The following is a 57,671-nucleotide window of genomic DNA, read 5'->3' as shown; positions in this document are numbered from 1 at the left end:
TCTTGTAATAGCGTGTTGTAGATGTCGATTAAGTCGTCCCATTGACGCAATTGTTCGAGGGCGCGCGTTTTATAACGTAGGCAAGCCATTTTATATTTTGGATTAACCGAGGCGATGTCGTCGCAATGGGTAATGACTGCCTGCCATTTTCTTTTATCAAAGGCTTTAAATATGGGCATTAATACGGCTTTTTTTCCCAGCACTTTATCGAGCCGTGAGCGCAAAATAGCATTATTAAATGGTTTGGTCAGGTAAGCGTCGGGCTGATGTTCTAAAGCACCCATGACCATTTCTTGAGAGTTCTCTGCTGTGATCATAATGAATGCAGTATCGCTTCGAATGCGTTTGCGAAAGTGCAATTCTTCGAGCACCTGCATTCCGTCTTTGCCTTTACCCAGATTGTAATCCGACAAAATAATATCGAAGCTGGTTTTTTCGCAGGTTTTTATAGCAGCCTCTCCATTATTAACCATTTCAACTTTTGTAATTCCGATTTCTGAGAGCATGGCTTTGACCGAACGAGCAAATTCGGTAAAGTCTTCAATAATTAATACTGATTTCTTACTATAATCCTGCATAGTTTTTGTCTTGTAGTTAAAACGCCAAAAATTAATGTTGGATTGGATATGACGGCGTAATAATGCTTGTCCGTTAATACTTCCAAAAGTATAGTTGCAAAATTAGATTTGTAGTACATCGGCCCTAATCTTTTAATATTATGAGTATTTTTGCTTTGTTCGGTGTTATTAGGGCATTGTTATTAAGTTTGTGAAGGATGCGTCAATGGCGAATTCATTAGGAGATAAGCTGGTTGTAGCTATCTCATCGACAGCCTTATTTGATCTGGAAGAAAGCCATCAAATTTTTATGAATGATGGTGTTCGATCCTACTCTGAGTATCAGATCGATCATGAAGAAGAATTGCTAAAACCAGGGGCGGCATTTGGTCTGGTTAAAAAACTATTGGCATTAAATGATTTAGGGCGAGATACGCCCAAAGTTGAGGTGATACTGCTATCTCGCAACAGTGCCGATACAGGGCTGAGGATCTTTAACTCTATTGAAGCGCATAACCTGGATATTACCCGAGCGGCATTTACCAGTGGCCGTACACCCTATAAATACGTATCGGCATTCGGAACCCACTTATTTTTATCTACCAACAAAGAAGATGTGCGTAGAGCGCTAGAAAACGGTTATGCAGCAGCAACCATTATGTCCGGTGGGCGTCCAGATGGGGGGAACGAACATCAGCAAGAGTTGCGTTTTGCTTTCGATGGTGATGCTGTTTTGTTTTCGGACGAGTCAGAGAAAATATATAAAAAACAAGGGCTTAAGGCGTTTTCTGATAATGAGAGAGCCGCAGCTAGAGAGCCTATGAAAGGCGGACCTTTTAAGAACTTTTTGTCGGCTTTGCATGGTATTCAAAAAGATTTCACCGAGTCTGAGTGCCCCATCCGCACAGCGTTAGTTACAGCACGTTCTGCGCCCGCACATGAACGCGTCGTTCGAACCTTACGCAGCTGGAACATACGTATTGATGAAGCTCTATTTTTGGGAGGCTTGAGTAAAGGGGAGTTTTTGAAGGCGTATGGTGCTGATGTATTTTTTGATGATCAACATGATCATGTTAACTCAGCGAGTGAGCATATTGTGACCGCTGGCCATGTACCCCATGGTATTGCTAACGCAGAATAAAGTTGTCTGTGAATAACTCTGTTTGTAAGATGTTGATGTTTCCCGTGAAACTCATATCTGGATAGACTTAGTAGCATTTTTATAGACTAATAAATAATCAAAGCCGCTTATATTGTGGTTGGTTTTTAATCAATCTACTAAAATAAAGAGAGTATACTGATTGTAAAGCACCATTCTGCCGCTTATTTTTCTTATGAAGTAGGCAAGTGGTAATAGCGAGACGTGTTAAAAATCTCATTTGTAAATACTTGATGGAATAGTCGTAGGGATTATTATCTTATGAGATGTATTGTCTAGTAATTGAATGCTAGGTGGTGAAATCTGTGTTTATGTCTATTCTTAATAATATGTTGGAATATAAAACAGCTTGTTAACTAGCCGAGGGAGTTAGCGAATGAAGCTCCAGCAGCTCAAGTATATCTACGAAGTTGCGCGTCACGATTTAAATGTTTCTCAAACGGCTGAAAGTTTATACACCTCACAGCCCGGGATTAGCAAACAAATAAGGTTACTAGAAGATGAACTAGGTGTTCAGGTTTTTACTCGCAGTGGCAAACACTTAACCAATATCACGCCCGCTGGGGTGAGGATATTGGAGGTCACCACTGAAATACTGCAGTTAACCAAAAAAATCCAGGATATCGCTAATGACTATGTCTGCGAAGACAAAGGCATTTTGCGCATTGCGACCACTCATACGTTTTCTCGCTACCTGTTACCCTCGCTTGTCGAAGTCTTCACTCGTCAATATCCCGATGTGAGGCTGCATCTGCATCAAGGCCTCAACTCCCATGTCGACCACATGCTCGATCATGGAGAGATAGACTTGGTCATCTTCGGCGAAAAAGAAGAATGGTTCAGCGATAAAGTCATGGCACCATGCTTTTTGTGGCATCAGTGTCTGGTGGTTCCAAACGACCATCCGCTCACTCGAGAATCCAGCGTCACTCTGGAAAAAATTGCAGGCATGCCACTGCTAGCGAAGTTAGCCACCGATGGTCGAGTCACTGCCATTGAAAAAATATTCCGCGAAAATGGCCTTGAGCCAGACTTTGTGATCTCTGCATCAGACTCAGAAATTCTTAAATCCTATGTCCGCATGGGAATGGGCGTTGGCATTATTGCTCGTATGGCCTACAACCCAGAAGAAGATCAGGACCTGACGCTTATCGAAGTGGACCATTTATTCCCACCACTACGATCTCGCATTGCTTTCCATCGCAACTTCTTCTTCCGCAAGTATGTATTGGACTTTATTTGCATGCTTGCACCGCACCTTGATCGCGACCTGATTCAAAAGATCATGCGTTGTCGATCGCCTAATGAGGTAAACGGGTTGATTCCGGATATTGTTCTTCCTGAGAGGTAAAAAAAGGCCGATGTTATCGGCCTTTTTTCTGGTTAATTTTTATTGTTTTCTCTTCAGCGACAAAAAAGTCGCCTAATAATTTAGAGTTAAGAAAGAGAACAAAGCAAAAACACAAGATCAGATCGAATCTTCCTTGGCACAGACAAGATCAAAAAATCACTTCAGAATTAGCAAACATACTCAAACCATAAAATCCCAGACGAGCAAATGCCAGCGCAGCGACCCAGGGCGTTTTGCGTCCTTTGCAGCTCTTGGCAAAGGATGTCGCCATCGGCGAAACTTGCACTTTCAAAAGAGTAGAAAGTAAAAGAATATTTTCTCAATTAACTTATCACTCCAAACGAAAAATCCTAATTTAATTCAGCCCGCAGGTTTTCGCCCTTATGCCCTTTGGGTATTGCTAGGCGAGCCCCTTTTGTCGGCCCACAAAAGAGGCGAAAAAGGGCGGTGTTCCAAAGATGAGGCCTCCGGCATCATTCCGTCACGATGGAGTCGTCTGACAATTCAAAGCTAAGGAAGAAGAACGAAACAAAAACACAAAGGAAGATCGAAATTTCCCTGGCACAGACAAGATCAAAAAATCACTTCAGAATTAGCAAACATACTCAAACCATAAAATCCCAGACGAGCAAATGCCAGCGCAGCGACCCAGGGCGTTTTGCGTCCTTCGCAGCTCTTGGCAAAGGATGTCGCCATCGGCGAAATTTATACTTTCAAAAGAGTAGGAGAGTAAAAGAAAAAATATCTAAAAAAAGAACAAAAAATAGAGTGAGCCCAACAACCATCAGGCCCACCAAAAAACATCAACACTCAATAATATTAACCGCTAACCCACCACGAGCAGTCTCTTTATACTTAGTCTTCATATCGGCACCGGTCTCACGCATCGTCTTAATCACCTTATCCAACGACACCTTATGACTACCATCACCACGCATCGCCAAACGCGCCGCATTAATCGCCTTAATCGACCCCATGGCATTACGCTCAATACAAGGCACCTGAACCAGACCACCCACAGGATCGCAGGTCAATCCAAGATTATGCTCCATACCAATCTCGGCAGCGTTTTCTACCTGCTCTGGCGTACCACCCATTACTTCGGTTAAAGCAGCGGCGGCCATAGAACAGGCCACACCCACTTCGCCTTGACATCCTACTTCTGCACCGGATATAGACGCATTTTCTTTATATAAAATACCAACAGCAGAGGCGGTTAATAAAAAGCGTACGATCGCATCCTGATCGATTTCGCCCGAACTATAGTGCTGCACAAAGTAATAAAGGACGGCAGGAATAATACCCGCAGCACCGTTGGTAGGAGCCGTAACAACACGGCCACCGGCAGCGTTTTCTTCATTAACAGCAAGGGCGTACAAGTTCACCCAATCCATCACCGATAACTCATCGGTGTTGCCTTGAGTGGCTTTGAGCTTGCGATAGAGTGATGGAGCTCGACGTTTTACTTTAAGTCCGCCTGGCAAAATCCCTTCTCGTTGGCATCCTCTAAGCACACATTGCTCCATGGTTTCCCAGATATGAACCAATCCTTCGCGCACCTGTCGTTCGCTGCGCCAGGCTTGTTCGTTTTCCAACATAATGCTGGATATGCTCAACCCTGTTTCTTGTGTGAGCGTTAAGAGTTCATTACCTGTTTTAAAGGGATATTTAAGTTGGGTTTGATCTTCGACAAAAGGTTCATCTGCATCTTTGTTATCGCTGACAACAAAGCCGCCACCAACAGAGTAATAGACTTTCTCTAACAGAATGTCACCGTTGGCATCAAAGGCACTAAAGCGCATACCGTTAGCATGCATTGGCAACGTTTCGCGGCGATGAAAAATAAGATCTTTCTTCTCGTTATAAACAACCGCTTGCTCGCCATTTACCATCAGGGTTTTCTGGCCCCGAATACGCTCTAAGCGATCGGGTACCGTGTCGGGATCGAGTAGCGAAGGGCGTTCACCTTCCAAGCCCAATAAACAGGCAACATCGCTGCCGTGGCCTTTACCAGTTTGGCCAAGCGAACCATATAAATCGCTTTTGACACGAGCGCAAGAAGCCAACAATTGCTGGGTTTTTAAATCGAGCACAAACTGTCGTGCTGCACGCATAGGGCCTACCGTATGGGAACTGGATGGTCCGATACCGATAGTAAATAATTCAAATGTACTGATTGCCAAGAGGAACTACCTTATTCAAGCTAATCATCTGATCAACGTGGTTTATCCAAGCCTTTATATGGCTGGTTCAATAACCCTAATAGAAATGCGTGATCAGTCGTAAAAAGTGCCTGAATTCTATCATGTTGTGCTTATAACAACAGAACTTTTAGCGATAAGAAGGAGGGGGATCAGAACTGGTCCAAGCTGTTGTAAATTTTAGCAAATTCGACCAAAATGCGTGCCGTTGCTCCCCAGATCCAATAGTCATTATATTCAATGACATAAAAGTTCACTTCGCGACCCTCAAACTGCCGTGTTTCTATGCGTTGATTTTGGGGATCACAGATAAAAGACAGAGGCACTTCAAACACTTCGGCCACTTCGCCTGCATCGACCGTTAGAGAGTAGTCAGCTTTTAGCCAGCCGACAAAGGGGGTAATCATATAGCCCGTAATTGTCTCGTGTTGAGGCAACGTACCAATGATTTCTACATCAGAGTGGGGAATACCGATTTCTTCGTGAGTTTCTCGCAGTGCCGTTTGTTGTAAATGCAGGTCGTGTTGTTCGAAACGGCCACCAGGAAAGCTGATTTGGCCTGCGTGGTGTTTTAGATGGCTGGCGCGGCGCGTGAGTAACACATTGTAGTTAATTTGCTCGTTGGTGGAGTGATCTACTAGCGGAACCAATACTGCAGCGGGTTTTAAAACATCATGTCCAAAACGTGAATGGGGCTGATCCGCGGATATTTGTGCCGGATCTAACGCAGCAAATTTATTTTTTAACTCAGTAACAAATGCATTCATTGGTGATTCGTTAAACTCCCCATTTATACCCGTCGCCTTTCAAGGTGCAGCGCTGCGCCTTGAAATACTTTGGCTATATAATAAAACAATCATTCCTTATTAAAACACAAAGGATGATTTAACTCGGGTAATATACGACTTAATTTAGCGAAGGTTTCTTCGTATTCCAGTTGTTGTTGTGAGTCATCAACCAGTCCGCCACCTGCCCAAGTGTATATACGCTCATTATGACAGATTAGTGTTCGTATAGTGATGCTAGTGTCCATATTATTCTGAAAGTCGATGTAGCCGACAGAGCCGCAGTAAAAATGCCGACGATGGGGCTCCAGTTCTTCTATGATTTCCATGGCGCGAATTTTGGGTGCTCCGGTAATTGATCCACCCGGAAAAGACTCTTTTAACACTTCTGCTGCGCTGGTGGTTTCGTCGATTTCTGAGACGACGGTAGAAATTAAATGATGCACAGAAGGGAAGCTGTATAAACCAAATAATTCCGTCACTTTAACACTGCCGGGTGTGGCGGTTCGCCCCAAATCATTGCGCAGCAAGTCGACAATCATGACATTCTCAGCCATATCTTTTTCGCTGCTTGCCAGTTCTTCTGCCAATGCTTTATCGATATTGGGATCGTCAGAACGAGGACGCGTTCCTTTTATGGGTTGCGTCAAAACTTGTCGCCCTGCAATTTGCAAAAAACGTTCGGGCGACAAAGATAATATTTGTCCGTCAGGAATATTCATAAAAGCCGAAAAAGGCGCTTTATTTTTATCCGATAAATGACGATAGGCGGCCCAGGCAGAACCTGTAAAAGAAGCGCTGAATCTTTGCGCCAGATTAACCTGATAACAGTCACCAGACTTAATATAATTTTTGACTTGATGAAAACGCTCAAAGTAATCATCGGCACTCATATTTGACTGCCAATCGCTGGTTAGTTGGAATTCAAAGCAATGAGGTCGAGTGCCGCAAAAATACTGAACTATTCGTTCAAAATTCTCAGCAGACTCGGCAAAATTATATAAAGTAACGGTCTGCTTTTGGTGATCAATGATTAGTGCCGAGAGGTACAAACCCACCACACAATCAGCAATCGGTAATTCGTTAGCCGCTTGTTGTGGGAGCTGTTCTAATTGCCGCCCCATATCGTAAGCAAAAGCGCCTGCTAGCCCGCCATTAAAAGGCAAAGAGTCAGCAAAAGTATTAAGGTTATTAGTGTCAACGTAATGTTTTTGCCATCGACTCATTTGAGCAAAACAATCATCAATAATGGTTTCTTTTTTGCTCTGGCAGTCGATGATTTTATGTTCGTTATCTTGGCTGACTAATACTTCAGCAGGCTCAACTAAAATAATATCGTAGCGATTGTTTTTGGCTAATGGTTGAGCATCGGCAGTAAAGTTTCCACCGCTGTCGAGTAATAAAGCAAACGCTTGATCAACGACTTTTTCAAAATAAAAAAAGCGCGAATCGCTGCCTAAATATTCCAAATTGATATGTGTAGGGGTGGTGGTCATAGCAGACTGCTCAAACTTGCTCCAACATGTTGATTCTTTTGTGTTCTTTTTTATACAAGCCGTCGATTAGGGGCTGTCTCAGCGACATGAGTCAGCTATAATACCAGAGTTTCTTTCCTAAGCGTTGAACCCACGTCAATTTTATTGTAAGGTTGTGCGGTGCAATATAATAGCCGCAACTTCCCCATATCATTTTTGGAGGCGACCCAAATGGCGGTGATAACAAAAGCCGACTTTATCGACAGTGTAGAAAGTGCACTGCAATTTATTTCTTATTACCATCCCAAAGACTTTGTCGATGCGATGCATGAAGCCTATCAAAAAGAACAAAACTCAGGCGCAAAAGATGCAATCGCTCAAATCTTAATTAACTCTCGTATGTCAGCTGAAGGCCGCCGTCCTGTGTGTCAGGATACGGGCATCGTGACTGCGTTTGTAAAAATCGGAATGAATGTTCAGTGGGACACCGATCAAACCGTTCAAGAAATGGTTGATGAAGGTGTTCGTCGTGCTTATCAAAATGCGGATAACCCGTTACGCGCATCGGTTGTTGCCAATCCGATGGGACCACGCAAAAACACCCGCGATAACACACCTGCTGTTGTTCACATCAGTATGGAGCCCGGTGATACCGTTACTGTTGATGTTGCGGCGAAAGGCGGCGGCTCAGAAAACAAATCCAAATTTGTAATGCTGAATCCCAACGACTCGATTGTGGATTGGGTATTAGAGACAGTTCCTAAGATGGGAGCAGGTTGGTGTCCTCCAGGTATGCTAGGCATTGGCATTGGTGGGACGGCCGAGAAAGCCATGGTTATGGCAAAAGAATCCTTAATGGAGCCTGTGGACATTCATGAGCTACTCGAAAAAGGCGCAGAAACACCTGCCGAAAAACTGCGTTTAGAGATTTTTGAGAAAGTAAACAAGCTGGGCATTGGTGCACAAGGATTAGGCGGGTTAACAACGGTTCTTGATATTAAAATTAACCATTGCCCAACCCACGCAGCGTCATTACCAGTGGCGATGATCCCTAACTGTGCAGCGACACGTCATGTGCATTTCACATTAGACGGCAGTGGCCCAGCAGAATTAGAGCAACCCAGTCTGGACGATTGGCCAGAAGTGACCTGGGAAGTAGGTGATAATGTTCGTCGTGTGAATTTAGATGAGATTACGGCGACTGACGTTCAAGAGTGGAAGCCGGGAGAAACCTTACTCCTATCCGGTAAAATCTTAACCGGTCGCGATGCTGCCCATAAGCGTATTCAAGAATTGTTAGACAAAGGTGAGCCATTACCCGATGGTGTCGACTTTAATGGTAAATTTATTTACTACGTTGGCCCTGTTGATGCGGTAGGTGATGAAGTTGTCGGTCCTGCTGGCCCAACGACTTCAACCCGTATGGATAAGTTCACCCGTATGATGCTCGAAAAAACCGGTTTATTAGGTATGATTGGTAAAGCTGAGCGTGGTGATGTGGCAATCGAAGCTATTAAAGACAACAAAGCCGTTTATCTGATGGCTGTTGGTGGCGCTGCGTATCTGGTGTCTAAAGCGATTAAACAATCTCGTGTAGTGGCCTTCGAAGATCTAGGAATGGAAGCTATCTACGAGTTTGAAGTAAAAGATATGCCAGTGACGGTTGCGGTGGATGTGGCGGGTGAGTCAGTCCATAAAACTGGACCTGCTATCTGGAAAGTTAAAATAGAAGAAATGGCTTAGTACACCTAAAGTATTTCAAGGTGCAGGTAGGCGGCCAGCAAGCGAATCCCCTGAGCTTAGCTGTACTAAGTGACTGGGGTGAGCGCGCGCAGCCAACACCGCTGCAACTTGAAAGGCGACAGGTAGAGTTGTCATTTTTTTGTTTCGCGGTTACACGAATTAAAACTGGTAACCAAATGAAGAGTGCGAGCACTCTTTGCTGGCTGTTTTACCAGGAGTCACTGGTGGCTCCAGGTAACGGGTATAAAGTCAGACCAAAATAATAGCGAGATAAAAGTAACAGACAGTATCGATTTCAAGGTTGGCTGTTGGGACAGATAACTTTGAATTGGGCGGGTGCTAATAAAACATAATCAAGGCACAAGCCCGAGACGCTATGTTGATGTTTTATGAAGTCCGTTATTATTTTGGATTGGCTTGTGAACGAAAACCGAAGAAAGAGAAATCGCTATGAGTCAAACACTAAGTGCAGGCGCACGTTTTAGAGCTGCTGTTGAAGCCAACCAACCATTACAGGTCGTTGGAACCATTAACGCATACACTGCATTAATGGCAAAGCGCGTAGGTCATCAGGCTATTTATTTGTCGGGTGGTGGCGTTGCTGCTAATTCACTGGGTATGCCTGATCTCGGTATCAGTTCACTAGAAGATGTTCTGATCGATGTTCGTCGTATTACCGATGTTTGTGATTTACCTTTGTTAGTTGATGCTGATACCGGTTGGGGTGGCGCATTTAACATTGCCCGAACGATCAAAGCGCTATCTAAAATGGGAGCCGCAGGCTGTCACATCGAAGATCAGGTTGCTGCAAAACGTTGTGGCCATCGTCCTGGTAAAGAAATCGTTTCTAAAGCAGAAATGTTAGATCGTGTTAAAGCGGCCGTTGATGCTCGTACTGATGATGACTTTGTTATCATGGCACGAACCGATGCGTTAGCGGTTGATGGAATGGAAGCTGCGATTGAACGAGCGATTGCTTGTGTCGAAGCTGGTGCCGATATGATTTTCCCTGAAGCCATCAACACATTAGAACAATACAAAGAATTTAAAGCGGCTGTTAAGGTTCCGATTCTGGCGAACATTACTGAATTTGGTAAAACCCCATTATTCTCAACACCTGAGTTAGGCGAAGTGGGTGTTGATATTGTGCTTTATTGCTGTGGTGCTTATCGCGCTATGAATAAAGGTGCGATTAACGTTTATGAAGCACTTAAAAACGACGGTCATCAGCGTAATGTAGTTGATATCATGCAAACTCGAGAAGAGTTGTACGACTATCTTAACTATCATAGCTATGAGCAAAAGTTAGACTCGCTATTTGCACAAAATAAGGAGAAATAAAATGGCGGAACAAGTATTACCTAAGGCGAAAAAATCCGTAGCGTTATCAGGCATTGCTGCTGGTAACACATCGTTGTGTACTGTTGGTCGTACTGGTAACGATTTAGCATATCGCGGTTATGACATTTTAGATTTTGCAGAGAAAGCCGAGTTCGAAGAAATTGCTTACCTGTTGATCCATGGCAGTTTGCCAACGAAAGCTGAGTTAAGTAACTATAAGCGCAAATTAAAAGCCATGCGTGGTTTGCCGTTAGCTGTTCAAGAAGCCTTAGAGTGCTTGCCTGCAGCCGCCCATCCTATGGATGTATTGCGTACGGGTTGTTCTGTATTAGGGACTGTTTTGCCAGAAAAAGATGACCACAATGCATCGGATGCAAAAGACATTGCTGACCGTTTGTTAGCAAGCTTTGGTTCAATGTTATTGTACTGGTATCACTTCAGCCACAATGGTATTCGTATTGATGTGCAAACAGAAGACGATTCTATCGGTGGTCACTTCTTACATCTGTTACACGGTGAAGAGCCCAGTGAGTCTTGGGTTAAAGCGATGCATATCTCTTTGATTCTTTATGCAGAGCACGAGTTCAATGCATCTACCTTCACTAGCCGTGTTATTGCGGGTACGGGTTCAGATATGTACTCTGCGGTAGCGGGTGCTATCGGTGCATTACGCGGACCTAAGCACGGTGGTGCTAATGAAGTCGCATTAGAAATTCAAAAGCGTTACGGTAATCCAGACGAAGCTGAGTCTGACATTAAAGAGCGTATCGGTCGTAAAGAAATCGTTATCGGTTTCGGTCACCCAGTGTATACGGTTTCTGATCCTCGTAATGAAGTCATTAAGCGCGTTGCAAATTCATTGTCAGAAGAGCAGGGCGACATGAACTTGTACAACATCGCTGAGCGCTTAGAGACAGTTATGTGGGACGAAAAGAAAATGTTCCCGAACCTGGATTGGTTCTCTGCGGTTTCTTACCATCAGATGGGCATTCCAACGGCCATGTTTACACCTATCTTTGTTATCTCTCGAGTAACTGGATGGGCTGCTCACATTATGGAACAACGTGTTGATGGCAAGATCATTCGCCCAAGTGCAAACTACACTGGTCCAGAAGATCTGGCGTGGGTAGATATCGAAGACCGTAACAAATAAAGGTTACGTTTAATCGAAACTAAAAAAGCTCTCGTGATTCACGAGAGCTTTTTTTATGGTTGAAAATCAGTGAAATGACGAGATAAATTACTTTAGCAATGGAATATCAAAACCTTTCTCGTTGCCATGATCCCATGCCGTGTGTCCATTATCATCCGTGAGTTTTTTAGTGGCACCGTGCACTATTAGTAACTCACAAAGCTCTATGTTGTTGTGAGACGCTGCCGACATTAATGCAGTAAACCCGCCTTGTTGTTGGCGATCAGGGTCGGCTTTAAACTGTAACAAAGCTTCCATAATTTCAAAGGATTGAGCTGCAGCAGCACTGTGAATTGGACTCAGTTTATTTTCGTTTTGAGTCACGGCATTCACATCGGCTCCAGCTTCAATCAGAAACAGGGCGCAGTCGACTCGTTGAAAAAAACAGCTGAAATGTAATGCAGTAAAACCATCGGGGGTACATTGAGTGATAAGAGTTTTGTTATCCTCGATATGCTGTCGTAGTTTGTCTAAATCACCCATAGCGGCGCAATGAAAAACATCTGGCTGCTTAACATGTTGATAAACAATTTCTGCAATGGCCGTTTGTTGATGATAAAGTGCCCACATAACAGGGCTGATACCATATTCGTTGGTCGATTCTGCCAACTCAGGTGTTGACTCCATTTGTGTTCCGACACCCATAATATCGCCGGCACTGATTTGTTGAAATAGATGTTCGGCTGATGGCGATTGACTCATAAAAATATGCTCTTTAATGTGTTTGGTTTAGCTTAAGTGATCTATGTGTTAGGGTCAATCTTGCTCCCAGTCGTGGCAAAGGGAGCTTTTTGAATATGGTGATATATCTGAACACGTTTAAGTACTTGTTTAATTTTAAGTGGCTGAATGGGTTTGGTTAAATGGTATTGCATTCCTGCTGCACGAGTTTGTATCACGGATTCATCGAATGCATGAGCCGTCATTGCGGCAATGGGGGTGGTGATATTTTGTTTTCGCAGTGATTGTGAAGCTTCCAAGCCGTCTTTTTCTGGCATATTGATGTCCATAAAAATTAAATCGTAATTTTGTTTTATGGCTTTTTCTACCGCCTCGTTGCCATTTTTTGCCAGGGTTGTTTGATGGCCCATTTGCTTGAGCAGATGAAGAATAATTTGAGCATTCACAGCATTGTCTTCGGCAATTAAGATGTTGAGTAGTTCGTCGTGCTTTCTGTCCCATTCACTGCAGTAATGGATGAACTTTAAAAAACTGTCTTCACTAACGGGTTTTGAGTGTATGGTGACCAAGGGATTGGGATCGATATCAAGAGAGTGAGAGTCTGGCGTTATGAGTAAGCGCGGTACCAATTGCAGTTGTGTTGCTTTTTCCAGGCTTTGTAACATCTCCTCGTAAGCTTCTTTGCCATCGATACAATAAATAATGGCAGCCAGATCCGGTGTTTCCTGAAAGGTATTATGCCAGCGCTCCAAAAACTGACTTCCTGAATCAAACGTTAGACATTGATAACCTTCACTCGTGATCAAGTGTTGAAGATAAAGCTGGTTTGAAGCTTGTGGCTCTATGACTGCAAAACAATCTTGATCACCTTTGGGTTTGGGGGTGACCATCCGAGTAACGGGTTTGAGTGGTAAGCTAATAGTAAAGCTAGTGCCAATACGCAGTTCTGATTCTACCTGAATGGAGCCCTTCATTAATGTGACCAGATGTTTGGTGATGCTTAACCCTAGTCCTGTGCCTCCATATTTTCGAGTAGTGGAGTCGTCGGCCTGCGTGAAAGGAGAGAAAATATCATCCAGCTTCTCTCTTGCGATGCCGATGCCTGTGTCTGAAACTTTAATCAGCATGTGGTCACCACTCTTTTCTATCTCGACAGTAATCTTTCCGTCACGAGTGAACTTAAGTGCGTTACTGGTTAAATTATTGAGTATCTGACAAAACCGGGTGACATCGGTGATGATCCAGTTGGGCAGTTCGGGAGAGAGATATTTTTCGAAGGTAAGTTGATTGTTCTGACATGCTAATTCAATGGGAGCCAGACATTGCTTTATCATATCTTGCAGATCGCATTCTGTCTCATGAAGTTGAAGTTTGCCCGAGTCGTATTTACTGATGTCTAATACGTTATTGATAACGGCTTCCAGGTGTTTGCCAGAGTTGAGCCCTTGATTGATATAGCTGATGCGTTTGTCAGGATCATTTTCGGTTTTTAGCATTTCTAACATGCCGCATAAACCATTTAGGGGAGTTCTTAGCTCGTGGCTAATATTAGCTATAAAGGTTGACTTTGCAGCGTTGGCTTTCTCGGCTTCTTCTTTGGCCTGAAGGGCTTTACTTTCGTCTTCGATTGCTTTGTTGAGAGTGTTAGTCAGTTTGATGGTGAGAGGGCGAAAAATAAAACGGCTTTCTAGTAACAGCAAAATCATGATCACTAACCAAAGACCAAAACGAACTCGCTCGTAGGCGATGACTCTCTCGCGAGCTTCAAGTTCATATTGCCGAACTGCTATATCCAGATTTTTCAGTAGCTCGGTGGCGAAGGGTAATCGATACAAAGAGTGGTCAATGGAAGGTAATTGAGATGGCGAATGAACATAGATTAAAGTGAGAGAACTGCGAGTGAAACGTTGTACTTTTGAGTCGAGGTTATGTTGGTCGCCAAAGTAAATTTCATGCAGTGCTTTAGATAACGTTGAGTTTTCTGGCCGACTTAACTGTAGATGGCTCGAATAGAAAAGATGGGTTGCTTGAGTTAGCTGCTCGTGGAGTCCATCTTCAAGCTGATATTCCAGATTATGAATGATTTTATTCGCGATAAGCGAAATATGCTGACTGAGCATTCTTTGACGCCCAGCCTTGTTGATGATCGCTGCATCTTGTTCTTGCTGGCTGGTTATGGCTTCACTGATCATCATATTGATGGTTGCAACAACAGCGATGAGCGCCAAAGCCAGAGTGTAACGACGGCTAATGAGTTTATGGAAATCTTTCATATCGGGATGAAATAAGCGGCTACAGGCTCCTGTCAAAGCTGTTTTTATCATGATCCTAACTATAAGAAAGCCTAGTGGATACTTGCCGAGTTCGCAAAGTGTTAGCGATGATGTTGAGTATTTGTAGAAGCTACTCGTTCTCAGCTTTACTGAGTAAAGAGCAATGGAGTTCAAGGTATTACTTCTGCTGGCTTTGACGTACTCCCATAATGACCAGAGCCATGCCTAGCCACTGCATCCATGAAACGCCTTCGTGCAAGATTAACCAGCCTGCGATAAGGGTTACGACCGGATTAAGGGCGCTAATACTGGCATTTTTTTCTGCGCCTAGATGGTGTATGGCGGCGGTCATTAACAGGCTTGCGGCAACGGTACTCAGCAGTGCCAGCAAGCTGGCATAAAACCAGACTTCAGATGGTAGTTGTCCTAGTTCTGTCCATGAGTGAGTGGCGCTAAAATGAATCAGAGTAAAAACCGTTCCCATAATGCCGCATAAGCCAGTGAATCGACGTATTCCAACCGAGTGAATCAATTGGCTGGCTCCGACGTAGAAAATCGCAAAGGAGAGCGCACTGATAAAGACCCAGACAATCCCTTCGATAACTTGGCCGTTATTCGGCTGTTGAGAGATATCGTGGCTCATGGCAATCAGTAAACCAAGATAACTCGCCACAAAACCTAGTTGAAGGTTGCGCGAGGGAAACCGACGTCGCCGCACTGACTCAATCAAAATAACCAATAAAGGATAGGTAAACAGAACCATACGCTCGAGTCCTGCCGAGATAAAGCTTAAGCCTACGAAGTCTGTATAGCTGGCAAAATAATACCCAAGAAAAGCCAGTAATGAGACGAGGATAAATAGCCTTGTTCTTAGAGGGCTGGGGGCTACCTTTGGGTGGCTACCAGCGTAGAATAAGAGGATGAAAAAGGGTAAAGCCAACAACATGCGCAGTGTCAGTAGTGTAATGGCATCGATTGGGGCGGCGGCATAAATCAGTTTAGCAAAAATCGCTTTTGAGGAACCCGCAAATACCGCCAGAATGGCAAGGAGGTAGCCAAGCATCATGGGAGAAAGCCTGGATGGCCAATGTCGTACCAGGGAGTAAGAGCGTTCGTAAAAAGCGAAGTTTGTTTTCATAGAAATATATTTGGTCCCACTGAAATCTTATTAAGTTGTCATTTTAAAACGATAAATTGGAACTGGCTTTTCCTCATTTTTTGATGGGGCTTCGTCAAATAAGAAGGGTGTGCCGCAGAATGGATGTTGAATCGCAGGAGGGTATATTTTTTTCGTCATCATCAAAGCGTCAAAAGTGAGTCAATTTTTCGTCACAGGAGGAGGCTATGGTTGGCGACCAGCCTAATTTTTTAGAGTGATAACAAAATGAAAGTCAGACCGATGAAGTCTTTGTTTGTGGGTTTTTCTGCGCTGATAATGGGCGCGACCCTTGAAGCTGCTAACCCTTATGTATGCAGTGCATCGACCATGGACGATGCCTTAACAAAGCCTCAAGGAGCGATTCGAATCGCCACTTTTAATGCGTCGCTGAATCGCAGTAGAGAAGGGGAACTTATCAGTGATCTGAATGATGGCAATAACAGTCAGATTGCTGCGGTCAGCGAAATTATTCAGCGTGTGCGTCCAGACATCCTATTGATCAATGAGTTTGACTTTGATGCAGATGGTGAGGCCGTTCAGCGGTTTAAAGATAATTATCTGTCTGTTGGTCAAAATAATCAGGAAGCCATTCGATATCCCTATATGTTTGTTGCGCCGTCAAACACTGGGATACCTTCGGGGATGGATTTTGATAATGATGGATCAACGAGTGGTCCGGGAGATGCCTATGGATTTGGATTTTTTCCTGGTCAGTACGGTATGTTGTTGTTGTCTCGCTACCCCATTGATCATTTCGGTATCAGAACTTTCCGGCAATTCCTGTGGCGTGATATGCCTGGAGCCCTGTTGCCTGACGACACCGCCACGGTTAGTGATGCCGATTATTACAGCGATAGTGAATTAGACGTGTTCCGTCTATCCAGTAAAAGCCACTGGGATGTTCCTGTCTGGATTGATGGTCGCAAACTTCATGTATTGGCTGCGCATCCCACACCTCCTGTCTTTGACGGTGCAGAAGATCGCAATGGTCGCCGTAATCATGATGAAATTCGATTTTGGGCTGACTATGTGGGGGGGCGCTATCAAAGTCGTTATATCTACGACGACAATGGTCAATGGGGAGGATTACGTGGACGTGGTGCCTTTGTCATTCTGGGTGACTACAATGCAGATCCTAAGGATGGTGACAGTACGAATAACGCGATTATGCAGTTGTTGGATCATCCCGCTATTAACTCAAACACAGTACCTGGAAGCTTTGGCGGACTTGAAGACAGCCTGTTAGAAGGACTCGCTAATATCCAGCATCAAGGCCATGCGGCAACGGATACGGCGGATTTTAATCCTAATGGTCCAGGTAATTTGCGTGTTGACTATGTGCTGCCTTCGAAGCGCAAAATGGAGCTGATTTGCGGCGGGGTCTTCTGGCCTTCGAGCAAAGACACAACTCATTCACTGGTAGGAGAGGGTTATCCCGTTGTTTCATCGGATCATCGCCTGGTGTGGGCGGATGTGAAGTTAAAGGGATGGCGTTTTTTCTGGTAAACCCTATGCACTCACCATTCTGATGCTGGTGGAAGAGAGCCATCAGCATCTATTAGTCTTCGCCTAAGCTTAAGTCTTTTAAGAGTCTTATTATCCTAAAAATCCCTATCTTATTGTTTTTCCGTTATAATATTAAACTTCAAAATATTGTTCGGCAATCTGGAGTTCGTAAATGGCGAAGCCTCTTCGATTTGATTTAGCGGATTTACGTCTCTATGTCGCCATTATTGAGTGCGGCAGTTTAAGCAAGGCTGCGGCACAGTTGCCGTTGGCTTTGTCGGCTGCCAGTGCACGACTAAAAGCCTTGGAGCAGCGCTTGAGTTTACAGCTGGTGGAGCGCAGCGCTCAGGGGGTTAGCCCAACCCATGCCGGAAAGCTGTTTTATGATCATGCACTCAGGATGCTGCAGGTGGCGCAAGATGCTCAAGCCGGTATGGATACCTTGTCGGGTAATGGACGCTCCTCCTTGACTTTGTTTAGTAACACCACTGGATTGAGTTCTGGGTTATCACAACAACTAGGGGAGTTTTTGCAAACCTATCCCAATGTAGACTTAACCTTGGAGCAACTGTCTAGTCGCACGGTTTTGAAGGCAGTCATGTCAGGAGAGGCTGATTTGGGTGTGGTTGATAGTCACTATCTAAATGATGAATTGCTCTGCTTACCGTACCAGCGCATTGAACTCGTCGTGGTGGTGGCAAAGACTCATGCCTTGGCTGGCAGAACCCGCTGTCGCTACAAAGAGTGGTTACAGCAACCTGTGGTCGGCTATCTTGCAGATAGCTCTCTGCAACAGTTTTTGCAACGTATGGCAGTCATGGAGCGAACACCCGCACAACAACGAGCGGCAGCCCCTAATTATAATTCTCTCGCGCAATTGGTTGCTCAAGAAGTGGGTATTGCCATTATGCCGCGCTCGGCAGCCGAACGCTATGCTGCGACTTTGCCCTTGAGCGTGTTGGCATTAGATGAGCCCTGGTCACAGCGAGAGTTATTTGTGTGTATTCGACATGAAGCCGACAATTCATTGCCCGCATGGCAGTTGGCTCGGTTTTTAACTAGCCCTAATCATTAAATGTATCGATAAAAAAAGTGTGGCCGCAGTTGCCCGGCGCGATTTTGCGAGCTGAGTGAACTAGCTGGCTCAAAGTGAGCTTGGGATCAATAGAGGCGGGTAGCGAAATAACCATTTCGACCAAGTTATTGTGTTTGCATTGAAGTCTTATTTTATGGTCGATATCAACTTTGAGAGCTTTAGCTAAGGCTTCCTGTAGCTGTGCTCGTGATACTTTTTTTTCCAGATTGTTGCGCATAAAAACCTGGGTAAAACTCGACTCATTCAGCTGTTTTAACAATATGAGTGAAAGTTTAAAGTAGTCATCAGGATTTTTGTCTCGACAAGTACCATGCTTCCACCATTCATGTCTTTCTAAACAGGTACCATAGCGTGCGCTAGGCATGACCATTGCCAGCTGTTCGCGAATGTCTGCTGCTAGTTGGATATCTGGATAACTGCAAAAATTGCCCTTGGGTTTTTGCTTTACCTGCCCACAATAACGATAGCGATAAGGTTGGCACTGTTGGTTGTTGGGCCATAGTCCATGTAATGAAAAACCGCCGACGGGCGCTTTGCGCTTTTGTTGCTCGCGACACTCTTTGTAGTGTTGACGTGACTGGCAAAAAGCCGGTTGCCAACTCAATGCTAAGCTGTGCGAGTCTATTTTATGAGGGGTACGACAGATGTCAGATGAAGCTGCAAATAACTCCATTGCCAGCGAATTAACGAATAGTAAGAATATGAGTATTTTTGTTTTTTTCATTATTAAGAATGATTCCCTTATCTTTTTGAGCAACAGCCTCCAGCACCCTAACAGAATATGCAATCTAATAACAAAAAAGTAAATCGATGTTTTGTTGAACAATATCGCAGTTATGTCAAATCTCTATTTGGTATATTAAAAGTTTTTCTATGATGTCCTAAAAAAGATAAGCCATTGGGTGATTAAACAAAATTGACAAATTTGCTACAGAGAGCTAGCTTAAAACCGAACCATCTAACCAAGGAATAAAATAATGAAAAAGTTAATCGCAAGTGTTGCAGTATTATCGCTTTCTTCAATGGCTTACGCAGGAAGTGGCCCAGGTTGTGGCTTAGGTGCCAGCTTATTTAAAGGCAAATCTGGTGTTGGCTCGCATGTTTCTGCTGCGACAACTAATGGTACATCAGGTAATCAAACCTTTGGTATGACGTCTGGAACTTCAGGCTGTAATACTAGCCAAAGCATTCAGTTTGCTAGCTTATACATGGAAAAGAATGTCGACAAAGTGGCTGTTGATATGTCTAAAGGTGAAGGCGAAGCGTTAAATGCACTCGCTGAGTTACTAGGTATTTCAACGGAGCATAAAGCTGAGTTTAATACTTTAGTAAAAGACAACTTTAATCAAATCTTCACTTCAGAAAAAACAACATCAGGCCAAGCAATGGATAACATGGTTGCGCTGATGAAACAAAGTGAAACATTAAAGCAGTACGCTAGCTAATTAGCACTGCACTCAAAAGGGCAGGGATACCTGCTCTTTTTTGTCAACTAATAAAAATAATATGGCTACCACCAAAGTATGAAAGCACTGTTGTACGTCTTCTTTTTTTGTTTTAGCTGTTTTCTTTTTGCTTCATCTCCCACTAATCAGCAACTTATTGAGTTGAGCCAATCCGCTCAATGGAAAGCTCTGTTGCATTATCGTAGTTCAAGCCTGTTCGGGGCCGAAAGTGAAGTTGATGATGTTTCTTTCTTTTTGCACCCAGAAGGCAAAACCTCTTTATATAAAGAGCTCGAAGGGACCATTCGAGCGTTTCAAGCCACACCCGATTTAGCTTGTCAGTTTCCAGCTCGTTATCATTGGCTCTCTCAACAGCTAGATTGGAATGTTGAGCAACTGAATCAATGTGCAGAGTTACAAAAATGGTTAACTCAGCTTAATCCTCATAGCATGTCGCTGATTTTCCCTTCGTTTTATATGAATAGCCCTTCGTCTATGTTTGGCCATTTATTTTTACGTATTGATCCTGAGCATGATAATAATAAGCTGTTGTCTTTTAGCGTTAATTTTGGCGCCAATATTAACGAAAATGACAGCTCCATTGCTTACACTGTTAATGGTTTAGCGGGCGGCTATCCTGGCGTGCTCAATGTCATGCCTTACTATGAAAAGGTGAAAGAGTACAACGACATTGAAAGTCGTGATATGTGGGAATACAAACTGGCTCTTGATGAGCAAGAAGTCTTATTTGTGATGCTGCATATCTGGGAATTGAAAGACCGTTACTTTGACTATTATTTTGTTGATGAAAACTGCGCTTATCGCATCGTTAGTCTGATCGAAGTGGCTAAGCCAGAGTTGGCGTTAACCGAGCCATTCGCTAGTGCGGCGATTCCGTCAGAAGTCATTAAAGAGCTGGAAGCTAAGCAACTCTTTAGTAAAAGTGAATACCGTCCGTCTATCGTTACTGTGCTCAACGCATATTATGGGCAGCTTACGGAGACAGAGCAGCATTGGTTACAACGACTGATGCAAACCACTGACGAACTAAACCATCCTGACTTTTTGCAACTGAGTGAAAGCTCTCGTGCTCGCGTTATGGATGCATTAACACAATATCTTCGCTTTCAACTGACACAAATTGAAGAAAACGAATCTGCTGCCAAGCAAGCTCATCAGGTTATGATTGCCAGAAGTAAACTAAAGACAACGGCATCTTTGAATCCTGAAGTCAGTGACGGCATTCCGGTTTTAGAAGGACATGATGCGTTTTTGTTAGAGCTGGGTACTTTTCATCTTGATGATGAACATTTTGCTGACGTTACATTTCGACCTGCTTATCATAGTTTGACTGATCCGGGGCATGGTTATCAGGCTGGCGCGCAAATTAAGTTTTCTGAGATCAGTCTCTATTACGATGATGATTGGAAGTTAAAGAACTTTCAGCTATTGAACATCCTGTCTCTAGCGCCTGTTACGGTTTTTACTTCTCCCATCTCGTGGGAGGTGGATATTCGACGTCATAGAATCATGTCATCAAAAGCATCAGAGGCTCTTTATTCGCAGTTAGGGTTTCAGGCAGGTGCCAGTCTTGGAGCGCCTGATAACCAGTTTTTTTTGTTAACCGGCTTATCGCTGACTGGACACAAATCTTATGAGCACTCCGCATCGTCGCAGATAACTGCCACCATGGGATGGTTAGGAAGCTGGGAAAACAGTGAGTGGTTGATTGATTTTAGAAGCTATAGAGATGTGAACACCGAAGCATTTGACTGGGATCGTTTGCGTCTGGAGTCAAGCTATCATCTTTATCGTAATCATGCGCTGAGTGTGTTGCTAAGTCGACAACGATTTAATGGTCAATACTCCAGCGAGTGGCGATTATCTTATCGGTACTTTATGTAATGAAGAATTATCGTAACTATAATCTGGTGTTTTGGGGATTGATGAGTATGGCGATCATGTTGTTGAGTGGCTGCACTTCGTTATTTTTGCAACCGGACTCTGTTAAGTATGACACGCCTGCTAATTATCAGATTAACTTTGATAACTTATCGATTCCGAGTGATGAGGCTTACCTGAATGCCTGGTTATTAAAACCTGATCAGGAGAAAAAAGGTCACGTTATTTTTTTTCATGGCAATGCTCAAAACATCAGTTCACACTTTCGCAGTGTTATTTGGCTGGTAGAAGCGGGGTATCAGGTTCTCGTTGTGGATTATCGCGGTTATGGTCAATCTACCGGAGAGCCTAAGCTGGAAAATATGTTTGATGATATTCATCATAGTATTGTCTGGTATCAACAGAACTATTCTGATGAGCTGCCCGTTTATTTACTTGGCCAAAGTCTTGGGGCTGCCACCTCGATTTATGCATTAGCCAGCAACCCTCAACTTCAAGATTATTTTACTGCTATTATTCTAGAGGCCAGTTTTGCTAGTTATCGACAGGTTGCCCGCGAATTACTGGCTCGTTCCTGGCTGACCTGGGCGCTTCAATATCCTCTGTCATGGACCATTACGGCTGATTATAATCCAGAAGATTTTATAGCACAGCTTAACGATAAGCCGCTGCTACTTATTCATAGCAAAGATGACGAAATTATTGGCTTTCATCATGCTGCTCAACTCATCGACAAAAGCCAGTGTGATAAGGTTTATTTTTTGCCGACACATGATCGCCATATCAGGTCCTTTCAACACGCCAATTATCGCGCAGAAACACTGCACTTTTTGCAAAGTGGGCGGTTAGAATCAAGCTCATTAAGTTGTAAGAGGAAATAATAAATCATCATCAAAATGCAATAGATCCTGGCTAGTGCTTCAAAAAGTAACTGTTACTTTTATTCCTGTGGTTACAAACCCCATGAATACAGGTGCTTAAAGCGTTCACTGAATGCTGGTTAGTGCTTTGAAACTTTGAATTTTAAGCATTTAGTTTCTAGACTTATTGTATCCCTTCAAGTTTGGAATTCGTGATAAGAATGAGAAGAGTAACCACACTCTCTGTAAGTCTAATAGCGTTGATGTTTACTCCTCATGGTTTTTCTGAATCCGTTGAAGACTCTGAGCTTTTAGGTATGACACTAGAGCAGTTGATGTCGGTTAAGGTGATTACCTCGACTCAACGAGAACAGTCTGTCCATAAAGCACCTTCCGTTGTTACTGTTTTTACCCGTCGCCAGATAGAAGACATTGGCGCCTCACATCTTATTGATATCTTGCGTTTTGCTCCGGGTGTAGAAACCAGTCTTGCACCAGATGGTTTTTATCGTTTGGCTATTCGGGGAGAAAGAAAAGAAGGTAATATTCTCTTTCTGCTCGATGGAATTAAGCTCAATGATCCCTATGACGAGCAAGCATTCTTTGACTTTCCGGCTTACTTAATCAAACAGGTGGAAATTATTCGAGGACCTGGATCTGCCATTTACGGATCTAGTGCAGTTTCTGGTGTTATTAATATTATTTCCAGAAAAGATGGGCCCTCCATTAAGCTGGCTGCTGGTAATGATAACAAAGGGGGCGTCCAGGCCCAGTTTAAGCAGACAACTGCTGATATGGAATTTAGTACGACGCTAGGCATTAAAACATCTGATGGTGACAAACAGCGAGTGGGTGCGAGAGGAAGCATTGCTCCAGTGGGATTGTTTGGTACGACCAATCGTTTTCATAATGAACTTTATGTTAATTCAAAACTTACCATCGCTGACTGGGAGTCTGGTTTATATGTTCATCATCGAGAAAATGGTGACTGGGGTGGACATGCCTTCCAATTGGGAACAAACTCAGATTTTAAGAAAAACAGTTATCACTTTAATTTAAAACGTCGGTTTTTTGCCAGTGATAATTTAATCATTGTGCCATCGCTTTCGATTGCACACTATGACCACGATTATCTATACCAGGACTTACCCGCTGGCTTTACATTTGGAAACAACGTATTCGAAGAAGGGGCTTACACCCGCGAAGAATATCAAATAAACAGAGCCGCCGCTTCGATTAACTTTGATTACACTCTTGGCGAACATTGGTTGATACTCAATGGTCTTATTTTCGAACATCATTCAATGTCTGACTATCAGTTTGCCAGAAACTACAGTGCGCTGTCTTTTACTCCCTTCGATAGTTTTGGCAATCATGACAACGTTTCTTTTGAACAGGCCGGGAGAGATCGAGAGATTGCAGCGGGCTTTTTTCAGGGGCAATATCAAAGCGATAAAACCGAAGTGATTATTGGTGCACGCTTTGATGACTATAATGATTTTGGCAACAGTTTTAACCCTCGTTTGGGTCTCGTCTATAACGCTTCTGACGCGCTGTCTTACAAAGTTCTTTATGCTTCAGCCTTTCGGGCACCCACTATCAAAGAACTGTACGACAACACGCTCGCTGGAAACAACGGGGTTCGGGGAAACGAAAGTTTATCGCCTGAGTCGGTGGATACCTTGGAATTTTCGATTAAGTATGCAAGTCAAAACTACTTGATTCGTATGACTGCCTTTTATAGCGAAACCGATGATGTGATCAGTATTTATGATAAGTCTGGTGCTGGTGGACGCGCTTCTTACGAAAACATTGGGGATTCTGAAAGTTTTGGTATTGAACTGGAGCTTGATATTGCTTTGAACGAACAAGTAAGCCTCTTTGCTAATTACAGCCAACATCGTACGGACTTTCGTTGGTCCGATGCACCGCTCTTTTTTGAGGAGCTACGCTATCAACAAGAAGATGGGCACACACAGCTCGTACACACACCTCGTATACGCGCCAATATGGGCATGAATATTAACTGGGAGTCGTTCCATCTATTTTTAGGTGTGCATTACGGTGGACGAACAGGCCCTAATAATCGCACGGTGGTTGAATCTTTACGGGGACCAAGAGGCAATAACGTTATTATTGATGACTATGTTCAAGGCGAAGCAAACTTGCAATATTTTTTGAACGCCCATCATACCATTTCACTACGAGCTTCATCACTTGGAAACGCTAAGCATTCTGATCCTGATGAATCGTCAAATATTGATACCTTTGGTCTTAATGGTTTAATACAACCACGAAATAATGTTGAGTTAACATGGCAATACGTATTTTGATAACAAAGAGTTGTCGCTTGTTGTTTATGACGGCGACCCTATTTATGGTTCTGAGTTGTTCAGAAGGTAATGAACTTCTTTCGCCAAGAGAAGTCATTGACGATGAAGTTTTGGGCTTCACGACGGTTGAGTTGGATGCCACCAAGGCATTGGTGAGAACTCAAGAAATGCCTATTGGAAATTTCTTAACGGATGCTTTGTATGACCAAGTGACTACCGAAGGTTTCCCTTTAGACTTTGCCTTGGTGAACGGGGGGAATATTCGTTTTAATGCACAAGCCAATCCTGATGCCATTTATCCTATTGGCGAATTGACGCGTGCCGATGTGGATAATATCTTACCGTTTCGTAATACCATAGTGATTGTGACGGCGACGGGGCGAGAAGTAAAACAAGTCTTTGAGCGGGGAGTGGCATCTTTGCCAACGGCCCATGGCGGATTTCTTCAGGTCTCGCGACATATTCAATTGATGATTGATACCAGCCGAGCAGCACAGGTAGTGGATACCGACAGTGTTCCTCCTCAAATTGTGAGTGCTGGTGAACGGGTGGTGTCGTTATTGCTCAATGGAAGTGCGATAGACCCAGACGCAACTTATCGTTTTAGTTTTAACAACTTCAATACGGATGGCGGTGATGGCTATGTGATGTTGGAGGTGCTTCCTCCCGAACGTAAGCAAGATATTGGTTTATTCGAAGACGACTTGTTGGCAAAGTATCTACAATCCGTGTCGGTAGTTTCTCCAATCATCGAGTCACGCTTGATTATTCAGTAACGACTCAAAAATTTCGCGACTACTCAAACCACTCGACATCGCCTTTGGTGTTAGAAATATTGTCTTGTGGCTCAAAGTGAACGATGCGGTTGCGGCCTGAGCTTTTTGCTTCATACAAAGCTCTGTCGGCAACTTCTAAAAGAATGGACATTGGGTAGGAGGGATCAAGTTGCGTATAGCCGATACTGACGGTGATTCGATTCGAAGGAAACTGATATTCTTCGACTCGTTTTCTAAATCGCTCCAAGGCGACGTTAATACCTTCTCTATTGGTTTGATTGATAATAACTAAAAATTCTTCTCCGCCATAACGGAACAAAAAGTCAGAGTATCGAAACACATCTTCCATCAGGCTAGAAAACAAAAGCAATACTTCATCACCATAAAGGTGGCCAAAGTTATCGTTAATTTGTTTGAAGTGATCAATATCCAATATAGCTATCCAGGACTGCGCATCGCAATCGCTGCTTTCTTTATTTCGATAGAAATCCAGTACCTGATTCAGTACTAAATCCATGGTTTGTCGATTGTGCAAGCGTGTTAAGGGATCACGCTCTTTGGCGTCGAGCAGGGCTACCTGATTATTATAAATCTGATAGATACCACGGATCATCACCTGATCTTGTTCGCTGGCTTCTCCTTGAACAAGCACAACCCGAACGGGTTTGATTTCTTTACCTAATGTCATCACCAGATAATCACTGTCATCTTCGTTGATGGTCATGATTCCAGGTTCGATATTGGGAATAATTTTATTCAGTAGGGGGGTGTTTCTGTCTTGATAGTCTTGATCCAATGACAGAGGGAAGCGTCGAATCAAAAAGTCTGTATGGCTAGAGATCTCATCTGAGCGTTTGGCGATGGTGCCAAATACTTCGTAGGAAGTGACATCTTCAATCCCATGAAATTCTTTGAGAATACTAATAAGCTTTTGCGTTAGATCAAAATACGTTTGATACTGCAAAAGCTGAGCGGCCAGATTAAAAGCTTTTTCTATGTCGCTGTATGGCATTGTATCTCCAAGATTTGCAACATCCCCAATTTCGGCCTCTCTTTTGAATACTAACGTTTTAATCTAATGGATTATTTTGTAAAAACCACAGCTGAATTATAGTCAAGAATTACCAATAAAGGCAGATTTATATTTGAGATAGCCTGTCCGTATCTTAAGGGTCGACGATTCTGCAAACTAAAAGTAAACAGAATGGTTCTACAAGTCTTAAACAAAAGGATCTGCAAAAGGTTTGCCAGTTTTTAACTGATTGATTTTATTGAAAATCTCGTTGTTGCGATAGGTGAGCTTATTTTTCTCATTCTATTTGTAAAGAAAGCGGACGTTTTTTATTGCTGGTGGAGTGAACTAGCTGCTTACAAGCCTTTACAGGCACTTACACACAAGTAAAGTCAAGTTGCTTATATTGGATGGACCGATAGAAATAGGGGAAAAGCTTATGAAACTGCGTTGGATGATTGTGTGTACCTTTGCACTTTTGTTGTCATTACCGAGTGATGCTATAAACCGAAGGGCAGATGTGGATGTTTCTTTATATCGAGAGTTGGCATTGAACTTTCCTGCCGTGGGAGCGGTTGGTTTAGACAGCCCAACAGGGCAAGGTGGTTGCTCTGGTACATTAGTGAAGCCTAATTTGGTACTGACCGCAGCCCATTGTGTTCATGATATTAATGATGCGGGTCAAGAAGAGTTTCCTATTGGTCTAGATCGATACGTCGTATTTTCTAACGGGAATGACTACACATCGGATGCATCACCTGAGAGCGCGAAGATCATTCGCATTCAACATATTGATGGCTGGATATCAAACAACGCTTTTTTTCGCAGCAAAGACATTGCGGTGTTAACGCTTGATAGATCCATCACCAGTATTCCGACGATGGCAGTAGAAAACACAACAGTGCCCTATGTAGGAGAAGTGTTTTTAGTTGGATACGGCATGTCGGGTACTGGGCTAGCTAACGAACCTGACGCCAGCAGTACCGAGCGTCGCGCAGCCAAGAATGTTGTACAACATCGTATCGCACAAGACTCATCTGACACTCAGCTAAGAGGCGCTATCGTATTTGACTTTGATCATCCCAATGAAGAGTCTCGTTATAACAGTCTTCAGTCCCATTATGGTTTTCAATCATCGGCTAAACCCTTAGCGTTAGAAGGTGCAACCAATGGAGGCGATAGTGGTGGACCTATGCTAATAGAAAAGAACGGGCGCTACTATGTAATCGCGGTAACCAGTGGCGGAGGTAATCCCTTGTCTCAGGATGAAGATAAAATGTCACTGTATGGAGCGATTGGAGAACATGCGGATTTGGCCGCAGATGACATCCAAAACTTTTTGATATGCACTGGCGTTATTGGTGATAATCCACAAGACAATTGTGGTCAGTTTGATCGCCGGAGTAACGGTGGTAATAATGTTGCTCCACAAATTACAGGCCAATCCGTATTAACGATGCAGCAAGGACAATCGATTACTTTGGCATTGTCTCATTTGTCGGTGACCGATCCAGACAGTAATTTCCCTGCGGCATTCAGTTTAACAGTGCTGGATGGAAATAGTTATTCGCACAGTGGTTTGACGGTAACACCTAGTGCCAATTTTACTGGAACACTCAAGGTCAAAGTAAAAGTGAGTGATGGACAGTCCGACAGTAATGTCTTCGACTTAAACATAAACGTACAGGCAAAAAGCACCTCTAGTAGTGGCGGAGGAGGCAGTTTCAACTTTGTGATTTTATGTTTGCTGGGACTTCGTCTTGTTATGATGCGCCGGGTTAACTAGCGAGGGTGTATCCCACTGACAACACCATCAATAATGCAAAAAAGTATCGCAGTCGTTTGGCGTAGGTAGGGTGAGCAAAAAGAGGACGTAACCATGAGCCCGCGCCTAGCCAGATCATGTCTACCAGCGTTGCAATACCCAGGCATACCAATGCCGTGACCAAAAAGCTAACAGAGGCTGAAGAATAGGGCAGAGTAAACTGGGAGAATATGGCAAAAAACGCAGCGTAGGCTTTAGGGTTTAACAAGTTGAGAATAAATCCATCCAATGCTGATGGTGCGACCGCTTCCTCTGAGTTGGTATCGATCACTGGAGCGGTTGCGACTCGATAAGCAATATACACAATATAACCTGCGCCGAGCCATTGCATTGCTGTTCGTAACGATGGATACCATTCGAATAACGAAAGTACGCCCAGGCTTGCGCCAATGATGACAAATAGAAGACCTGTAAGTATTCCGATCAAAAAAGGCGCGCCACGCTTAATACCAAAGGTTGCTCCCGTTGCAGCAAGCGATAGTGTTGCTGGGCCGGGAGTGCCAAGTAATAAACCGGTCGTTATACAGAGTGCTAGCAGGGCATCAAACATGGCTGGTCCTAAGATCAACGGGCTTTAGGATTTTTTAACGTACTTAGTCAATATGACAATACGTACTCCGTTAACTCTCCCTTCGATGTGCTCTGGGTTCGAAGTTAACGAAATGTTTCTGACTGCCGTTCCTCGCTTTGCTGTAAATCCTGTGCCTTTAACATCCAGATCTTTGATTAAAGTGACGCTATCTCCAGCAGATAAAAGTGCGCCATTACTATCCAGAGTAGGTGTTGTGTCGTCGTCTACTTCAGATTCGGCCCAGGCTTTTACATCTTCTTCCAGATACAGCATATCGAGCAGATCTTGCGCCCAGCTCTCTGTTGATAATCGATTTAGCATACGCCAAGCCATGACTTGAACAGCAGGAGTCTGGCTCCACATACTGTCATTCAGGCAGCGCCAGTGATTCACATTTATCTCGGCAGTTTTTTCTATTTGAGTTTTGCAAGAGTCGCACAGAAGCACACACTTATCAGAGTCGGGATCGGTGGCTGGTGGAATTTCGTACACACTGAGTTCAGTTTTGGCTGTGCATAACTCGCACTGACCATGACTACGTTGCAAAAGCGTATCTTTAATGTTCATAAAAAGGTCACATAGCAAATTTCCAAAGTCTATTATGCCTGTGTCTGTATTCAATGTGTAGTCAACTCGCAATGTAATGCGATTTCTCATTTTGATAAAAAGGTAGGCAAAAGCCTCCTCTCTGGTTTTATTTGAGATGCTTGTTGACATCAGTATGTAACAAATTTTAAGCAATTAAATTTCATAATTGTTATTGCTTTCTTAAGCACTAACCAAACGGTTTATTGTGGTCTATAAATTGTTTTCCATAACAAAAAATCAAATAACAAAGGTCTATTTATGTTTAAACAATACGGTCGTTTTTTGACGACAGTTGTGTGTGTTTTGTTTGTCACACAACTGATGGCACACCCTGGATACTATGGTACTGCTTTTCATGCCCACACGATTGATCAGGCATTAGCGGTTGCAGCAAAAGAAAACAAGCTCGTTTTTATTCATGTCAGTGATAACGACCGCGGTTGGCGTCATTTTCGCTGGCCGAACAAAGAGTCATCTGGGTTGATAGACTTGCTGGTTCGTGAAACAGTTATCGTTGAACTTAATATCAAAAAAGATGCTGCTCAACTGGCTGCGTTTGACATATCAACGCCACAAATCTTGATTGTAGATAGTCGGCAAAAAGTATTGGAGCAATTATCAGAACACGCCGTTGTTGAACTGGTTCAAGATCGCATATCACAGTATGTAACCAGCGAAGATGGCTTGGCTCGTATCGACGCGGCACTAGCCTCGGGTAATAATCCTTTTTTTAATCGAGAACGTAAGGCAGCGGCATTAGCGTTGGCAGGAAAAGTCGATGCCTCTATCAAGCAATACCAAATTTGTTTGCAGGAATCGATGGCCGATGCGTCACTAGCGGCAAAGAGCCGTCGACCACAAGTCATTGGTGCTATGTTAACGCTCGCCGAAAAATATCCTGCAGCAAAACAAGCCTTATTAAAAGGCCGCCAACGAGGAGCCGACCATTTAAGCGCTTATCCTAACAACTCAAAGCTCAGCAGTGATATTGCCCGTATTGATCTTGCTCTTAACCAAAAACAAGCATCTATGAAACTTTTTAAGCGTTTGCCTCAGGGGAGTCGTGCGCGCAATGGAATGTTCGACTATATCAGTGAGGATTTACAGCAAAAACAACAGTATGAAGAGTTGTTGTCTTTGATTGAGCCGCTTAAAGCGATTCAAGGTGAGATCACTTTATATCAACGTAACAAAATTTTGCATCCCGTTTCTGCTGAACGTGGAAACAAGCGTGGATCACGCGCCTTTGTTATTCAGCGTGGTCTTATGATTGCAGAAGCATTAGCTGCCGTTCAACGTGACGAAGATTATCAGTCTGTGGTGAACGAGTTAGTTCAATTCGACCAATCGAAGTCGGTACGTAAAAGCTTGCAGAAAGCATTGCTTCGTGCTGGCCGAACTGACCTTTCACAATAACAAGACGGAGATCTATCATCATGAAACTCATTAAGAAAAATAAAATCGGTTTAGCCGTCTTGGCTGTCATCAGTGGATTGGCAAGTGCGAATGAATTTTCGGTCGTGGCATTACCTGATACGCAGAAATACTCCGAGAAATATCCTGATATTTATAAAGCACAAACTCAGTGGGTTGCTGATAATCATTCGTTATACAACATTTTATTTGTGACTCATCTGGGTGATATTGTTGAAGAAGCCGCAACGATTTCTCAATGGGAAAATGCTAATCGCGCCATGACGGTGTTGGATGATGCCAATGTACCCTATGGTGTGGTGGGAGGAAATCACGACTTTCTTTATCCTGGCGATTATTATGATCCTGATGGTACTAACTACTTGCGCTACTTTAGTCCCAGTCGCTATGAAGACAAGCCTTGGTTTGGTGGTTCTTCTCCCAGTGGTTTAAGTAGTTATCAGATCATTGAGTCTAATGGTCAACAATATCTTTTCATTCATATTTTGATGGAAACACCATCAGAAGAACTGGCTTGGGCACAAGGCGTTTTGAATCAACATAAAGAGTTGCCTACCTGGGTGAGTACGCATCGTTATTTATTCGATTGGTCTATATTAGGAGCAGGGCGTTACACCGACTTTAACTATACATTTGAACCTTTGTATCGTCATGATGGTATGAAATCGAATGACTTCTTTAATAACTTTGTTGCGGCTAATCGCCAGATTTATCTGGTTCACTGTGGACACAATCATTCGGAATATCGTCAAACCAGCAAAAACCAGTTTGGCGCGACCGTTCATGAAGTATTAGCTGATTATCAAAGTGGACCGAATGGTGGTGATGGTTGGTTACGTTTATATACTTTCCAACCCGATCACGATCGTATTCAAGGCGAAACCTATTCACCAACACGTAAAGAATGGGATACGGACAGTGACAGTCGCTTCACGTTGAACGTTGATTTTGATACCTACCGAGGTACACCGTCGGAGCATTTTATTACACTGCAAGAAGGACTCAATGGCTATAGCGGTACTCGTGATACCTGGATCAATAATGCAGAAAAAAACACCAGCTATGGCAATCGTGGCGAGTTAGTCGTCGATGATGATACGCGCAACTCCTGGTGGAAGGATTATCCTGGCCAGACTTTATTACAGTTCACGGATATGGTTCAGGGGGCCTATCGGGAAGGTGATCCTGCACCAACACGTATTCCTAGTAACGCTGTTATAGTGAATGCTGAGTTGAGTGTTAACCTAAAAGACGATCAGGATTCAGGAAATACCACTTATCGAGTTTACCCTATGACTCGTAGCTGGAATGAAGACGCTACCTGGAACAGCATGGGAGACGGTATTCAAGTTGGCAGCGAAACAGGCGGTCAGATAGGCAGTTTTAAAGGCGATAATAATCCAAACAACAATGCTATTCGAACTATGAATATTACTTCAACGGTACAAGGATGGCTGAGTGGTAGTAACAATTACGGTGTCGCGATTCTGCGTGATAATACCACTGGCAATGATGATGGTATTGAGCTTTATTCATCTGACTCAGGTGAAAGTGTGTTGCGTCCCAAGTTATCGGTTCAAGTGACTTATCAGGCATTGAATGTTGCTCCAACGGTAGTTCAAAAGTTGGAAGCATCCTCTTTAGTCGTCAATGAAGGCGAAGAAGTTAATTTATCAATAGCCGCCCAAGATCCTAATCAACGTGATCCTTTAGTCTTTATGCTCGAGGGGCAGTCGATTGGTTTTGCTACGGGCAGTGGAGCCGTAGAACATCACATGCTAATGGAAGACGAGGGAGTGTATCGTTTTTCTAGCCAGGTGAAAGATGATGAAGCTTTGGTTGATTCTGGTGACGTGGAGATAACCGTAAGAAATCTGCCTCCTGTCATTATCAAAATGACAGAAGATAAAGTCGTTTCTCGCGGTGAGCTCTTCAGCTTTAACGTAACGGCGGCAGATCCAGGCGCTCTTGATGTGATCAGTTATGCCTGGGACTTAGACGATGATGGGCAGTTTGATGATGTGTTGCAAGCACAAGGAAAAACTCGGTTCAATTTGCCGGGTAAGTACCCTGTGCGGGTAAAAGTCAGTGATGATGACGGTGGATTTGTTATTAAATCCTTTACTGTAGTTGTTCGATAAGTCAATAAGCAAGGAGAGTGAACGAATCACTCTCCTTGTGTTTCACTCGCAGGTGCAATTTCTTGCTTGGTTTTTTGTTGTTGCCAGGCTTTGGGCGTCATTCCAAAGTAGGCTTTAAAGCAGCTACTAAAATAGGTGGGATTCGAAAAGCCAACGGAGTAGGCTATCTCACTGATTAGCTGATTTTGCTTAAGTTGGTGGCTGGCCTGTTGTAAGCGATAAGTTCGGATGTAGTCTGGCACACTCTGATTAAGCAGTGCTTTTATTTTTCGTTGCAATTGACTGTCACTCATGGCCAGGCTTTTACTAAGAAACTTGGCGCTCAGTTCTGGGTCTGTGTAGTTGTCCTGAACTAAGGTTTTAAGTTTATCCAAAAACGCATGATCACGTTCGTTCAATGCTTCTATCTTATTGGTATTGTTGTTGGTAATGCTCTTACTAAGCCGTTGGCTCAGGATGCGACGAATATTAAGCAGGTTTTGACATCTCGTGACCAGTTCTTTTGCACTGAAAGGTTTATTAAAGAACTCATCAATTTCACTTTGCCAGGCTTGTAATCGAGTACTGGGTTCGGAACTGGCTGTTAACATGATGATTGGAATATGGGAGGTGCGAGTATCGTTGCGGATGACTTTAGAAAATTCAAAGCCGTCTTTTTTTGGCATCATCAGATCCGTAATAATTAAGTCGGGCACTTCTTGCATCGCTTTAGCTATACCTTCTTCACCATTGTTCGCGTAGATGCAGTTGAAATAAGGACTTAACGCTTGAATGATATATTGCTGCATGTCGGCATGATCTTCGACTATCAGTACAGTTACATCTTGGGCTGGAGATTTTTCTTGTCCTTCATTTTGTTGCAAGACAGCTGTCGTTTGTGGCATCAAACTATCAACTTCCTGCTGTGTTGCTTGTTGTGTCGTTGTTTCTGTTATGCCCGCGGATCTTTTATTGATATGACCAGGAAGATACACGCTAAAGCAACTGCCTTTTCCTATTGTGCTCGATAACTCTATACGACCACCATAGTACTCGACCATTTGTTTGACTAATGCCAGGCCGATACCAGCACCCGGTATTTTTGGGGTAGATTCCTGTTGCTCCAGACGAACAAAACGTTCAAATATTTTGGCTTGATGCTCAGGTGCGATACCTATTCCATTGTCGATAAACTGTATGCAGAGTAACTGGGTTGCTTCATCCCATTCTGTGAGAATTTGAATATGGCCGCCATTAGAAGTGTACTTAACTGCGTTAGAGAATAAGTTGATCAGTATTTTTTCTAATGCATCTAATGGCAACAATGCCTCTGCATTGTCCGTTAGTCGAAGTGTTAGCTCAAGCTGGTGTTGTTGCAACAAACTATCAAACTGGTTTGTCATATTGGTAATCAACGGGTTAATAGCGACAGGAGAAGAGGGCTGATTAGGCGCGGATTCCAGTCGCGCCATATCGAGCAGTTGGTCAACCATTCTTAATAAACGTTTGGCATTATTTAAAACAGGTCCAACAACGGTTTTAATGCCTTTGTAACGAGATTCATCATGCAGCTGAGTTAATGGGCCAAGAATTAATGTCAATGGAGTACGAAATTCGTGAGAAACATTCGCAAAAAGTTCATCTTTTTTTGCGAGTAGGTGTTCAATGGTTTTCTTTTGATCAATGATTTCTTCGAGTCTTTCTTCAACCAGTTGTTCTAGATGGGCTGCCTGGGTTTTAAGTCGTCGTGTTCGTAGGGTGACAATGACGTAGATAAGTAATAAGGCTAACAAGACGTAGAGTACATAAGCTTGTGTGGTTTGCCAAAGTGGAGGGTTAATCGTGACTGACAGTGTTTTTTGTGCCTCATCATTTGCTGAGTAATCATTTGCTAGTGCAATATGAAAACGGTAATCTCCCGGTGGCAGGTTATTATATTGGAATTGGTTTGCCGTACCTAGCTGCGTCCATTGTTTGTCCCAATTGTCGAGCTTGATTTTGTATCGTTGGCGCTCGGGACGGTTGTAATCGAGTTGAGAGAATACAAATTGCAGTGTGTTTTGATAATAATCTAACTGTAGATGCTCGAGTGTGTTGAGGTTTTCTGCACTGGACCATGGTTGGTGGTTTACATTCAAAGCCGTTAATACCAGGTTGGGAGTGACGGGGCTTCCATGAATGTGTTGTGGATGCAGTCGATTGAGTCCATCAATAGTACCAAGCCAGAGCACACCATCTTGATCCATGGTACTGGCGCGCATGGGCATGCGACTGAATAAACCTTCTTTCTCTCCGTAGTTCTGTATGAGTACTCCTTCTGAGTTGACCACGGATAAACCTCGCATAGTTGCCACCCAAAAATGGTGTTTGTTGGCATCTTCTGTGATCGAGAGGGTGTTGCTTGATGCCAAACCGTTTCTTTCACTATAGCAGTTGAAGTCTTGCTGTTTTTCGTTAAATCGACCCAGTCCATTATCGGTTGCAAACCAGAGATTGGATTGAGAATCTTGAAAAATTTCATTGATGATGCGGCCACATAAACTGTGTTTGTTTTTCTGTGAGGCTTTGTAGTGTGTGAAGTCATTCGAGTCGGGGCTATCCAGACGACTAAGGCCTAGTACGGTAGCTGCCCATACACGTTGTTGCCTATCCACTTTCACCTCGACAACAATATCATCGAGCAAAGAGCCCACATTATCTTTTGAGCGAAGGTATTGCTGGCTTTTATTGGTTGCCGGATCAAAACGAAACAGGCCATGACTCACTGTGCCTAGCCACATTCTATCTTGTGCATCTATGTCTAAAGCGATGACTGGAATTTGAGCGAGTTGCTGCGGATCGTGAGCGTTGGGGAAGCGCTGAACAAAGCGACGAGAGTACTCATTATATTGATAGAGTCCGCGTGATGTCGCAAACCAGAGAGTACCATCACTGCTTTCGACGATATCACTAAAAATACCCATTTGCAGCAGGTTACCCTGTTCATCGAACAGAGGAATGGATTGTTTAGTCTTGCTCACCAGATCAATCGCATACACTTCTTGATCCATGGCAACCCAAAGACGTTTGCGACTATCGTTGAATAGGGTATGGATGGACTTACCAATAAAGTTGATATTGTCTTTGTATTCTTTTTCGTCAAATAAAAAGGTTTCTACTTCGGGATCGTAGATCGCTATTTGACCACTGCCTCGAGTAGCAATCCAGATGTGACCATTACGATCTTCAAAAAGCTGACTGATTTCAAAATCGTTTAATGTTTGGTGGGCGACATTGTAAGGCGTGTACTGGATAACATTGGATGAGTTGGCATGTATTTTATAAAGAGATCCCAGATTGGCGATCCAAATATTGTTTTGTTGATCATGTAACAGGGCTGAGGTCAGTTCATTGGCTCCAAAACTGAGTAAAGGCGTTGTGGTTTGAAGCTCGGTGTCGTAGCGGTACAAGCGATCATCGGCACCTCGTATATAAAGATGGCGGCCAATAGCTTGAAGGTATTTCGCGTTATGGCACACTTTCTTTAGTACCAGTGGTAGATCGTTCGTTATTTTTTTCTCATCAATATGATAAAGCGCACAATCATCCTCATAGCGGACGATTAAAATTTGGTCATCGCTAATCATATCGAAGGTGGTGATCAGCGGCCGCTCAAATCCATGAGAAAGGAAGCTTTGATAGAGATCAATTTTTCTCATTAACTGAGAGTCTTGCTCGAAATAATGCACATGGTAATCGTTTAAGTACCAGACATTCCCTTGCTTATCCTGTTTAAAAACAGGTTTACGAGATAATTCAAACTCCGCCATGACATGGAATTCTTGCTTTGCGATGTCGAATTTTAGAATGCCAGAAATACTGGCGAGCCATAGGTGATTATTGTTGTCGGCAAACAGAGTATGAAAATCCGTATGGGGATTGCTTTTGGGGTCGTCAGGGTTGTGTTGAAAGACCTTCATGGAGTAGCCATCAAAACGATGTAAGGCTTTGTTGGTGATGAGCCACATATATCCTTGAGCATCTTGAGCAAAATCGATGATTTTTGAGCCAACTAAACCTGCTTCAGGTCCCACTTGACGGATAGGGAGAGCGCCAGATTTTGTGGTCATTTGAGCGAGGGTAGAATGTGTTAGTAGGAGACATAAAGTAAACAACACTGTCCTGATTAAAAACATCGAAAATCGCATCCTGATTTATTATTTTGGGTGTAGCACGCTGCTAACTATTGGCGTTTCTTGTTGGTGTTCTGATTATCCCTATTCCCCGTTTTCTCTTCAAGCGCTCGTGCTCTTGCGTCAAGCTTTGTGAGCCAGTTCACATTATGGTTTTTGTGCGCTTTATTTTGGATTTTAAGCCGTTTTTTTTAACGTGTTAATCTCATTAAACACCGCGCCAGGCCGCTTCTGTCGGTGACTTGCCGGAAATTTTAAATCTCTTGCTGGTTTTTTTAATGGTGGCTGGGAGCATCGTTGTTATAGTGATTTCTACGCAGGCTACGTAACTAAGCGAGTTTATCCATGGCGTTGATTGCTCGTTCAATGGAGGAGAGTGTGTTGAGTCGAAATCGAGTTAAACCGCAGGAATCTTTTGACTTACCTGGATGTTTTTATGTGGATGACTTTGGTTATTTTTATAGGCATAAAAACCACAAGGAGCAGGGACCATTTGGTTCTAAAACCGCTGCTTATTGTGACTGGTTGCTCAGCGTGGAAATTGAGCAAATGGTGAAGGACATTAACTTCGACATGGCGTAGACCTCGTAACCGAAAACGCAGACAAGGAAAAAAGTTCAAAGGACTGTATTCGACAGAGCGGCCACAGGGACGTGGCGCTCTTATTTTAAGACTTAACAGATGGAGCGCTGTTTGTTGATAGCACCTGCGATGAGAAGGGCTTTTCTTCTGTCATGATATTTGTCATAGTTTGTATTAACGTATTTCGATATGAGAAAGATATATCATGAGCGCGATTAATCTTGACGAAAAATTTTCGCTATTTAATGAACATTGGACACCCAAAATTGTTGCTGAATCTAATGGTCAGTTAGTGAAGTTAGCAAAAGGGCAAGGAGAGCTTGTCTGGCACAGCCACGAACACGAAGATGAATTGTTTTTGGTGATCAAAGGGCAACTCACATTGCGCATGAAGCAAGGGGATGTGGTTCTCAATCCAGGAGAAATGTATGTGGTACCTAAAGGTGTTGAGCACAGTCCTTTAGCAACAGAAGAAACGCACTTTATGATGATTGAACCTGCGTCAACGGCACACACTGGAACGCTTAAGGTTGATGCGACGGTAGATATTGACGAGCAGGATTGGATATGAATGATGCGCGCCTGAGAATATAGGCAGGCGCGCATTTGAGCTTTTTATTGATGGATATATTTATTAATGAACTCAAGTGAGCGACGATAGAACTCTATTCGGTTGTCTTCGTTATAGAAGCCGTGACCTTCAGTTTCTTTGAACATCCACTCATAAGGCATATTACGTTTTTCGAGAGCGGCTTTTAGCAAGTGGGCCTGTCTTGGAGTGACTCGTTCGTCTTTACCGCCATGAACGATAAACACCGGTGTTTTAAGTTTATCGATATAGGTCAAAGGCGATTCTTTTTTCAACAAGTTTTCATCTTCACCGTAAACTCTCGCTGCTTTTTTAGACACTGAATCGATCTTTCCATAGTCTGAATTTTTTTCTTGTTTTACAGCATCATAAACACCTGCCGCAGCAATGGAGCACTTAAATAAATCAGGTTCAATCAGAGGAGCCATAAGGGCTGAGTAGCCACCAAAACTCCAGCCCATGATGCACACTTTACTATCATGAACTTGATCGAGAGACTGAGCCCAACGTGTCGCGTCAATAATATCATGTTGTATCATGGTGCTGCGTTTTTGGTAGGCTTGTGCTTCGTAATGTGCACCATAACCCCCTGAGCCACGATAATTGACCTGCAATACAGCATAACCATTATTGGCTAGCATTTGCACTGTGCTGTCAAAGCCCCACTCATCCTGCACGCCGTAGGGGCCTCCGTGAACATAGACAATCATAGGGACTGGTTTTTTTAAATCATTGGGTAGCGTAATGTAGCCATAAATCGTAGTATCGTCGCGATTTTTTATAGAGAAGGGTTCCATCAAAGCCATTTGACTAGGCTTAATCCAGTCTCGCACTTTGAACAGGTGCATGGCTTTTTTAGTTTCACTATTAAAGAGGTAAAAGTCTCCCGGGTTGGTATCGCTGGACGCATGAATAACCCATTCTTTTTTATCTGCTGTATTTGAAGTAATCGAAATATTTTGACCGTTAAAGGCTTTTAACAAACTTTTGTGTAAGCGAGCAAAGGGTGAGCTGGTATCAAGATATTGTGTCTCAATATAGCCCGGCATTGTTTGCACACCAACGATAGTCTGCGTGACGGGTTCGCGAATCAAACGATAAATATCGGAAGTTTTATCTTGAAAACGCTTCTTTAGCTTTTTACTAGTAAGGTCATACTCAAATAATTCCTGCGTATCACCATCTTTGTAGCGGCTCAAATAAATGCGTTGATTATCGCTGTGCATAGACAATGGTTGGAATTGATTGAGCTCGCTTTCTGCTGGAATCAATTGCCAGGAATTGTCTTCAAATAAAAATCGCTTTTTTTCACCCTCTCGATTGGTTCCGCTGGCGATTACTGGCTTGCCTGTAGAGTCGAATAAAATACGCATATTGCCGAAGGGAGTGCGGGTAATACGAGTACGCTTACCACTATAGATGTTCAACTTAAAAACACTGATGCCTGTGTCTAAATCGCCTCCAAAATTTCGAGCTGTTACCAGTATGTGTTTTGGGTCATCAGGTAAGATATGACGGATAGTGCCCGCGGCTTGAATTGGTCCACGGTTTTTGCTGCCACGTGTGGTCCCACCGTCATAGGCACGATAGCCAAAAATAACGCTCTTTTGCGTACCATTAATATTGGCCGCAAATATTTGACCGTCTGTTGTGCCCTGAGATAATCGAGAGCGTTTGAAGTGCCGAGTGAATATGATTCGCTCGTTGTTAGCCCAGTAGAATCGGTCAATGTGTTCTGTTGCGGTCAGTTTGTAGATGTGTTTTACCCGCATATTAGCGCGGTCAATGATAAGGAGAGCGCTTCTATCTTCCAACGGAGCAGTTGCTGCATAGTGTTTACCATCAGGGGACAGCTTGATGCTGTTGTACTGTGATTGCTTTGCAAAATCCTCGATTGGAAGTGGTGCAGCGAGTACTGCATGGCTGAGCAGAACCAAGCCAAAATAAAGTAATGCTTTCATATAAAATGTCCTATTAATATCTTTTGCGTCATTGCACTGTTTGTTATCAGATATTGAGCTTCCTACCCAAAGAAGGCCAAGATAATATCATTTTCAGTCTCTGCTGTCTTTGCCGAAATAAGGAGAAAAATGGAGCCTCCGCAAGATTCCGGCCAAAGATTGAGCTCGTGGGTAAAAATGATTAAAATACACCGATATTTGTTCTTATCAGGTAAGTTTTGTGGCTGTATTAGAGATTTTAGAATTACCCGATCCGCGTTTGCGTGATAAAGCCGTTGAGGTGACCGACGTAGCAAGCGTGCAAACGCTGATCGATGATATGTTGGAAACCATGTATTCAACGCCTGATGGCATCGGTTTGGCATCGATTCAGGTAGGGCGTCGCGAGTCAGTGATTGTGATTGACTTATCAGAAGAGCGTAATGACCCTTTGGTGTTGATTAATGCCAAGATTGTTGAAGGTTCAGATAAGTGTGTTAACGAAGAAGGCTGTTTGTCGGTACCTGATTATCGCGCCAAGGTAGAGCGTTTTGCCAAGGTTAAAGTATCTGGTCTGGATCGTGAGGGTAAAGAAATCACTGTCGAATCCGACGACTTTTTGGCCATTGCTTTACAACACGAAATTGATCACCTGTTAGGCGTCGTGTTCATCGACCATTTATCCAGCTTAAAGCGTTCTGTCGCGCTTAAACGCATCAAAAAGTACCAAAGACAACAAAAGAAAATGGCAAAATCGGCTTAGAATTAGCGGTTTAGGCCCTCATGATAGAGGGCCTGTGGCCGGATTATTCTGCTTTAAACTCCATCACTTCTGGATGGGTCAAAAACTCTCTTAGCTCGTCCTGAGCATTAGCAAACACCGATTGATTCTCTTCCAATAGCTGCAAAGCCTCTATCAGCGCCGCATGAGTCTCTGGCGATAGGTTGGTTTCGGGCTCTGCGATGGCTTCACGAATTTGATGCATATCGACTTTATTGCCAGGGCAGGATTTACTGGTGCGGTAGCTGCTCGAAACCACACCTTGATCAACCAGCGAGTTAATTTCGCGGTGTCCAATGACCTTTTCAATGGGAATATCAAATTGTGTCATCAGGCGGTTAACCAGTTGGAAAAGTGTGGTTTTTTGAGCATCGGTAAAATCGTCGTAATCACCATGCCCAATACAGCAAATACCGACAGAGCGATGGTTGATACCCCGTGCGTGAGCGCCCATCCGAGAAAGTTCTCGTCCTTTTTCTAGTGTACCGTCGGCTTTGTCTTTGTGACGGTTATTGAGAATAACAAAGTGATAGCCAATGCCACTCCAGCCCCTTGCTCGATGCCATCGATCAATCGTATCGGCGTCGCAATTTTTGCCCCGAAAAGCCGCTGTATGGATGACGATGTATTCTGGTGTCATAACGAAGTCCTTCTAGTTGGGTCGCAGTAGAGATAAGTCCTTGTACTCTTTCAGTGTAAGCAAGCTTCGGCATAAAGTCAGAAGGTCTGGCGGCTATTGATGAGTGAGATTTTTGGTGGCTAGCTTAAGAAGGCTCAGAAGAGTCTGTTGAAAGCTTCTGTTTTTTAAAGAAAATTGATATATTGGGCTGAATAAACCACTACTTGTTTGGTGAGTTGTTTTAAAGAATGGTGAGAGAATCGTCATCACTGAGAATGTTGTGTCGCGAGATAATGTTGTTAGCGACAGCCCTTAGGCACCAAGGATAATTATGGCAAACACCCTGACTCAAATTTTAAACATGGCTCGTCACGAATTGCTGGATATGGGACTAAGAGCCAACCCCATGCTGAATTTTGTGGCGGGCATGCGCTCTCTTGAAATCGTCGATGAGCAAGCAGAACAGGTATTTGAACTGCTGGTGAGTCAGGGAAAGAGCATGAGTTGCCTGGCGCTTCCAGAGGTTTATCAACAACAAGAAACCCCTGCTGAGGCAAAAAAAGAATTAGCCACTGATATAGAGCAGGACGAGTCTCAAGAGGCAGAGCAAAACACTCAAGAGTCAGAGCTCGAAGCAGAACCAGACATTCCTCTGCCGCCGTTGGATGTTTATCTGGCAGAGCAAGAAGGGGACGAACGTCATCAGGATTTGCGACTGCAAACCGCTTTGACGACGGCACAACTCGATCAGCGGTTGCTGCGTGTTGAATACGAGGCCCACACCTTATTACAAGAGCAGGGCGTCGATGTTCTCTATCTTGCCTTAGGGTTTTTGGAGTGGTTCGAAAGTGATGATTCTGATAAGCCTCGCTATGCGCCATTGATATTAGTGCCAGTGGAGCTCACTCGTACTTCAGCTCGTGAGCGGTTTTATATTCGATACTCTGATGTTGAGCTGGGTGACAATCTGGCATTAGCCGCAAAACTAAAAAGCGACTTTCAATTAAATTTGCCTTGCTTCGATGAAGAGCAATCTCTTTCTCAGTATTTTGAGCAGGTTAAAAACAGCATTGCCTCGCAACCGCGCTGGAAACTCCACATTAATAAGATCGCACTAGGATTGTTTTCGTTTGGTAAGTTCCAGATGTATCAGGATTTGGATGCTAATGTTTGGCCTGAGCACAAAAAGCCGCAAGATCATCCCTTGCTGCAACAGTTGTTTGAGCAAGGTTATGGCGCTACAGAGGTGAATGATTCTGTAGCACTTGATTTAACGCCGCTTGCTGAGCCAGAAAGGTTGCATTTGGTTAAAGACGCCGATGTGAGTCAAACCGAAGCCATTTTGGCTGCTATGCAAGGGGCCAATCTGGTTATCGAAGGGCCGCCAGGAACAGGTAAATCACAAACCATTGCCAACATGATCGCCGAAGCCATTGGGCGCGGTAAAAGTGTTTTATTTGTTGCACAAAAACAGGCTGCTCTTGAGGTGGTCAAGCGGCGTCTGGATGAGTGCCAGTTGGGTTCTTCTGTACTGGAGTTACACAGCCACAAAAGTACTCGCAAAGCGGTGATTGCTTCGTTTAAAGAAGCGCTTGAGCAAATACCTCCTTCAGTAAAAAGCATTGAGTCTGAACAGCAACGATTAGTGGATATTAGAACCCGACTCAATAATTATGCCGCCAGTATAAGGCAAAACATTTTGCATTCGGAGCTGAATTATACCGACGCGCTGGGTCGTTACAGTTTTATGAAGCGCCAACTGGATTCTATCGAACTAGCCGATATCGATGCCTCCCATTTAATAACGCTTGATGCTGAATCTTTTGCTGCGTTAAAACTTAAAGTAGAGGAATGGTGCAGTCATCTAGCGAACCTTTCGAGTCCATTGGCTAGTCATGCTTTCGCTGATAGTGAAAGGCTAAAAGTGACGCCGCAAGACATCGATAAAATTCGAGAGTTGCAGGTTCAGGTAGAGCTAACTCTGCAAGTTATTTTGCGAACCAGCGAACAACTTGTGCAACCTGTCCAGTTACCTCAACCCAGAACCCTCAAGGGTATCAAAAAGGCGATTGGTATTGTTCAACGGATGTTGGATGCACCACCGCTCGATGGTCTTTCAATAACTCATGAGGCCTGGTCAACCAAAGCCGAAAGCATTCAGCAAGCGATGATGGCAGGTGTTCGTTGTTCTGAGCTTTTAAATGTGCATCAAGAGCGTTTTATTGATGCCGCATTTAATACAGATCTGATTGCTATTCGAGGTGGTTTAATTGGTCGAGTTGATAAATGGTGGCGAATACTTTCTGGTGACTATCGCCGCGCAAAAAACAGTCTAGGCGCGTTGCTTAAGCAAGGATTACAAGGTCAGCCTACCGAATGGTTACAATGGGTTGATGAGCTACTAGAGCTACAAACTCATCGCCAAACACTGAGTTCTTTTGATGCTCTAGGAAAAGAATTGTTTGGCAGTCATTGGAAAGGGGAGTCAAGTAACTGGCAGAGTTTACAAACTCAGTCTGAGTGGTTGATTCAGGTATTTGCAGAACAAAATAACAAATCCTTACCCGCACATTTTGTTAAGTGCCTGTCTCAGCAACCTGACTTATCAAACAGCCCAGAAGAGATCAAAATACTTAAAGAGAAGCTAGTCAGTTTTTCGGAATTGATGACGTCTATGTTAGCCTCTCTGCAGTGGTCTCAGAATCATAACTGCCATGACATTGCGCGTTATCCATTAAAGCAATGGCAGCAACTTATCGTTGGTTGGCAACAATCAGAACGCTTGTATGAGATAGTGCGCTATAACGAATTGGCGCAGAACCTGAGTGAGCATCAACAAAGTTCTTTGGTTCAATTAGCAAGGGGATGGCAACACTCTCCTAAATTACTCTTGTCTCTTTGGCTGTGTCATTACTATCGCGCCTTATTGGATTATGCTTATCAAGAACATCCTGCAATTCAGTCGTTCGATGCTTCACATCACGAACAACTAAAGGCAGAGTTCAACTCACTTGATAAAGCAGTTTTCGACTGGGCTCAACAACGCCTGTTACAACAAAGACATCAAGCCGTACAGATTGATAATCTGGATGGCCATGCGATGGATATCTTGCAAAAAGAATTGCATAAAAAATCCCGTCATAAAGCCATTCGCCGTTTGATTGAAGAAGTTCCCGAGTTAATTCAAACCATTAAACCGGTAGTGATGATGAGTCCCATGTCGATTGCTACCTACTTGCCACAAGGTGCTATCGAATTCGATATGGTTATTTTTGACGAAGCCAGCCAGATCCCTGCCGTTGATGCACTAGGAGCGATATTGCGTGGTAAACAAATCATTGTGGTTGGTGACAACAAACAAATGCCGCCGACACAATTTTTCCATCGTGCGATTGAGCTGGATGATGATGAGATGGAGCAAAGTGCAACCTCCCATGTGGAAAGCATACTCGCCATGATGGAATCCCGAGGCGTAACTCAAAAAATGTTACGTTGGCATTACCGCAGTATGCATGACTCTCTTATTCGTACGTCGAATCACTTGTTTTATCAAGACCAATTGTTAGTGTTTCCTAGTCCTGGTTTACATCCTCACGCCAAAGGTCTGAACTTTGAAAAAGTAGAAGAGGGTTACTATGATCGCGGCGGTAGTCGAACCAATTTAAAAGAAGCCGAAACCATTGCAGAACGCATTATTCAACATGCCAAACAAACGCCAGAACTCTCTTTGGGTGTGGTGGCCTTTAGCAGTGCGCAAAGAGACGCCATTATTTTGCAACTAGAAAAACTCCGGCGATCCAATATTGAAACCGAAGCCTTCTTCCAACATAAAAACAGCGATGAGTTTTTTGTTAAAAATCTGGAAAACGTTCAAGGTGACGAAAGGGATGTCATTTTTATCAGCGTCGGCTATGGCCGAACACAAGCGGGTAACCTGTCGCAAAACTTCGGCCCAGTTAATCAACAAGGAGGAGAGCGACGACTCAACGTTTTGATTACTCGCGCTCGAATGGCCATGACGGTTTTTGCTAACTTCACCGCAGATGAACTGAAAACAACTGCAACCTCTCCAGCGGGTGTTAAAGCGTTAAAAACCTTCTTAACCTACGCCGAAACTCGACAACTACCGATTGTGCAAGAGACTGGCAAAGAACTCGACTCACCTTTTGAACAAGAAGTGAAACATGCCATTGAACAACTCGGCTATGAAGTTGAACCGCAACTGGGTAGCGCTGGATACTATATTGATCTAGCCGTACGCGATCCTAATAAACCTGGGCGTTATCTATTGGCCGTTGAGTGTGATGGTGCTTCTTATCACAGCTCAGCAACCGCCCGCGAAAGAGATCGCTTGCGTCAAGGTGTACTCGAAGGGTTAGGCTGGCGCTTCCACCGAGTATGGAGTACCGACTGGTTTCGTCATCAAGCCTCATGCATTGAACGTCTGCATGAGTCTATTAAAAATGCCGAAGCTTATTATTTGCATTTGGATGGTGAAAGTCAGAGTGATGAACAGGCTGAGTCTACGGAGGAAGACTTAGGATTAGAAGTTTAGATGGGCGGTTTAGGTTTCCAATCAAGTGTGGCCTAAGTCTTTACTCCGTTCTCATCTGGTCATGAGGCGTCGTCTGATAATTCAGAACCAAGAAAGAATATTGAACATAAACACATAGCAAGATCGAATCTTCCTTGGCACCGATAAGATCAACAAATCGACTCAGAGTTAACAAACATACTCAGCCCATAAAATCCCTGACGGACAAATGCCGAGCGCGGCGATTAAGGGCTCTTTGCTTCCTTTGCAGCTCTTGGTAAAGGAAGTCGCCAAATACCCGAACAGGGTATAAAGGCGAAATCTGTACCGTCAAAAAAGAAGAAGTAACAGAAAACCTTCTGAACAAACCAATCAATTAAAAAATCAAAAAGACATCACCCTAAACTCCTTGATATCATCCCAACCACAAATCACAAAAGGGCAAAACATACCACTAATGGACAATCAAAAAATTGAACAACATCTTAGAGACTCTCTGGCTGACCAAAAACTCGACAACAAAGAACGAGCTGAGCTCAGAGAAATCCTCAGTCATCTATCCCACGAGCAAGCGCGCTTTATCCGCAACAAAGCCTTTGACCTCGTACGAGAGCAAATCAAAGATCCTGCTGACTGGATGCCACTGCTCAAATGGCTCGAAAGTGTGATAAAAACCGTTGCCGTAGAAACCCATCAAACCGCGCCCGTTTATGAATCTTACTTTAGCCCTGGCCAAGCTTGCCGTCGACGCATTGTCGAGTTTTGCCGTCAGGCCCGAGAGTCACTCAATATTTGCGTGTTTACTATCTCCGATGACCGTATCACGCAAGAAATCCTCAACGCCCATGAGCGCGGAATCAAAGTCGCGGTTATCTCTGACAACGACAAAGCCAATGATCGTGGTAGCGACATTGATTACCTTACACAGAAAGGGGTCGCCGTTTGTCTCGATTCAAGCCCTCATCACATGCATCACAAATTTGCGATTTGTGACCAGCAATGGTTACTCAACGGCAGTTTTAACTGGACGCGCAGTGCCAGCGACTTTAATCAAGAAAATATAACCATTAGTAATGACCTCCGAATGATTACTTCCTTTAGCAAGGTGTTCGATGATTTGTGGGAAAAATACTCATAATTCAATAAAAATGGCACTAAATTGACCAGCCTATGACAGCTTTGTTTCTCTATTTAGGGCATTGAGAGTGAACTTTGACCAAGGTGCAAATTCTCTATGGTTTGAGTTGTTGTGGGCCGCTGGAGGTCGCTGCCTGACTGTGATAAGGTAACCGCCCGACAGATAATGAAAATAAAAAATGCGTGACTCGGTGTTTGTTATTTGTTCATGATAGTTGCTGTCTAAATGGAGCCTAGTGTCTAGACGAAATGCTTTTGGAGCATCGTTTCTATTTAGATTGGTCCGAGCCACTGCAAAAAACTCATAACGCTAATAAGAACGACTGGAGAGACAGGTTTTGGACGCAATTAATAGTTTTTTATTGTGGATTGATCAATTTTTGGGATCCGCAGCTTATTTTCCCTGGTTGCTGCTCGGCACAGGCTTTTTCTTTACTTTCTACTTAAAATTTCCACAAATTCGTTACTTCGGTCAGGCCGTACGCATTGTTCGTGGTAAATACGCAAAAGACGATGCCCCCGGTGACACTTCTCACTTTCAGGCTTTAACGACAGCACTTTCTGGTACGGTAGGTACTGGTAATATTGGTGGTGTTGCACTTGCACTGTTTTTGGGGGGACCTGCTGCGTTGTTCTGGATGTGGGCAACGGCATTCTTTGGTATGACCACCAAATTTGTAGAGGTGACCTTATCGCATAAATATCGCGAAAAGACCGCTGATGGCTCTATGGCCGGTGGTCCTATGTACTTCATGGAAAAGAAATTGAACATGAAGTGGTTGGCGGTACTCTTTGCGATTGCCACCATCATCAGTTCGATTGGTTCGGGCAACATGCCTCAAATCAATAGTATTGCCAGCGCGATTGAAGATACTTTCAACATTGAAGGCTGGATCACGGGCCTTATCTTATCCGTGTTGCTAGCTCTGGTTATTGTTGGTGGCATCAAGCGTATTGCACAGGTAGCTGAACGTATCGTACCTACCATGGCGCTGATTTATGTTGTCGGTGCGTTTATTGTTATTTTCACTCACTACGAAAATATTATCCCTTCATTTGTTTCTATCTTCGCTGACGTATTCACGGGTTCTGCTGCTATTGGTGGTTTCTTGGGTGCGAGTATGGCATTTGCGTTAGATCGTGGGGTTAACCGTGGTTTATTCTCGAACGAAGCCGGTCAGGGTTCTGCGCCTATCGCTCACGCCAGTGCTAAAGGTAATGAGCCTGCGTCAGAAGGTATGGTGAGTTTGCTTGAGCCATTCATTGATACCATTCTGATTTGTACCTTAACGGGTTTGGCTATTTTGTCTTCGGGCGTGTGGAAAGAAAAGCACGAAAATACTTTTGCTCAAGCAGATATGATTTTTCTTGCAGGTTCTTACAACGACAAAAACGAAGCTGATGTAGAAAAGTTGTTTACCTTCCTGGATAGAGGTGGCGAAGAGCGTTCTGACATCAAACGTTATGATGGCAAGTTAGTGGTTCGCGAAGGTGCGCCTATTGGCAATGAATTTACATTAATAAACTCACGTTCTGTTGCTGAAAACTATTCGATTTTGAAAGAAGGCAATCCTTACTCTGGTGAGTTGATCATTGTTAACGGCAGAATGGATAAGCAAGGTGCAGACATTGAGATTGTTGGTAAGTCACTAATCCACTCAGTGCCTCTGACGATTAAAGCTTTTGGTAGCGCTTTGGGGCCTTACGGCGAATACATCGTTGCTATCGGCTTATTGCTGTTCGCCTTCACTACGGCCATTGCCTGGTCTTATTATGGTGACCGTGCGGTTATCTACCTGGTAGGCCCAGCAGGCGTATTGCCATATCGACTGGTTTATGTGGGCTGTTTCTTGGCGGCATCGATGATTGATACTTCGGTGGTTTGGCATCTGGCTTATGTAACCGTGGCCTTGATGACGATACCCAACTTATTCGGTATTTTGATGTTGCATAAAGACATGAAAGAAACCGTTAACGATTATTGGGATCGCTTCCAGCAAAATAAAGCAGATTGATCATTGTGCGAGGTGGAAACACCTCGCGAATGGAGTATCTCAGAGCGATGAAGTAACTGATTAGACCAGTTGCCATCGCCTCCTAAGGGCTTTAGACTAGGACTATAACCAATAGGCCCTGGTGCTAAGGCCTTTTTTATTGGCAATAACTGATTTGTTGGGCAGATTATTGTCGATATCAGCTGTTTATCAGCGATAATGATTAAAAAATAGACAGGAAAGACGAATGAACTATAAAGCCCCTGTAGAAGATATGATGTTTCTACTCAAAGACGTGTTCAACATTCAGGATGAGATGAAAGATGTTACTCGTTTTGAAGACTTTGATTACGACTTGTATAACGCCGTGTTAGAAGAAGGTGCCAAGTTTACCGAATCGGTTCTTTCGCCTTTAAATCGCAGCGGTGACGAAGAAGAGTGCCAGCATTCTGGCTCAGAAGTAACCACGCCAAAAGGCTTTAAAGAAGCTTATCGCCAGTTTTGTGAAGGCGGCTGGCCTTCGGTCAATGCTGATCCGGATTTTGGCGGACAAGGGTTACCTAAAGCATTGCACGTATTGTTCGAAGAAATGCTATACGCCTCCAATACGTCTTTCGGTCTTTATCCTAGCTTAACGGCAGGTGCGGTACATACGGTTGCAGCACACGCCAGCGACGAATTAAAAGCCACTTATCTAGAAAAGATGGTCTCTGGCGAGTGGGCTGGAACCATGTGTCTGACTGAGCCTCACTCAGGTTCTGATCTCGGTATCCTTAAGTCAAAAGCCGATCCTCAAGACGATGGCTCTTACAAGCTAAGCGGCACCAAAATCTTTATTACAGGCGGTGAGCACGACTTATCTGACAATATCATTCACCTGGTATTAGCTCGCTTACCCGATGCGCCTGCAGGCCCTCGCGGCATTTCTTTGTTCCTCGTACCTAAATTCATGGTTAATGAAGACGGTTCTTTGGGTGAGCGTAACCCAATTTTCTGTGGCTCTATTGAGCACAAAATGGGTATCAAAGCATCTTCTACCTGTGTCATGAACCTTGATGATGCAACAGGTTGGTTGATTGGGCCGCCTAATCGCGGTTTGGCTTGCATGTTTACCATGATGAACAAAGAGCGTTTGTCGATCAGTATTCAAGGTATTGGTCTTGCAGACATGTCTTATCAGGTAGCACGCCAATACGCCGAAGAACGTATTCAAGGGCGCAGTGCTCGAGAAGGTAAGCAGGGCGCTGCAATTATTGAGCACGCTGACGTTCGTCGTATGTTGTTGTCGATGCGTTCTACCACCGAAGCGAATCGCGCACTAGCGGTTTACCTGGGTATGCAAAATGATTTAGAAGAGCATGCTGCAACTGAAGAAGAGCGTAAAGCGGCGGCTGCTCAAGTGGCATTGTTAACGCCAATCGCCAAAGCCTTTTTCACAGACATGGGTTACGACAGCTGTAATCATGGTGTTCAGGTATTAGGGGGTCATGGCTTTATTCGCGAGTGGGGCGTTGAGCAGTGTGTTCGTGATTGTCGAATTGCTCAGATCTACGAAGGTACTAACGGCATTCAGGCGCAAGATTTATTAGTACGAAAAGTTTGTGCCGACAAAGGTGCTGCACTAAACGTTCTACTAGAAACCATCAGCAGTACGCTTGAAAGTGAAAAGTCAAAAGAAGGTCTGGCAGATTTTGTAGCCACTATGGAAGCGGGCCTTGAATCATTAAAAGCGGTGACTGATCACATCATGAAGCAAAGCGAAGACAATATCGCTGCGTCACAAGGTGGAGCGGTTGAGTATTTGCACATTGCCGGTTACGTGATTAATGGTTGGTTGTGGATCAAGATGCTTGGTGCAGCGGATGTGTTGTCTGAGCAAGCGAAAGCAAGAAAGTTTGCTGCTGCAAACTTCTTCTTTGCTCATCTATTCACAAAAATAGATTCGTTAAAAACGTCAATCGAAAACGGTTACAACAACGTTTTTGATTTGTCTGACGAATTAGTCTAAATCTGTATCGGTGCTCAGTCGTTCTGGCTGAGCACTTTTTATATCAATTAACCCACTAAAAAACGCTTCATATCACTGAATAAGCCAGATTCGTCATCGTGTCGCTGATTCATACCTGAGCGTGCAGTTTTAAGTTCTTCAATTTTTTCTCGATGCAATATATCGATTGCAGTTTGCACATCATCTTCTTCGCGACAATAACCTGATTCTTTCATCGCGTTCATCAAATGATTCGAAATAAAGTCGAACTCGGTGTGCCATAAGTGATGCTCAGTATGTTCATGCATACGCCGATGGATGCGTTTTACCAAGCCTTTTAAACGTGGCACATCATGGGTGTGACAATATTCTCCCAATAGATTTTCTAACAGATTATACTGGGAGTGGGTGAGTTTCACTGATTGGTGCTCATTAAACTTAGGGGTTAACGAATATAACAACACCGGAATTTGTTGGTACAACATTCGTACTATCTCCTTATAGTGGGCTACTCAAGACTTAGATTAGTCGAGATATCTCAATATTTGCAAATCCCGTGTTTTGCCACCAAAACTAAATGTTTTGCTAAGAAGTTGACTTATAAGGGCTTATTAAAGGCTAAATAAGGTGGGGTTATAAGGGTGATCTCGTTTAGACCAATAAAGTTTAAATGAGCCCTGTTTTTGTAGTGTTTAATAAATAAAAACCCTCACGAAGAGGGTTTTAATGAGGTTTGGTGTTAGCCCTGTTTGACATAGAAAGTTGATAAAGTATCGGGATAACAAAAAGGGTTAAAAAGGATGAAAACAGCAAGCCCCAAACAATGGCTGTTGCAACGGGCGACCAGAGTAAACTTGCTCCACCTAAACCAGATGCTAACGAAAACAAGCCCGCGATCGTTGTTAAGGTAGTAATCATTATCGGTAATAGTCGTCGGCGTGCTGCATAAAAAGTAGCGTGGGTTAGACTCATACCCGAAGTAAGATTTTGATTCGCCGTCGATATCAGAACAATGGCAGCATTTACTGCAATACCCGCTAAAGCCACAATACCATACATAGTAAATAAGCTAAGTGGGTTGCCTGATACCAGCAGTCCTACGACGACACCAATGAAGGCCAGCGGCAGAGTCATTAGAATCATAAACGGCTGAAAATAGCTCTGAAACTGTGTACTTAAGATTAAATACATTAAACCAACGCCAAATAAGAACAGACCAAAAATCGCATCCAGACTTTCTTGGATATCATCCAGTTCGCCAGAAAAATCGAGTGATGCGTTAGGGTAGTCTTTCGCGATGGTTAGCCAATGTTCTTTAATCAGTTCGTTGGCCTGAATGGTGTCAATCGCCGTTTTATCAATATCGGATTCTAAGGTGATGGTGCGTTGGAAATTGTAGTGGCGAATGTTGCCTTTCACGATATCCGATTTAATGATCAATAATTCTTGTAGTGGTACCAAGGAGCCATCGGCTGCTGGCAGAGAAAAGTTTAACACTTCGTCGAGGCGATCAAAGGCGTCTTGAACTGCTGTTAAGGAACGTAGACGAACAGCTACCTGGTCACCCTGATGTTGAACGTAACTAATGATCTCACCATCCACCAGTGATTTGATGGTTTGCTGAATAACACTGGGGTGAATGCCTAATCGGTTGGCCGCATCAGAATCAATTTGAATATTTAAACCATTACGACCGATGCTATCGTCATCGGTGACATCTTTAAAACGGCCATCTTGACGCAGAAAATCTTGTAAAGCATCGGTTGCCCGACGCAACTCATTAAAGTCATCGCCACGCACTTTCAGACTTACTGGCTTGCTAGTAGGAGGACCGCCAGAAATGGTTAAGAAGGAGATGCGGCTAGGCCCAATGATTTGTTCCATCTTAGGGCGCAGCTCTTCGATAATAGAATCTACCGAGCGCATGGAGCCTGATTGCGGATTCAAACTGACTAATACCTGCCCAAGATGTTCACCAAAAGCGGGCGCGGTTTCGGTAAATGCTTGGCCCGCGTAACTCACCAACGAACGTGTTTCTTCTGGTTGCAGCTCCGCCAAGGCGATGTTTTCTGCCTCCATGACTTTTTCTATGGTGTTATCCAATGAACTTGATGTTGGCATATCAATGTTAATGTAAAACAGGCGCAGGGTGTCTGAGGCAAAAAAGTCCATTCGGATAATGCCCGTTGCTGGTGCCATTAGAGAGAATACAAAGAGTACAACCAACGCAGAGAGTGTTTTGCGAGGATGACGCATCATTTTTAACAAAGTGACGCCATACTTTATTCGTACTTTGCGGATCAAGTTTTGGCGAAACAGCTCCATCTTGGTTGGGTTTTTAAAGGACACTTTTGCCGACATGATATGACTTGGCAACATCCAGTAAGCTTCAATCAAACTGATGGCCAGTGCGGTAGTTACCACCAAAGGAATGACAAACATAAATTTGCCCAAAATACCTGGCAATAACATTAAGGGTAAAAAGGCCGCCATAGTCGTTAGAACGGATGCAGTAACCGGGCCTATGACTTCTGTTAATCCTTGCCAGGCAGCCTGAATGCCTTCTACGCCATCCAATAGCTTGCGATGAATCGACTCGACCACAACCACGGCATCATCAACCAACATACCCAGAGCAATAACAATGCCCAGCAACACAGAAGTATTTAGGGTTTGGCCTAACAGGTGTAAGGTGATAAAGGTTCCTGCTAGGGTAAAGGGAATACCAATAGTAACCAGCAGGCTGATTCGGGTGCTTAAGAAGAACCAAGTCACTGCGAATACAAACAGTAGCCCAAATAAAGCATTGGTTTGCATAACGCTTAATGCGCTTCGTGTCATTTGAGTTTGATCATCTACCAGCACAAAAGCAACGCCGCGCTCATCGGAGAGTTGGTTTCGTTCGGTAATAAAAGCGTCAATACGATCAACTAAATCCAGCGTGTTAAAGTCGGCTTGTTTCATAACCGCAAACAATACTGCAGGGCGTCCCTGAAAGCGAACGATTCGTTGTGCTTTTGCTCGTGCTCGTTCTACCTGAGCAATATCAGAAAGGCGAACTTCGTTGCCATTATTGCTTAGTATAGGCAGGGCAGCGAGACGGTCAGGATCGGTGGTGGTGCCTTCTACGCGAATTAACCATTGCTTTTGTGCCACACGAGCAGTGCCTGCGGATACGTCTTGATAAAACGCACGTACTGAGCGAATAATATCGGCAGGTGTTAGGCCGAGTTGCTGTAACTTTTCTGGATAGAATCGAATTTGTAACTCAGGATCTCTTAAGGCAGTGGGTTGTACACGATCCACACCGGGAATACGAGCCAGATCTTTTTCTAACAAACGAGCCTGACGACGCAGATTTTCATCATCCGCTGGACCGGATACAACAACGGTCGCAGTCGGAAAAGCATTGGCCGTGGTGACCTCAAATATGTTCGGGCGTTCAACTTCTTCTGGAAGGTTGTCTTCGATAGTATTTATTTCGCGTCTTAAATCGGCGATTCGTTTATCAAACTGACGTGTGCTGATATCGTGAAAACGAACCAACACACTCGACAAACTTTCGCGGCTGGTACTGGATACAAATTTAATATCTTGAACTTTTTCTAATGCTTCTTCGATCACATTAGTGACTTTCTTCTCGACATCAGAAGCGGTGGCACCAGGCAAAAAGGTGGTTATTTGTACCCAGTTAAAATTAACACTGGGATCTTGCTCTCGTGGCATTTGCTGATAAATCCCGATCCCAACGATTAACGTTAATAAGAACAGGAGATTCGTCAGTACATGATTCTCTATGAGTTTCTTTAACCACATAGACTGTTATTCCCCTTGCTTTTTGTTGGGAACAACCATAACGGGTTGACCATCGGTTAAACCATGATACCCGCTGAAGATAATCTGTGTGTCTTCAGCCAAGTTATGGATGGGAATGGGGCGTCCTTCTTCGGATTCTTCAATTTCCTGGAAGAAAGCCACACCGCCTTTAAACACAAAAATGCCATTTTTGCCGTTTCTTTGCTGCAAAAACTGCGAGGGTAAAAAGGGTGCGGAAGATTGCCAGAACACTCGACCTGTCGAACCCACATAGGCAGCTTTCTGTTCGCTTGAGCTTGGCGCCTGGAACGTAAATCGAGCTTCGCGGCTTTGCGTGCCGTTTTCAATGACAGGCAAGAAGTGGCGTAGTGTAAGAGGGTAGTCGGTATCGTTACTGGTTAGCCAGTATTGATTGGCTTGCTGAAAACTGGTTTCGTCACTTAATGCAATGCGTGCGCTGATTTCTTCTTGATTGCTTTGAAGCAATCGAATAACCGCCTGACCGGGATTAACACGTTCGCCTACGTTTGCCTGACGTTGCGTCACAACTCCTTCAAAAGGCGCAGTGATTTGGCATCGGCTTAGGTTTAACTCTGCTTGTTGTAATGCAGCTTGCTGAGATTGCTTTTGGCTTTCTGAGTTCTCTGCCTGAATAGTTCGGCGATCCAGTTCTGCTTCACCGAGGTTTCGTTGTTTTGCCAGTTTCTCTGCTCGTTGTAATTCGCGCAAATTAAACTGTAAATTGTTCTGTGTTTGCTCCAGTTGAGCCTGGCGTTGTGAATGAGCGAAAGTCGAGTCACGGCAATCCAGCAAAGCCAGCGTTTGGCCTTTATCAACGCGATCACCAACACGCACTTTTATATCCACAATATTTGCAGATAGCTCTGCCGGAATCACGCTGTGGTTGAGTGCAACGACCTTAGCCGGAGCGCTGTACTTAGGGTAATAAGCAAGCTCCTTGGAGGGAGTGGTCGTGACAAAAGGCGGAGCGGCCATAAGAGGGCAACAAACCAGTAAGTTGGTCAATAAACTTTTGTGAAGGCGCTTCATGACAACTCCTATATCGAAAGCTCGAGTTCTTCTGTTAGTAACTTTAATTTGCCATGGAATTATCTCAGAAATTACAAGGTTTACTAGGATAAATATCAACAAAATTAACAAATATTGCGACGCATTGATAAATAGGTCATAAAGCTATAATCATTGGTGATAAGGTTAGCCTGAATATTGAGCATTAAGGATGCTTCAAAGTGATTGAAGCGAAGTTGCTAGCCAAAAAATTCAGTTGCAATGATTAAAGTTATTACACTATTATTTTGCGGTTAGTAACAACGGAATTGTTGAATTGTGCGCTCGTAGCTCATCTGGATAGAGCGACCGCCTCCTAAGCGGTAGGTAGCAGGTTCGAGTCCTGCCGAGCGCGCCACTTTAAGTTACTGAGTCAATCATGTTTTCTTAGGACTCCATCTTGGTTAAGGGGTAATATGGTGCTGCGTCTAACAATTTCATATCATTCTTGAGTTTAATATTAAAAACTTGATAGATGCTTCATCAAACCTTGGCAAATTTGCACCAATCATTTCTCATAGTGTTTCCTTAGCCGTTCAGGAGACTAAAGTAAATTGTCCATTTATTTAAAATAATGTCTTTTAAGCGAGTCACAAGCTTGTGAAAAGGCAAGCCCGGTAAAACTTATTGCTAGTCTAAAGGCACTTCCTGTGGTAGTGATCGTCTCTTAGAGCTTTACCTAAAAGATGGTCATGTTAAGTTTTTATTTGTTTTGACTGTAGCAAAAAGAATGAAAAGCAAAAAAACAAGTACGAAAAGAGAGCGCATGTATTTTCCTATTGCCAGTATCACATGATTTGGGCTCCCAAATATAGATATTAAGTCCTAACAGTGAAGAAGGGTAAAGAGGTTTGCAGAAGTGTTTCGATTTATTGCAATATAGAAAACATCATGTAGTAGAGTTAAAAGTTACAAGTTGTAACTCCTTCTATAAAGATTGATTACTACATCACTTTCTAAAATATTCTTCTCTATAAAAGAATATTGGTATGAAAATAGCCTATAAAGTCACTGTTGAATTATTGGATTTTGCTATTTATAATGGCACTTAACCTCATGTGTCTCAA

Annotated in this window: 41 protein-coding genes and 1 tRNA gene (1 of these 42 running past the window's edge); 23 read left to right on the top strand and 19 right to left on the bottom strand. The window is 43.6% G+C overall.

Annotated features, from left to right (window positions below):
- Window positions 1-578: the 5' end (the start) of a tetratricopeptide repeat-containing response regulator gene (locus NH399_RS04755; protein ID WP_253037321.1), read on the bottom strand. 1,063 nt of this gene lie to the left of the window's left edge; the window shows 578 of its 1,641 coding nt (coding positions 1-578); the start codon lies at window positions 576-578; the stop codon falls past the left edge of the window.
- A 205-nt stretch (window positions 579-783) separates the two neighbouring features.
- On the opposite strand from NH399_RS04755, the gene NH399_RS04750 reads away from it, so the two are divergent.
- A complete protein-coding gene (locus tag NH399_RS04750; RefSeq protein ID WP_253037320.1) occupies window positions 784-1,698 on the top strand; it encodes a 5'-nucleotidase in 915 nt (304 codons plus the stop codon).
- 394 nt (window positions 1,699-2,092) lie between these two features.
- Entirely contained in the window at window positions 2,093-3,067 is a 975-nt protein-coding gene (locus tag NH399_RS04745; protein WP_253037319.1) for a LysR substrate-binding domain-containing protein, read from the top strand.
- Between the two features lie 148 nt (window positions 3,068-3,215).
- Here the strand turns inward: NH399_RS04745 and NH399_RS25380 are convergent, their stop codons facing one another.
- The 5 genes from NH399_RS25380 to pabB form a co-directional block, all read right to left on the bottom strand.
- Window positions 3,216-3,338 carry a hypothetical protein gene (locus tag NH399_RS25380; protein WP_256489286.1) on the bottom strand — a complete coding sequence of 41 codons (123 nt, stop codon included), beginning with the start codon at window positions 3,336-3,338 and terminating at the stop codon, window positions 3,216-3,218.
- Between the two features lie 302 nt (window positions 3,339-3,640).
- Entirely contained in the window at window positions 3,641-3,763 is a 123-nt protein-coding gene (locus tag NH399_RS25375; RefSeq protein WP_256489285.1) for a hypothetical protein, read from the bottom strand.
- 107 nt (window positions 3,764-3,870) lie between these two features.
- Window positions 3,871-5,250 (bottom strand): L-serine ammonia-lyase, encoded by a 1,380-nt coding sequence (locus NH399_RS04740; RefSeq protein WP_253037318.1) that lies wholly within the window; start codon window positions 5,248-5,250, stop codon window positions 3,871-3,873.
- Window positions 5,251-5,420: 170 nt separating this feature from the next.
- Window positions 5,421-6,035, bottom strand: coding sequence for a CoA pyrophosphatase (locus NH399_RS04735; RefSeq protein ID WP_253037317.1), 615 nt, complete (start codon window positions 6,033-6,035; stop codon window positions 5,421-5,423).
- 89 nt (window positions 6,036-6,124) lie between these two features.
- Complete coding sequence (gene pabB, locus NH399_RS04730; protein ID WP_253037316.1) at window positions 6,125-7,549, bottom strand: aminodeoxychorismate synthase component I; 1,425 nt, start codon at window positions 7,547-7,549, stop codon at window positions 6,125-6,127.
- 210 nt (window positions 7,550-7,759) lie between these two features.
- Here pabB and NH399_RS04725 point away from each other — a divergent pair, with 210 nt between their 5' ends.
- The 3 genes from NH399_RS04725 (at window position 7,760) to prpC (ending at window position 11,765) form a co-directional block, all read left to right on the top strand.
- Window positions 7,760-9,271 carry a fumarate hydratase gene (locus NH399_RS04725; protein WP_253037315.1) on the top strand — a complete coding sequence of 504 codons (1,512 nt, stop codon included), beginning with the start codon at window positions 7,760-7,762 and terminating at the stop codon, window positions 9,269-9,271.
- Between the two features lie 450 nt (window positions 9,272-9,721).
- Window positions 9,722-10,612 carry a methylisocitrate lyase gene (gene prpB / locus NH399_RS04720; RefSeq protein ID WP_253037314.1) on the top strand — a complete coding sequence of 297 codons (891 nt, stop codon included), beginning with the start codon at window positions 9,722-9,724 and terminating at the stop codon, window positions 10,610-10,612.
- Between the two features lies 1 nt (window position 10,613).
- Window positions 10,614-11,765: a 2-methylcitrate synthase gene (gene prpC / locus NH399_RS04715; RefSeq protein WP_253037313.1), complete on the top strand. Its 1,152-nt coding sequence runs from the start codon at window positions 10,614-10,616 to the stop codon at window positions 11,763-11,765.
- An 87-nt stretch (window positions 11,766-11,852) separates the two neighbouring features.
- Here the strand turns inward: prpC and NH399_RS04710 are convergent, their stop codons facing one another.
- From NH399_RS04710 to NH399_RS04700, 3 genes are all read right to left on the bottom strand, one after another.
- A complete protein-coding gene (locus tag NH399_RS04710) occupies window positions 11,853-12,506 on the bottom strand; it encodes an ankyrin repeat domain-containing protein (protein WP_253037312.1) in 654 nt (217 codons plus the stop codon).
- 41 nt (window positions 12,507-12,547) lie between these two features.
- Window positions 12,548-14,809, bottom strand: coding sequence for an ATP-binding protein (locus tag NH399_RS04705; protein WP_253037311.1), 2,262 nt, complete (start codon window positions 14,807-14,809; stop codon window positions 12,548-12,550).
- Between the two features lie 127 nt (window positions 14,810-14,936).
- Complete coding sequence (locus NH399_RS04700; protein WP_253037310.1) at window positions 14,937-15,896, bottom strand: DMT family transporter; 960 nt, start codon at window positions 15,894-15,896, stop codon at window positions 14,937-14,939.
- Window positions 15,897-16,142: 246 nt separating this feature from the next.
- Here NH399_RS04700 and NH399_RS04695 point away from each other — a divergent pair, with 246 nt between their 5' ends.
- Window positions 16,143-17,423, top strand: coding sequence for an endonuclease/exonuclease/phosphatase family protein (locus NH399_RS04695; protein WP_253037309.1), 1,281 nt, complete (start codon window positions 16,143-16,145; stop codon window positions 17,421-17,423).
- Window positions 17,424-17,595: 172 nt separating this feature from the next.
- Window positions 17,596-18,498 carry a LysR substrate-binding domain-containing protein gene (locus NH399_RS04690; RefSeq protein WP_253037308.1) on the top strand — a complete coding sequence of 301 codons (903 nt, stop codon included), beginning with the start codon at window positions 17,596-17,598 and terminating at the stop codon, window positions 18,496-18,498.
- Here NH399_RS04690 and NH399_RS04685 read toward each other — a convergent pair.
- Window positions 18,488-19,243, bottom strand: a complete 756-nt coding sequence (locus NH399_RS04685) for a hypothetical protein (RefSeq protein WP_253037307.1) — start codon at window positions 19,241-19,243, stop codon at window positions 18,488-18,490. The genes NH399_RS04690 and NH399_RS04685 overlap by 11 nt on opposite strands.
- 253 nt (window positions 19,244-19,496) lie before the next feature.
- Between NH399_RS04685 and NH399_RS04680 the strand changes: the two genes are divergently transcribed.
- The 5 genes from NH399_RS04680 to NH399_RS04660 all read left to right on the top strand — a co-directional run bounded on the left by NH399_RS04680 (window position 19,497) and on the right by NH399_RS04660 (window position 25,835).
- Entirely contained in the window at window positions 19,497-19,964 is a 468-nt protein-coding gene (locus NH399_RS04680; RefSeq protein ID WP_253037306.1) for a DUF3015 family protein, read from the top strand.
- 78 nt (window positions 19,965-20,042) lie between these two features.
- Window positions 20,043-21,869 (top strand): DUF4105 domain-containing protein, encoded by a 1,827-nt coding sequence (locus tag NH399_RS04675; protein ID WP_253037305.1) that lies wholly within the window; start codon window positions 20,043-20,045, stop codon window positions 21,867-21,869.
- The gene (locus tag NH399_RS04670) at window positions 21,869-22,747 is read left to right on the top strand and encodes an alpha/beta hydrolase (protein ID WP_253037304.1); all 879 of its coding nucleotides are present in this window, start codon (window positions 21,869-21,871) and stop codon (window positions 22,745-22,747) included. The genes NH399_RS04675 and NH399_RS04670 overlap by 1 nt, the downstream gene beginning before the upstream one ends.
- Window positions 22,748-22,947: 200 nt before the next feature.
- Window positions 22,948-25,059, top strand: coding sequence for a TonB-dependent siderophore receptor (locus NH399_RS04665; RefSeq protein WP_253037303.1), 2,112 nt, complete (start codon window positions 22,948-22,950; stop codon window positions 25,057-25,059).
- The gene (locus NH399_RS04660) at window positions 25,041-25,835 is read left to right on the top strand and encodes a 5'-nucleotidase C-terminal domain-containing protein (RefSeq protein ID WP_253037302.1); all 795 of its coding nucleotides are present in this window, start codon (window positions 25,041-25,043) and stop codon (window positions 25,833-25,835) included. The genes NH399_RS04665 and NH399_RS04660 overlap by 19 nt, the downstream gene beginning before the upstream one ends.
- Before the next feature lie 19 nt (window positions 25,836-25,854).
- On the opposite strand, the gene NH399_RS04655 is transcribed toward NH399_RS04660, so the two are convergent.
- Window positions 25,855-26,847, bottom strand: a complete 993-nt coding sequence (locus tag NH399_RS04655; RefSeq protein WP_253037301.1) for a GGDEF domain-containing protein — start codon at window positions 26,845-26,847, stop codon at window positions 25,855-25,857.
- A gap of 439 nt (window positions 26,848-27,286) precedes the next feature.
- Here NH399_RS04655 and NH399_RS04650 point away from each other — a divergent pair, with 439 nt between their 5' ends.
- Window positions 27,287-28,633 (top strand): trypsin-like serine protease, encoded by a 1,347-nt coding sequence (locus tag NH399_RS04650; protein WP_253037300.1) that lies wholly within the window; start codon window positions 27,287-27,289, stop codon window positions 28,631-28,633.
- Here NH399_RS04650 and NH399_RS04645 read toward each other — a convergent pair.
- Both NH399_RS04645 and NH399_RS04640 read right to left on the bottom strand, forming a co-directional pair.
- The gene (locus NH399_RS04645; protein WP_253037299.1) at window positions 28,626-29,222 is read right to left on the bottom strand and encodes a LysE family translocator; all 597 of its coding nucleotides are present in this window, start codon (window positions 29,220-29,222) and stop codon (window positions 28,626-28,628) included. The genes NH399_RS04650 and NH399_RS04645 overlap by 8 nt on opposite strands.
- Window positions 29,223-29,246: 24 nt before the next feature.
- On the bottom strand, window positions 29,247-29,810 hold the full coding sequence (locus NH399_RS04640; protein WP_253037298.1) for an alkylphosphonate utilization protein: 564 nt from the start codon (window positions 29,808-29,810) through the stop codon (window positions 29,247-29,249).
- A gap of 279 nt (window positions 29,811-30,089) precedes the next feature.
- Between NH399_RS04640 and NH399_RS04635 the strand changes: the two genes are divergently transcribed.
- Window positions 30,090-31,247, top strand: a complete 1,158-nt coding sequence (locus NH399_RS04635) for a hypothetical protein (protein WP_253037297.1) — start codon at window positions 30,090-30,092, stop codon at window positions 31,245-31,247.
- 20 nt (window positions 31,248-31,267) lie between these two features.
- Complete coding sequence (locus tag NH399_RS04630; protein ID WP_253037296.1) at window positions 31,268-33,406, top strand: DNRLRE domain-containing protein; 2,139 nt, start codon at window positions 31,268-31,270, stop codon at window positions 33,404-33,406.
- A gap of 26 nt (window positions 33,407-33,432) precedes the next feature.
- Here the strand turns inward: NH399_RS04630 and NH399_RS04625 are convergent, their stop codons facing one another.
- On the bottom strand, window positions 33,433-37,494 hold the full coding sequence (locus NH399_RS04625; RefSeq protein ID WP_253037295.1) for a two-component regulator propeller domain-containing protein: 4,062 nt from the start codon (window positions 37,492-37,494) through the stop codon (window positions 33,433-33,435).
- 444 nt (window positions 37,495-37,938) lie between these two features.
- Here NH399_RS04625 and NH399_RS04620 point away from each other — a divergent pair, with 444 nt between their 5' ends.
- Together NH399_RS04620 and NH399_RS04615 are read left to right on the top strand one after the other, a co-directional pair.
- Window positions 37,939-38,139 carry a hypothetical protein gene (locus NH399_RS04620; RefSeq protein WP_253037294.1) on the top strand — a complete coding sequence of 67 codons (201 nt, stop codon included), beginning with the start codon at window positions 37,939-37,941 and terminating at the stop codon, window positions 38,137-38,139.
- Window positions 38,140-38,344: 205 nt separating this feature from the next.
- Entirely contained in the window at window positions 38,345-38,710 is a 366-nt protein-coding gene (locus NH399_RS04615) for a cupin domain-containing protein (RefSeq protein WP_253037293.1), read from the top strand.
- Between the two features lie 44 nt (window positions 38,711-38,754).
- On the opposite strand, the gene NH399_RS04610 is transcribed toward NH399_RS04615, so the two are convergent.
- Window positions 38,755-40,689: a S9 family peptidase gene (locus NH399_RS04610; protein ID WP_253037292.1), complete on the bottom strand. Its 1,935-nt coding sequence runs from the start codon at window positions 40,687-40,689 to the stop codon at window positions 38,755-38,757.
- 220 nt (window positions 40,690-40,909) lie between these two features.
- Between NH399_RS04610 and def the strand changes: the two genes are divergently transcribed.
- Window positions 40,910-41,431, top strand: a complete 522-nt coding sequence (gene def, locus NH399_RS04605) for a peptide deformylase (RefSeq protein WP_253037291.1) — start codon at window positions 40,910-40,912, stop codon at window positions 41,429-41,431.
- A 43-nt stretch (window positions 41,432-41,474) separates the two neighbouring features.
- On the opposite strand, the gene NH399_RS04600 is transcribed toward def, so the two are convergent.
- Window positions 41,475-42,089 carry an N-acetylmuramoyl-L-alanine amidase gene (locus NH399_RS04600; RefSeq protein ID WP_253037290.1) on the bottom strand — a complete coding sequence of 205 codons (615 nt, stop codon included), beginning with the start codon at window positions 42,087-42,089 and terminating at the stop codon, window positions 41,475-41,477.
- Window positions 42,090-42,399: 310 nt separating this feature from the next.
- On the opposite strand from NH399_RS04600, the gene NH399_RS04595 reads away from it, so the two are divergent.
- The 4 genes from NH399_RS04595 (at window position 42,400) to NH399_RS04580 (ending at window position 51,741) form a co-directional block, all read left to right on the top strand.
- Entirely contained in the window at window positions 42,400-46,623 is a 4,224-nt protein-coding gene (locus NH399_RS04595) for a DUF4011 domain-containing protein (protein WP_253037289.1), read from the top strand.
- Between the two features lie 436 nt (window positions 46,624-47,059).
- Entirely contained in the window at window positions 47,060-47,740 is a 681-nt protein-coding gene (locus NH399_RS04590; protein ID WP_253037288.1) for a phospholipase D-like domain-containing protein, read from the top strand.
- A gap of 337 nt (window positions 47,741-48,077) precedes the next feature.
- Entirely contained in the window at window positions 48,078-49,754 is a 1,677-nt protein-coding gene (locus NH399_RS04585) for a sodium:alanine symporter family protein (protein ID WP_253037287.1), read from the top strand.
- A 226-nt stretch (window positions 49,755-49,980) separates the two neighbouring features.
- A complete protein-coding gene (locus NH399_RS04580) occupies window positions 49,981-51,741 on the top strand; it encodes an acyl-CoA dehydrogenase family protein (RefSeq protein ID WP_253037286.1) in 1,761 nt (586 codons plus the stop codon).
- 47 nt (window positions 51,742-51,788) lie between these two features.
- Here the strand turns inward: NH399_RS04580 and NH399_RS04575 are convergent, their stop codons facing one another.
- The 3 genes from NH399_RS04575 to NH399_RS04565 all read right to left on the bottom strand — a co-directional run bounded on the left by NH399_RS04575 (window position 51,789) and on the right by NH399_RS04565 (window position 56,586).
- Window positions 51,789-52,205: a hypothetical protein gene (locus NH399_RS04575; protein ID WP_253037285.1), complete on the bottom strand. Its 417-nt coding sequence runs from the start codon at window positions 52,203-52,205 to the stop codon at window positions 51,789-51,791.
- Window positions 52,206-52,443: 238 nt separating this feature from the next.
- Window positions 52,444-55,536, bottom strand: coding sequence for an efflux RND transporter permease subunit (locus NH399_RS04570; protein WP_253037284.1), 3,093 nt, complete (start codon window positions 55,534-55,536; stop codon window positions 52,444-52,446).
- A gap of 6 nt (window positions 55,537-55,542) precedes the next feature.
- The gene (locus NH399_RS04565; protein ID WP_253037283.1) at window positions 55,543-56,586 is read right to left on the bottom strand and encodes an efflux RND transporter periplasmic adaptor subunit; all 1,044 of its coding nucleotides are present in this window, start codon (window positions 56,584-56,586) and stop codon (window positions 55,543-55,545) included.
- Between the two features lie 299 nt (window positions 56,587-56,885).
- On the opposite strand from NH399_RS04565, the gene NH399_RS04560 reads away from it, so the two are divergent.
- Window positions 56,886-56,962, top strand: a tRNA-Arg gene (locus tag NH399_RS04560).
- Window positions 56,963-57,671: the final 709 nt, after the last annotated feature.

This window comes from Pleionea sp. CnH1-48 (assembly GCF_024124665.1).
Taxonomy (GTDB): domain Bacteria; phylum Pseudomonadota; class Gammaproteobacteria; order Enterobacterales; family Kangiellaceae; genus JAMXSB01.
This window is presented reverse-complemented; position numbering and strand designations above follow the sequence as displayed.

Coding starts and splice junctions, on each gene's coding strand:
- NH399_RS04690 (WP_253037308.1), top strand. CDS start 17,596: ATGGCGAAGCCTCTTCGATTTGATTTAGCGGATTTACGTCTCTATGTC.
- NH399_RS04705 (WP_253037311.1), bottom strand. CDS start 14,809: ATGATAAAAACAGCTTTGACAGGAGCCTGTAGCCGCTTATTTCATCCC.
- NH399_RS04650 (WP_253037300.1), top strand. CDS start 27,287: ATGAAACTGCGTTGGATGATTGTGTGTACCTTTGCACTTTTGTTGTCA.
- NH399_RS04580 (WP_253037286.1), top strand. CDS start 49,981: ATGAACTATAAAGCCCCTGTAGAAGATATGATGTTTCTACTCAAAGAC.
- NH399_RS04630 (WP_253037296.1), top strand. CDS start 31,268: ATGAAACTCATTAAGAAAAATAAAATCGGTTTAGCCGTCTTGGCTGTC.
- NH399_RS04610 (WP_253037292.1), bottom strand. CDS start 40,689: ATGAAAGCATTACTTTATTTTGGCTTGGTTCTGCTCAGCCATGCAGTA.
- NH399_RS04745 (WP_253037319.1), top strand. CDS start 2,093: ATGAAGCTCCAGCAGCTCAAGTATATCTACGAAGTTGCGCGTCACGAT.
- NH399_RS04645 (WP_253037299.1), bottom strand. CDS start 29,222: ATGTTTGATGCCCTGCTAGCACTCTGTATAACGACCGGTTTATTACTT.
- NH399_RS04640 (WP_253037298.1), bottom strand. CDS start 29,810: ATGAACATTAAAGATACGCTTTTGCAACGTAGTCATGGTCAGTGCGAG.
- NH399_RS04655 (WP_253037301.1), bottom strand. CDS start 26,847: ATGCCATACAGCGACATAGAAAAAGCTTTTAATCTGGCCGCTCAGCTT.
- prpC (WP_253037313.1), top strand. CDS start 10,614: ATGGCGGAACAAGTATTACCTAAGGCGAAAAAATCCGTAGCGTTATCA.
- prpB (WP_253037314.1), top strand. CDS start 9,722: ATGAGTCAAACACTAAGTGCAGGCGCACGTTTTAGAGCTGCTGTTGAA.
- NH399_RS04680 (WP_253037306.1), top strand. CDS start 19,497: ATGAAAAAGTTAATCGCAAGTGTTGCAGTATTATCGCTTTCTTCAATG.
- NH399_RS04595 (WP_253037289.1), top strand. CDS start 42,400: ATGGCAAACACCCTGACTCAAATTTTAAACATGGCTCGTCACGAATTG.
- NH399_RS04600 (WP_253037290.1), bottom strand. CDS start 42,089: ATGACACCAGAATACATCGTCATCCATACAGCGGCTTTTCGGGGCAAA.
- NH399_RS04685 (WP_253037307.1), bottom strand. CDS start 19,243: ATGAAAAAAACAAAAATACTCATATTCTTACTATTCGTTAATTCGCTG.
- NH399_RS04695 (WP_253037309.1), top strand. CDS start 16,143: ATGAAAGTCAGACCGATGAAGTCTTTGTTTGTGGGTTTTTCTGCGCTG.
- NH399_RS04570 (WP_253037284.1), bottom strand. CDS start 55,536: ATGTGGTTAAAGAAACTCATAGAGAATCATGTACTGACGAATCTCCTG.
- NH399_RS04625 (WP_253037295.1), bottom strand. CDS start 37,494: ATGACCACAAAATCTGGCGCTCTCCCTATCCGTCAAGTGGGACCTGAA.
- NH399_RS04750 (WP_253037320.1), top strand. CDS start 784: ATGGCGAATTCATTAGGAGATAAGCTGGTTGTAGCTATCTCATCGACA.
- NH399_RS04675 (WP_253037305.1), top strand. CDS start 20,043: ATGAAAGCACTGTTGTACGTCTTCTTTTTTTGTTTTAGCTGTTTTCTT.
- NH399_RS04660 (WP_253037302.1), top strand. CDS start 25,041: ATGGCAATACGTATTTTGATAACAAAGAGTTGTCGCTTGTTGTTTATG.
- NH399_RS25380 (WP_256489286.1), bottom strand. CDS start 3,338: ATGGCGACATCCTTTGCCAAGAGCTGCAAAGGACGCAAAACGCCCTGG.
- NH399_RS04635 (WP_253037297.1), top strand. CDS start 30,090: ATGTTTAAACAATACGGTCGTTTTTTGACGACAGTTGTGTGTGTTTTG.
- NH399_RS04590 (WP_253037288.1), top strand. CDS start 47,060: ATGGACAATCAAAAAATTGAACAACATCTTAGAGACTCTCTGGCTGAC.
- NH399_RS04700 (WP_253037310.1), bottom strand. CDS start 15,896: ATGAAAACAAACTTCGCTTTTTACGAACGCTCTTACTCCCTGGTACGA.
- NH399_RS04670 (WP_253037304.1), top strand. CDS start 21,869: ATGAAGAATTATCGTAACTATAATCTGGTGTTTTGGGGATTGATGAGT.
- NH399_RS04615 (WP_253037293.1), top strand. CDS start 38,345: ATGAGCGCGATTAATCTTGACGAAAAATTTTCGCTATTTAATGAACAT.
- NH399_RS04725 (WP_253037315.1), top strand. CDS start 7,760: ATGGCGGTGATAACAAAAGCCGACTTTATCGACAGTGTAGAAAGTGCA.
- NH399_RS04710 (WP_253037312.1), bottom strand. CDS start 12,506: ATGAGTCAATCGCCATCAGCCGAACATCTATTTCAACAAATCAGTGCC.
- pabB (WP_253037316.1), bottom strand. CDS start 7,549: ATGACCACCACCCCTACACATATCAATTTGGAATATTTAGGCAGCGAT.
- NH399_RS25375 (WP_256489285.1), bottom strand. CDS start 3,763: ATGGCGACATCCTTTGCCAAGAGCTGCGAAGGACGCAAAACGCCCTGG.
- NH399_RS04735 (WP_253037317.1), bottom strand. CDS start 6,035: ATGAATGCATTTGTTACTGAGTTAAAAAATAAATTTGCTGCGTTAGAT.
- NH399_RS04575 (WP_253037285.1), bottom strand. CDS start 52,205: ATGTTGTACCAACAAATTCCGGTGTTGTTATATTCGTTAACCCCTAAG.
- NH399_RS04565 (WP_253037283.1), bottom strand. CDS start 56,586: ATGAAGCGCCTTCACAAAAGTTTATTGACCAACTTACTGGTTTGTTGC.
- NH399_RS04665 (WP_253037303.1), top strand. CDS start 22,948: ATGAGAAGAGTAACCACACTCTCTGTAAGTCTAATAGCGTTGATGTTT.